Annotated in this window: 54 protein-coding genes (2 of these 54 running past the window's edge); 26 read left to right on the plus strand and 28 right to left on the minus strand. The window is 70.5% G+C overall.

Going from position 1 to position 56950, the window contains the following annotated elements:
- Positions 1–309 carry the 3' portion of an EamA family transporter gene (locus OG975_RS26635; RefSeq protein WP_406331909.1) on the plus strand. The gene continues 711 nt to the left of window position 1, outside the view, so the window shows 309 of its 1020 coding nt (coding positions 712–1020); its start codon lies off the left edge, out of view; the stop codon is at positions 307–309.
- Here the strand turns inward: OG975_RS26635 and OG975_RS26640 are convergent.
- The 6 genes from OG975_RS26640 to OG975_RS26665 form a co-directional block, all read right to left on the minus strand.
- Entirely contained in the window at positions 261–1307 is a 1047-nt protein-coding gene (locus tag OG975_RS26640) for a GNAT family N-acetyltransferase (RefSeq protein ID WP_406331910.1), read from the minus strand. The two genes, OG975_RS26635 and OG975_RS26640, sit on opposite strands and share 49 nt — an antisense overlap.
- The gene (locus OG975_RS26645; protein WP_406331911.1) at positions 1304–3043 is read right to left on the minus strand and encodes an ABC transporter substrate-binding protein; all 1740 of its coding nucleotides are present in this window, start codon (positions 3041–3043) and stop codon (positions 1304–1306) included. Before OG975_RS26645 ends, OG975_RS26640 begins: the two co-directional genes overlap by 4 nt.
- Positions 3040–4194, minus strand: a complete 1155-nt coding sequence (locus tag OG975_RS26650) for a GNAT family N-acetyltransferase (RefSeq protein ID WP_406331912.1) — start codon at positions 4192–4194, stop codon at positions 3040–3042. Before OG975_RS26650 ends, OG975_RS26645 begins: the two co-directional genes overlap by 4 nt.
- Positions 4191–5492, minus strand: coding sequence for an ATP-grasp domain-containing protein (locus OG975_RS26655; RefSeq protein ID WP_406331913.1), 1302 nt, complete (start codon positions 5490–5492; stop codon positions 4191–4193). The genes OG975_RS26650 and OG975_RS26655 overlap by 4 nt, the downstream gene beginning before the upstream one ends.
- 160 nt (positions 5493–5652) lie before the next feature.
- Positions 5653–6042, minus strand: a complete 390-nt coding sequence (locus OG975_RS26660) for a hypothetical protein (RefSeq protein WP_406331914.1) — start codon at positions 6040–6042, stop codon at positions 5653–5655.
- Positions 6043–6175: 133 nt separating this feature from the next.
- Entirely contained in the window at positions 6176–10135 is a 3960-nt protein-coding gene (locus OG975_RS26665; RefSeq protein WP_406336470.1) for an SGNH/GDSL hydrolase family protein, read from the minus strand.
- Between the two features lie 344 nt (positions 10136–10479).
- Between OG975_RS26665 and OG975_RS26670 the strand changes: the two genes are divergently transcribed.
- The 5 genes from OG975_RS26670 (at position 10480) to OG975_RS26690 (ending at position 16472) form a co-directional block, all read left to right on the plus strand.
- Positions 10480–11052: a hypothetical protein gene (locus OG975_RS26670; protein WP_406331915.1), complete on the plus strand. Its 573-nt coding sequence runs from the start codon at positions 10480–10482 to the stop codon at positions 11050–11052.
- 149 nt (positions 11053–11201) lie between these two features.
- Positions 11202–11498, plus strand: a complete 297-nt coding sequence (locus OG975_RS26675; RefSeq protein WP_330306368.1) for a hypothetical protein — start codon at positions 11202–11204, stop codon at positions 11496–11498.
- Between the two features lie 30 nt (positions 11499–11528).
- Positions 11529–11999, plus strand: coding sequence for a DUF3052 domain-containing protein (locus tag OG975_RS26680; RefSeq protein WP_406331916.1), 471 nt, complete (start codon positions 11529–11531; stop codon positions 11997–11999).
- A gap of 102 nt (positions 12000–12101) precedes the next feature.
- Positions 12102–13016, plus strand: a complete 915-nt coding sequence (locus tag OG975_RS26685; RefSeq protein WP_406331918.1) for a glycosyltransferase family 2 protein — start codon at positions 12102–12104, stop codon at positions 13014–13016.
- Between the two features lie 360 nt (positions 13017–13376).
- On the plus strand, positions 13377–16472 hold the full coding sequence (locus tag OG975_RS26690) for a BTAD domain-containing putative transcriptional regulator (RefSeq protein WP_406331920.1): 3096 nt from the start codon (positions 13377–13379) through the stop codon (positions 16470–16472).
- A gap of 55 nt (positions 16473–16527) precedes the next feature.
- Here OG975_RS26690 and OG975_RS26695 read toward each other — a convergent pair whose 3' ends face one another.
- The 5 genes from OG975_RS26695 to OG975_RS26715 all read right to left on the minus strand — a co-directional run bounded on the left by OG975_RS26695 (position 16528) and on the right by OG975_RS26715 (position 22918).
- On the minus strand, positions 16528–18231 hold the full coding sequence (locus tag OG975_RS26695) for a bifunctional 3'-5' exonuclease/DNA polymerase (RefSeq protein ID WP_406331921.1): 1704 nt from the start codon (positions 18229–18231) through the stop codon (positions 16528–16530).
- A gap of 110 nt (positions 18232–18341) precedes the next feature.
- Complete coding sequence (locus OG975_RS26700; RefSeq protein ID WP_406331922.1) at positions 18342–19055, minus strand: Clp protease N-terminal domain-containing protein; 714 nt, start codon at positions 19053–19055, stop codon at positions 18342–18344.
- 92 nt (positions 19056–19147) lie between these two features.
- Positions 19148–19777: a LysE family translocator gene (locus tag OG975_RS26705; RefSeq protein ID WP_406336472.1), complete on the minus strand. Its 630-nt coding sequence runs from the start codon at positions 19775–19777 to the stop codon at positions 19148–19150.
- Between the two features lie 232 nt (positions 19778–20009).
- Positions 20010–22199: an FtsX-like permease family protein gene (locus OG975_RS26710; protein ID WP_406331923.1), complete on the minus strand. Its 2190-nt coding sequence runs from the start codon at positions 22197–22199 to the stop codon at positions 20010–20012.
- On the minus strand, positions 22193–22918 hold the full coding sequence (locus OG975_RS26715; RefSeq protein WP_406331925.1) for an ABC transporter ATP-binding protein: 726 nt from the start codon (positions 22916–22918) through the stop codon (positions 22193–22195). Before OG975_RS26715 ends, OG975_RS26710 begins: the two co-directional genes overlap by 7 nt.
- Positions 22919–23042: 124 nt before the next feature.
- Between OG975_RS26715 and OG975_RS26720 the strand changes: the two genes are divergently transcribed.
- Positions 23043–24224 (plus strand): DUF2786 domain-containing protein, encoded by a 1182-nt coding sequence (locus OG975_RS26720; RefSeq protein WP_406331926.1) that lies wholly within the window; start codon positions 23043–23045, stop codon positions 24222–24224.
- Between the two features lie 18 nt (positions 24225–24242).
- Here OG975_RS26720 and OG975_RS26725 read toward each other — a convergent pair whose 3' ends face one another.
- The 4 genes from OG975_RS26725 to rpmB all read right to left on the minus strand — a co-directional run bounded on the left by OG975_RS26725 (position 24243) and on the right by rpmB (position 26048).
- Positions 24243–24797, minus strand: a complete 555-nt coding sequence (locus tag OG975_RS26725; RefSeq protein ID WP_406331927.1) for a DUF4232 domain-containing protein — start codon at positions 24795–24797, stop codon at positions 24243–24245.
- Between the two features lie 135 nt (positions 24798–24932).
- On the minus strand, positions 24933–25442 hold the full coding sequence (locus OG975_RS26730; RefSeq protein ID WP_406331928.1) for a hypothetical protein: 510 nt from the start codon (positions 25440–25442) through the stop codon (positions 24933–24935).
- Positions 25443–25506: 64 nt separating this feature from the next.
- Complete coding sequence (gene rpsN, locus OG975_RS26735; RefSeq protein WP_406331929.1) at positions 25507–25812, minus strand: 30S ribosomal protein S14; 306 nt, start codon at positions 25810–25812, stop codon at positions 25507–25509.
- Positions 25812–26048: a 50S ribosomal protein L28 gene (gene rpmB, locus OG975_RS26740; RefSeq protein WP_369261036.1), complete on the minus strand. Its 237-nt coding sequence runs from the start codon at positions 26046–26048 to the stop codon at positions 25812–25814. The genes rpsN and rpmB overlap by 1 nt, the downstream gene beginning before the upstream one ends.
- Positions 26049–26111: 63 nt before the next feature.
- Here rpmB and rpmG point away from each other — a divergent pair, with 63 nt between their 5' ends.
- The 6 genes from rpmG to OG975_RS26770 all read left to right on the plus strand — a co-directional run bounded on the left by rpmG (position 26112) and on the right by OG975_RS26770 (position 29490).
- Entirely contained in the window at positions 26112–26276 is a 165-nt protein-coding gene (gene rpmG / locus OG975_RS26745; protein WP_327430580.1) for a 50S ribosomal protein L33, read from the plus strand.
- Between the two features lie 5 nt (positions 26277–26281).
- Complete coding sequence (locus OG975_RS26750; protein WP_330306381.1) at positions 26282–26530, plus strand: type B 50S ribosomal protein L31; 249 nt, start codon at positions 26282–26284, stop codon at positions 26528–26530.
- A 2-nt stretch (positions 26531–26532) separates the two neighbouring features.
- Positions 26533–27678, plus strand: a complete 1146-nt coding sequence (locus OG975_RS26755) for a CobW family GTP-binding protein (RefSeq protein WP_406331930.1) — start codon at positions 26533–26535, stop codon at positions 27676–27678.
- Positions 27679–27686: 8 nt separating this feature from the next.
- Positions 27687–27926: a 30S ribosomal protein S18 gene (rpsR, locus tag OG975_RS26760; RefSeq protein WP_406331931.1), complete on the plus strand. Its 240-nt coding sequence runs from the start codon at positions 27687–27689 to the stop codon at positions 27924–27926.
- A 194-nt stretch (positions 27927–28120) separates the two neighbouring features.
- Positions 28121–28681, plus strand: a complete 561-nt coding sequence (locus OG975_RS26765; protein ID WP_406331932.1) for an SUKH-4 family immunity protein — start codon at positions 28121–28123, stop codon at positions 28679–28681.
- Between the two features lie 524 nt (positions 28682–29205).
- Positions 29206–29490 carry a DUF397 domain-containing protein gene (locus tag OG975_RS26770; RefSeq protein WP_381261573.1) on the plus strand — a complete coding sequence of 95 codons (285 nt, stop codon included), beginning with the start codon at positions 29206–29208 and terminating at the stop codon, positions 29488–29490.
- A gap of 92 nt (positions 29491–29582) precedes the next feature.
- On the opposite strand, the gene OG975_RS26775 is transcribed toward OG975_RS26770, so the two are convergent.
- Complete coding sequence (locus OG975_RS26775) at positions 29583–30101, minus strand: ATP-binding protein (RefSeq protein WP_406331934.1); 519 nt, start codon at positions 30099–30101, stop codon at positions 29583–29585.
- Positions 30102–30438: 337 nt separating this feature from the next.
- Between OG975_RS26775 and OG975_RS26780 the strand changes: the two genes are divergently transcribed.
- The 4 genes from OG975_RS26780 to OG975_RS26795 all read left to right on the plus strand — a co-directional run bounded on the left by OG975_RS26780 (position 30439) and on the right by OG975_RS26795 (position 34191).
- Entirely contained in the window at positions 30439–31263 is an 825-nt protein-coding gene (locus OG975_RS26780) for a helix-turn-helix domain-containing protein (RefSeq protein ID WP_406336474.1), read from the plus strand.
- Positions 31264–31399: 136 nt separating this feature from the next.
- Positions 31400–32860 (plus strand): aldehyde dehydrogenase family protein, encoded by a 1461-nt coding sequence (locus OG975_RS26785; protein WP_406331935.1) that lies wholly within the window; start codon positions 31400–31402, stop codon positions 32858–32860.
- Between the two features lie 115 nt (positions 32861–32975).
- Complete coding sequence (locus tag OG975_RS26790; RefSeq protein ID WP_406331936.1) at positions 32976–33524, plus strand: DinB family protein; 549 nt, start codon at positions 32976–32978, stop codon at positions 33522–33524.
- A gap of 25 nt (positions 33525–33549) precedes the next feature.
- Complete coding sequence (locus tag OG975_RS26795) at positions 33550–34191, plus strand: PadR family transcriptional regulator (protein ID WP_406331937.1); 642 nt, start codon at positions 33550–33552, stop codon at positions 34189–34191.
- A gap of 103 nt (positions 34192–34294) precedes the next feature.
- On the opposite strand, the gene OG975_RS26800 is transcribed toward OG975_RS26795, so the two are convergent.
- Complete coding sequence (locus tag OG975_RS26800) at positions 34295–34912, minus strand: Uma2 family endonuclease (protein WP_406331938.1); 618 nt, start codon at positions 34910–34912, stop codon at positions 34295–34297.
- Positions 34913–35129: 217 nt separating this feature from the next.
- Here OG975_RS26800 and OG975_RS26805 point away from each other — a divergent pair, with 217 nt between their 5' ends.
- Positions 35130–36362, plus strand: a complete 1233-nt coding sequence (locus OG975_RS26805; protein WP_406331940.1) for a winged helix-turn-helix domain-containing protein — start codon at positions 35130–35132, stop codon at positions 36360–36362.
- Between the two features lie 29 nt (positions 36363–36391).
- On the opposite strand, the gene OG975_RS26810 is transcribed toward OG975_RS26805, so the two are convergent.
- Together OG975_RS26810 and OG975_RS26815 are read right to left on the minus strand one after the other, a co-directional pair.
- The gene (locus OG975_RS26810; RefSeq protein WP_406331941.1) at positions 36392–37798 is read right to left on the minus strand and encodes a glutamate decarboxylase; all 1407 of its coding nucleotides are present in this window, start codon (positions 37796–37798) and stop codon (positions 36392–36394) included.
- A 43-nt stretch (positions 37799–37841) separates the two neighbouring features.
- A complete protein-coding gene (locus OG975_RS26815; RefSeq protein WP_406331942.1) occupies positions 37842–39122 on the minus strand; it encodes an ion channel protein in 1281 nt (426 codons plus the stop codon).
- A 149-nt stretch (positions 39123–39271) separates the two neighbouring features.
- Here OG975_RS26815 and OG975_RS26820 point away from each other — a divergent pair, with 149 nt between their 5' ends.
- Entirely contained in the window at positions 39272–40039 is a 768-nt protein-coding gene (locus OG975_RS26820; RefSeq protein WP_406331943.1) for a MerR family transcriptional regulator, read from the plus strand.
- 115 nt (positions 40040–40154) lie between these two features.
- Here OG975_RS26820 and OG975_RS26825 read toward each other — a convergent pair whose 3' ends face one another.
- Entirely contained in the window at positions 40155–40520 is a 366-nt protein-coding gene (locus OG975_RS26825; RefSeq protein WP_330306395.1) for a YbjQ family protein, read from the minus strand.
- 141 nt (positions 40521–40661) lie between these two features.
- On the opposite strand from OG975_RS26825, the gene OG975_RS26830 reads away from it, so the two are divergent.
- Entirely contained in the window at positions 40662–41606 is a 945-nt protein-coding gene (locus tag OG975_RS26830; RefSeq protein WP_406331944.1) for a DedA family protein, read from the plus strand.
- 95 nt (positions 41607–41701) lie between these two features.
- On the opposite strand, the gene OG975_RS26835 is transcribed toward OG975_RS26830, so the two are convergent.
- Both OG975_RS26835 and OG975_RS26840 read right to left on the minus strand, forming a co-directional pair.
- Positions 41702–43336 (minus strand): threonine/serine exporter ThrE family protein, encoded by a 1635-nt coding sequence (locus tag OG975_RS26835; RefSeq protein WP_406331945.1) that lies wholly within the window; start codon positions 43334–43336, stop codon positions 41702–41704.
- Positions 43337–43444: 108 nt separating this feature from the next.
- Entirely contained in the window at positions 43445–43936 is a 492-nt protein-coding gene (locus tag OG975_RS26840; RefSeq protein WP_327430599.1) for an inorganic diphosphatase, read from the minus strand.
- A 79-nt stretch (positions 43937–44015) separates the two neighbouring features.
- On the opposite strand from OG975_RS26840, the gene dacB reads away from it, so the two are divergent.
- The 6 genes from dacB to folE all read left to right on the plus strand — a co-directional run bounded on the left by dacB (position 44016) and on the right by folE (position 51874).
- Positions 44016–45572, plus strand: coding sequence for a D-alanyl-D-alanine carboxypeptidase/D-alanyl-D-alanine-endopeptidase (gene dacB / locus OG975_RS26845; protein ID WP_406331946.1), 1557 nt, complete (start codon positions 44016–44018; stop codon positions 45570–45572).
- Positions 45573–45755: 183 nt separating this feature from the next.
- On the plus strand, positions 45756–46904 hold the full coding sequence (locus OG975_RS26850) for a zinc-dependent metalloprotease (protein WP_406331947.1): 1149 nt from the start codon (positions 45756–45758) through the stop codon (positions 46902–46904).
- Positions 46905–47099: 195 nt separating this feature from the next.
- On the plus strand, positions 47100–48227 hold the full coding sequence (gene tilS / locus OG975_RS26855; protein ID WP_406331948.1) for a tRNA lysidine(34) synthetase TilS: 1128 nt from the start codon (positions 47100–47102) through the stop codon (positions 48225–48227).
- A gap of 99 nt (positions 48228–48326) precedes the next feature.
- A complete protein-coding gene (hpt, locus tag OG975_RS26860) occupies positions 48327–48887 on the plus strand; it encodes a hypoxanthine phosphoribosyltransferase (RefSeq protein WP_327430604.1) in 561 nt (186 codons plus the stop codon).
- Positions 48888–49097: 210 nt separating this feature from the next.
- The gene (gene ftsH, locus OG975_RS26865; RefSeq protein ID WP_406331949.1) at positions 49098–51125 is read left to right on the plus strand and encodes an ATP-dependent zinc metalloprotease FtsH; all 2028 of its coding nucleotides are present in this window, start codon (positions 49098–49100) and stop codon (positions 51123–51125) included.
- Positions 51126–51268: 143 nt separating this feature from the next.
- Entirely contained in the window at positions 51269–51874 is a 606-nt protein-coding gene (gene folE / locus OG975_RS26870) for a GTP cyclohydrolase I FolE (protein ID WP_330306402.1), read from the plus strand.
- Between the two features lie 44 nt (positions 51875–51918).
- Here folE and OG975_RS26875 read toward each other — a convergent pair whose 3' ends face one another.
- From OG975_RS26875 to OG975_RS26900, 6 genes are all read right to left on the minus strand, one after another.
- The gene (locus OG975_RS26875; RefSeq protein ID WP_330306403.1) at positions 51919–52404 is read right to left on the minus strand and encodes a DUF3180 domain-containing protein; all 486 of its coding nucleotides are present in this window, start codon (positions 52402–52404) and stop codon (positions 51919–51921) included.
- A gap of 54 nt (positions 52405–52458) precedes the next feature.
- On the minus strand, positions 52459–53070 hold the full coding sequence (gene folK / locus OG975_RS26880) for a 2-amino-4-hydroxy-6-hydroxymethyldihydropteridine diphosphokinase (RefSeq protein ID WP_330306404.1): 612 nt from the start codon (positions 53068–53070) through the stop codon (positions 52459–52461).
- Entirely contained in the window at positions 53067–53426 is a 360-nt protein-coding gene (folB, locus tag OG975_RS26885) for a dihydroneopterin aldolase (RefSeq protein WP_189188543.1), read from the minus strand. Before folB ends, folK begins: the two co-directional genes overlap by 4 nt.
- 248 nt (positions 53427–53674) lie before the next feature.
- A complete protein-coding gene (locus tag OG975_RS26890) occupies positions 53675–54169 on the minus strand; it encodes a nuclear transport factor 2 family protein (RefSeq protein ID WP_406331950.1) in 495 nt (164 codons plus the stop codon).
- Positions 54166–55059 (minus strand): dihydropteroate synthase, encoded by an 894-nt coding sequence (folP, locus tag OG975_RS26895; protein ID WP_406331951.1) that lies wholly within the window; start codon positions 55057–55059, stop codon positions 54166–54168. Before folP ends, OG975_RS26890 begins: the two co-directional genes overlap by 4 nt.
- 243 nt (positions 55060–55302) lie before the next feature.
- Positions 55303–56950 carry the 3' portion of a phosphatidylglycerol lysyltransferase domain-containing protein gene (locus OG975_RS26900; protein ID WP_406331952.1) on the minus strand. 158 nt of this gene lie beyond the right edge of the window, so 1648 of the gene's 1806 nt are visible here — the last part of the coding sequence; the start codon falls outside the window, past its right edge; the stop codon is at positions 55303–55305.

A 56950-nucleotide genomic window follows, 5' to 3' on the forward strand; every position in this document is an offset into this window, starting at 1 on the left:
GAGGCGGGAACCGTGGCCCCGTTCTCCATGCTGGTCCCGGTGGTGGGGGTCGCGGCGGCGTGGGCGGTGCTGGGCGAGGAGCTGACGGCTTGGTCGCTGGGGGGCGGATCGGCGGTGGTGCTCGGGGTCCTGGCAGGGACAGGGTGGACCCCATTTCGGCGCAACGGATCCCATGAACTCCGGTCCACAACCGCGCCCCTTAAGGGGCGCGGGGAACTGCGCGACCAGCCACGACGAACCCGCACCCTCCGAACCAACGATCAGCCCCCCGAACCGACGAGCCCGGTCCAGGACACCCACCGCTCATAAGGCACGAACCCCATAGATGAGTTGACCGCAATCATCGCGTGGTTGTCCTCCGCGTTAGCGGTCTCCACGAGCCGAACCTCCGGCTCATGCCGCAGCACATACTCCAGATTCGCCAGCTTCAGCAGCATCCCCAACCGACGCCCCCGATGCCCCCGATGCACCACCGTCATCCCCTGAAGCGCGTACGAGGGATTGCCGGTGGTCTTCGAAACACTGGTGTACCCGGCGAGTCTGCCGCTCTCCTCGTGGACGACACCGGTGTGGTACGCCCGCCGCCCCCGCCCCACCCGCATGGTCTCGAACTCCCGCGCGTAACTGGTCCCGACCTCCCGCTCCTCGTCAACCTCCTCGAACGCCTCATCCCCCAGCGACTGTTCGAGAAGAGACACCCGTACCGCGTACTCGTCCGGCGTGACGGTCCCCCACGTGACGAGGGCGTACCCCTCCGGCACCTCGGGAACGCCCGCGGTCAGCGGATCATGCGCGCCCAGGTCGAGCCACTGGTGCACCCCCGCCGGCACCGACGCCCGCGACGCGCCCACCGCCGCCGCGAAGGCCGCCGGTCCCGCGTCCCGTGCCGGACCGCCGGGCAGCGCCTCCACCACGGTCGCGGCCAGCGCCGAACGGCCGTGCCCCGCGGCGATGCCGACCGCCCGCTCGTACAACGCCCGCCCGATACCCCGGCGCCGCAACCCAGGGGCGACCAGCAGCTGGTCCACCCGCGCCACATCGGCACCGTCGGGCAGCGCCAGCCGCAGCGCACCGACGACCCGCCCGTCCCTCCCGTCGGACCCGTCATGGCGTACGACCCAGTCCTCCAGCTTGGTGGCGGGCGGCGGGAAGCGCAGGGAGCCCCGCATGTCCACGGCGCAGGGCGGTGCGGACCCCGGCACGTCTCCGGCGGAGTCGTCGAGGAGCCGTAGCCACTGGACGACCGTGGCCTCGTCGTCGGCGGCCAGCGGGCTGAAGCGGAGGCCGTGGATGCGGTCGTCGTTCATGGGGTGTTCTCCCGGTCGGGTACGGGGGCGGCGACGCCCATCGCCTGGACGTCGTACAGCCCGAAGGCCGGATGGACGTACACGTTGGTGACCCACGGATTGCGGAAGTGCAGGGTCTTGTCGTGGACCAGGGGAAGGATCACGGCGTGTTCCATCACCAGGCGTTCGACGGCGCCCCACTGGCGGGCCCGTTCGGCGGGGTCGGTGGTGTGCAGGCTCTGGTCGATGAGGTCGTTGACGCGCGGGTCGTCGAGCTCGGAGATGTTCCAGTTGCCGCCGTTGCGTTTGATCTGGCGGCCGTCCACGAGCGGTGCGAGGAAGCCGTACTCGGTGGGGAAGTCGGCGCCCCAGTCGGTGACGATGAGCCCGAGGCCGTGCTCGCGGATCGTCTCCGGATGTCCGGCGCCCAGGCTGAAGTAGCTCGCGACGTCCAGCTCCTTCACGGTCAGCCGGATGCCGACCCTGGCCACCGACTCGGCGACCGCGTCGGCGACCAGCCGGAACTTGCCGCGCTGGGTGCCGATCACCGCGTCGAAGCCGTCCGGCAGCCCGGCGGCGGCGAGTTCGGCGCGCGCCGCGTCGAGGTCACCGCGCAGGTCGGGGCCCGTCGGGTAGGGGTCCAGGCCCGGCTGGTGCGCGGGCAGCCGCGGCGGGAACAGCGCCGTGGTGAGGTCGCCGCCGGTGACCGGGCCGCCGCGCGCCTGCTGGAGCAGGATCTTGTCGGCCGCGTAGTGCACGGCACGGCGCGCGTGCACGTCGCCGAACGGCGGGATGTGCGGCTGGAGGGACACGAAGTGCAGGAAGCTCGTGCGCGGGTTGTCCGTACGGGAGCGCAGGACGCCGTCCGCCGTGACCAGGTTCTGGGCCGCGTGCTGGAGCCCCCGGCCTTCGAGGTTGATGTCGAACTCCCCGGCGATCAGCCGTTCGTCGAGCTCGTCGACGTCCACCCCGATGGTCAGCTCCACCCGGTCGGGCAGCGCGGGCCGGACCGGGTCCGTCGCACGGTCCCAGTACGGGTTCCGCTCCAGGTGCAGGAACCTGCCCGGCCGGTGGAGGGCCACGCGGTACGGGCCGCTGGAGCGCGGGTTCTCCCCGTAGTCCGCCCCCGTGTCGGCGCGCCGGGGCACCGGGGCCGTGCAGGGCTGCGCCATCAGATGGTCGAAGTCGGAGAACGGGCGGCGCAGATGGAAGACGATCGTGCGCTCGTCCGGCGTCCGCACCGACCCGAGCGGTTCGTCGGTCCGGTACGGGCCGGGGTACGGCCGTCCGGGATCGTCCAGCAGCGGTACGAGGTAGGTCGGGCCGCCGGGCAGCACGTCCTGCGCGAACACCCGCTGTACGGCGTGGCGTATGTCGTCCGAGGTGATCGGGGTGCCGTCGTCGTAGCGCACGCCGGGGCGCAGCCGGTAGGTCCAGGTGCGGCCGCCGTCGCTCACCCGCCCGGGGCCCTCGGCGAGGTCCGGGGCGGGGACGAGCCCGGCGGGGCCCGGGTCCGTGGGGTAGGCCATGAGGGTGCGGTTGAGCATCCTCTGCAGCAGCCACACCCACACGTAGTAGGTGCGGGCCGGGTCGAGGGAGTCCACGTCGGCCGAGGAGACCAGACGCAGGGTTCCGCCGCGTACGTCCGAGGGGTTCACCGCCGAACCGACGGCGGCGTTCCAGCCCGGGCCGCCCAGGCCCGCGCCCGCGGTGGTGCGTGGTTCCGTTTCCCTGCCCGTTCCCCTGCTCATACTCATCGTGTGGTCGTCTCCTTCCCGGAGCCCGTGCGCGGCAGCCGCAGCAGGAACGAGTGCTCCTCGCTCGCCAGGCAACCGCGGGCGAGTTTCGCCTCGACGCTGCCGATCCCGGCGTGCAGGACGGACACGCCCTCGCGCGCGGCGGCTTCGAGGACGCGGTAGTACAGGACGTCGTAGTAGAGCGGCAGCTTGCCCTGGGCGTCGTAGTCGAATCCGGCACGGTGGCCGAACCACTGCTCCTCGCCGCGGGCCCGGGAGCGCAGCACCATGCCGAAGCCGATGATGGCGCCGTCCTTGCGCGCCACCGAGACCATGGCGTCGTCGCCCATGACCTCGGAGATCCAGCTCAGCAGCCCGGCCGAGTGCTCCGGGCTGGCCGGATTGCCGTACTTCCGCAGCAGGTTGCAGTCGAGCTCGCCCAGGCGCGGGGCCAGCGCCTTGGTCAGCGGTTCGAGGTGGACCTCGACCTTGGCCTCGGCCAGCGCCCGGCGCTCCAGGCGCACCCGGCGGCGCCGGTGCTTGCTCATCTCGGCGAGGAACTGGTCCCAGCCGCCGGGCGGAATGGGCAGCCAGGCGTAGTGCGCCGAGAGGTGCGAGCGGTAGCCGCGGGCGCGCAGCAGCTCCACCAACCCGGCGTCCCGCACGTCCACATGGGGGAAGCAGACGGACGCCGCCCCGCGCTCGGAGGCGAGTTGCTCGGCCCGCACCACCAGCGCCTCGACGTCCGCGGGCAGCGCGTCCGGTCCCGCCAGCGTCCGGGTGCGGCCCAGGTGCCGGCCGCCGCACACCAGGGACGGCAGCAGCGATGCCGGGTCGCCCTGGGCCACCTCGGCGAGGACGGCGGCGGCCTCCGGCGGGCCGCCGTCCTCCAGGGCCCGGGAGAGCATCGCGTCCGGCCGGGCGAGCAGCCACGGCACGGAGTCGTCGGCCCACGCGGCGACGAGGGCCGCGACGGGCTTCTCCTCCCGGTGCTGGACGAGGAAGTCCATCGTGGTGCCGGAGTTGCGCTCCTGCACGGCCAGCCAGCGGGACGTCTGGAAGAAGTCCTCCGCGCCGAGCAGACCGTCCCAGCCGGCGGAGGGCAGCCCGGCGGCATCGGCCACCGCCCGCACGTCCGCCTGGCTGTCCGGATAGTGCGCGGCGCCGCTCACAGCTCCGCCGCCTCGTCCTCCTCGACCACGAAGTCGAGGTAGGCGGCCGCCTTGTCGGCGAGGGCCTGGGCCTCCAGGCGGTCGGGCCCGTTGCAGTAGGTGAACCCGACGCAGGAGGAGTTGTCCATGCGCTGCAACAGGTGGTCGCCCTTCTCCACGTGCAGCAGCACCTGGACACCCGGCACCGCGGAGGCGGCCTGCACACCGTCGACCCGCTTGAGGGTGCCGCGCCGCTGCGGGTAGATCATGCGGACGGCGGCGCCCCCGGAGTGCGTGACGGGCTCGATCGGCGGGACCTCGCCGATCGCAAGCAGCCAGGCGTCCAGAATGGGGCTGCGCCCGGTGACGTCCGTGACGAGCATGGTCATGCAGCTCGACGGCGTACGCGGATTGGCCTCGATGACGCGCCAGCCGGACACAGTGCGCCGGACCTCGGTGTGGCACGGCCCGCGGTCGTACCCGATCGCCTTCAGGGTGTCGCGGACCACGGCGTAGAGCGCGTCGCGCTCGTCGTCGGACAGCGGCACGGGGAAGGTGTGCCCGCACTCGATGTAGGCCGGGTCACCGAACAGGTCCTTCGAGGTGACGCCGAAGACATGCGTGTACCCGTCCACCGTCATCGTCTCGACGCTGACCTCGACACCTTCGACGTATGTCTCCAACAGCACGTCCCCGGACCGTGGTTGCCCGCGCAGGCTGTGCCGTATCCCGGACAGCTCCCGCCATGCCTCGACGAGCCGGGCCATGTCGTCGACGCGGCGGACTCCGTAACTGATGGCCTCCGCGGGCGGTTTGGCGATCATCGGGAAGCCCAGCCGCTTCGCCGCCTCGTCGAGCTGTTCCTCTCCGCTCACCAGCATGTGCGGGATGTTGAACGGAACGTCGCCGAGCGCGACGCGCAGCCGGTCCTTGACGTTGGCGGTCTCCACGGCCGCGGGATCGGGACCCGGCAGACCGAGCCGCCGGGCCGCCTGCGCGGCGAGCACCGTGTGGTAGTCGGAGAACGACGTCAGACCGTCCACGAGGGGAGCGCCGTCGTCGCCGGTCACCACGGACACCACCGCTTCCAGGTCGGTGGTGTCGACGTCGATCACACGGTCGACGGCCGCGGCGAGCGGGTGGGAGTCCCAGTCGTGGCCGTGGGTGTACCAGGACCGGTCACCGGTGAGCAGCCACACCTCCAGACCGTGCTCACGGGCCTGGTGCAGGCCGAGGACGAACGGATGGTTCTGCATGTGCTCGACGATCGCGATGCGCCTGCCGGCGAACTTCGCATAGTCGGCCAGGGGTGTTGTCATGGGACCGCCTCCATGGTCCCGCCGCCGATCAGGTCGGTGGCGGTGCAGTCGACTGGCGTTGAGGGCCAGTTCAGCGCGGAGCGCCCGGCGGAGGCCATGAATCGGGTGGTCACACGCATAGGCGGTCGACGAGGCGCATAGGAACGCCTCGGCGCTCCGGCTACTCGCCGCGCGTCCCGACCCCGGCCAGCAGACCCCCGAGCGCCGCGAACAGGGCCAGGAACCCGGCGGTCGCGCCGGTGCCGACCTCGTCCTCGACCACATGGCCCCCGAGGAGGATCCACGCCATCGCGCCGACCAGCACGAGCAGGTGGTTGCCGCGCTCCTTCAGTAGCCGCATCCCCGCCCACAGCAGCAGCGGCATCGACGCCACCCCGGCGATCCCCGCCAGCAGCGACTCCAGGGACCCGGCGAGGAACGCGTCCTGGTCGGCCTCCCGCACACCTGACGCCCACTCCCGGCAGGACGTCCAGATCCAGTAGCAGACGACGGCGGACACCGCCGACACGGCAGCACCCTTCACCCAGCGGGCGGTCCTGCGGTTCGTCATGACGCCAGCCTTCCATGGCACGTCAACGGGGGCCTGAGTACGAGTACTCAGGCCCCCGTCGCTTCTACGGAGCCGCTTCTACGGAGCCTCTTTCCGTAGAGCTTCTTCTACAGAGACTGCCTACAGAGACCGCCTACAGCGTGTTCTGCAGACTGTCGGCGTACAACCGCGCACCCGCGATCTTCGGGTGGAAGGACTTCATGGACGGCGCCACATTGCCCGGCAGCCAGTTCCAGTCCCGGTTGTCCGCCTGCGAGTGGCCGGACAGGACGATGCCGTTCACGTCCTCCGGGTCACCGCAGATCGCCTTGCCGGCGAACTCGTCCCGCGGGTCGGAGAAGACCGCGTTCGCGCCGTACTGGCTGTTGGCGTCGTCGACCGCGCCCTGCATCTCGGTGGCCAGCGTGTCCGCCATGCCGTTCAGCCACGGAGCTTCCTCGGTCCCGATGCCGGGGATGCAACTGCCGTCGTTCTCCAGGAGCTTCGGGTAGCCCATGAGAACGATCTTCGCGTTCGGCGCCTTCAGATGGATCGCGTTGAGCGTGCCGGCCAGCCGCGGCCGGATCTGCTCGTGGAGCCACGTCGGCGCCCAGTCCTCCAGTGAGCCGGTCGACTCGCCGTTCTTCTGCCCGGTGTCCGGGTCGACGGCATCGATGGAGTTGTCGTTGCACACGGTCAGGGCCGTGATGCACTCCTGGACGATGTCGGCGAACCGGGCGTCGTTGCCGCCGACGTTCAGGGTGACCAGCGTGGTGTTCTGGTCGAGATAGCCCTGGTCGATCTGTGGCAGCTCACTGCTCTGGCCCTGGCGCAGGATGTTGTAGTGGCGGGCGCCGGAGCAGGCGATGAAGTGGTAGTCCATGTCCGAGTCTCGGTCGTCGGCCATCGCCCCGATCGACTTCGAGTAGCCGGGCAGCGTGGCCTGCCGCGACCAGGAGTACTTCGACCGGTGGCACTTGTCCTCGGTGTCCGGCTGAAGCGGGTCGTAGTAGTCGGACTCCGGGTAGTAGTCGTCGCCGCCGTTCTCCGAGGCGCCCTCACCCGAGGAGTAGGAGTCGCCCATGGCCACGACCGTGTTCGTCGCCTTGCCGCTCAGCGGCTGGAAGCCGACCGAGTCCCAGGCGATGTCCTCCGTGCCCTTGCCGTCCTCTGTCACGTTCGACAGGGCCACCGTGGGCGTTCCGGTGAAGTTGAAGACGCCGAGCGGCACCCACTCGTTCTTCATCACCCGCTGCGGCAGCGCGCGGTTCGGGCTGGTGGAGTTCGTGCCGCCCACCTTGTACATGGCCTGGCGGGTGTGCGCGCCGTGGTCGGGCAGGTGCACCCAGACGCGCATCCAGCCGCGGTCCGACTTGTTCAGCGTCCAGGTGCCGGTGGTCTGCAGCCGGGCCGCGTCGGTCGTCCCGCTCTTGTTGGTGTGCGAGAACCAGAAGTGGTTGCCGTAGGCCGCACCGATCTGGTGCAGGTCGATCCGGGACGAGGCGCTCCCGAAGTCCATGTCGAACGAGCCCGCGGACGACACCGTTCCGCACGATCGGGTGCTGGAACCGGCTGGGACGATCCCGTCGGCGACGTCGTCGACGATGTACGTCCCGGAGGGCACGTTGGCCGAGCACTCCGGCGGATACGAGTTGGCGTCCGCCTGCTCGGGATAGGTGTCGTCGAACCGGTGGATCGGGTTGCCGCACTGGGCGCTGGTCGTGCAGTTCTTCCAGGTCGCGGACTTGGTGAACCAGCACTTCAGGTAGAGCGGGTCCGTCGTGCTCGGGTCACCCGGAAGCAGGCAGGGGCCGCCACCGGTGTCGTTCGTGGCGTCCGTGCTGATCTTCGACGCGTCGCAGTCGTTGCTGCTGTCGCAGAACAGCGAGATCGGGGGCTTGGCCGCCGTGCGGTAGGCGTTGCTGTTCCACCACGCGGCGCGGTAACCGGCCTGGAAGTCGCCGGGCGCGAACATCGCCGAGATCGGCCGGGCCGCCCAGCCGATGACCTTCTCCTCGTACGGCCAGTCCTGCGGGTGCGCGGCGTGGCTGTAGTCGTCGGCGCCCGCCGCGTCCTCCAGGAACGGCGTACGGTTCTCCTTCCACAGCGGGTTGGCCGGGTTGTTGGTCCAGCCGAGGCCCCACTTGCCGGAGTTACTACCCGCGTCCGCCTGGAGGTGGTAGCCCGTGTTGTACGACCACAGGGCGGCGAACCAGTTCTCGATGTACTTCGGGCTGCCGTCGTTGATGACGATTCCGTCGGCGCGGGTCTGGTTCCACTTCTCGACCAGGATGTTCACGCCGTCCGCGATGTTGGCCGCGTAGTCGAGCGCGACGGCCTCCTGCTGCGTCGTCGTCAACGTGTCCTGGCCATGGCCCGGAAGCCGCATGCCGTCGGTGACCTGGGTGACGCCGTAGCCGCAGTCCGACTTGGTCCAGTCGATGGCCCACGGGTCGGTCTGCGTGCCGTCGGAGGAGTAGACGGTGCCGTAGAAGTTGCCGACCAGCGGGTTCGCCGTGACGCCCGGTACGGCGTAGCGGGTCGCCTGCCACATGTTCGACTCCTGCGCGGTGACGCCGAGCATCACCGTCGCCGGGACGTGCCAGTCCGTGCCGCTGCCGCCGCTCAGCGAATTGAGCGGGAACAGGGTCTGCGGCGCGTACGCGGCCATCCCCGTGTTCTTCCAGTTCGCCGCCCGGGTCGCGCCCTTGTTGAGCGTGCCGACGACGGCCTGGTCCACGGCCCACTCGATCTGCCGCGGAGTCGGCTGGAACGCCTGCTTCTTCGGGTCGTTGCGCGGGACCGCACACGTGCGGTCCGTGTCGACCGGCGTCGACAGGGTCGAGATCCCGCCGGCCTTGGCGGGCGCGGCCAGGGCCGGGCTCGTCGCGGTCGCCGAGCGCTGGGCGGCGGCGCTGCCGATCCGGTTGCCCGGCATGGCGTCCAGGACGGTTGTCCTGCCGGTGTCCAGGGCCTTCAGGGTGATCCTCGCGGCGCGCGCCGAGAAGGAGTCCTGCTGCGTGATCCTGGAGTCCTTGCCGTCGGCCCACGCCGTGGTCACGGCGGCGGCGCCCCGGCTGGAGATCCGGGCGTCCTTGTCGAGGCCCCCCGGGTTGCGGACCGCACCGGGCAGCGAGCTGCCGGTGCGGGCCTTGCCGGTGACGTACACCGTTCCCGCGGGCGTGCGCGTGAGGTCGAACTTGGTCAGCGAGCCCTGCGCGAGCTGCGCGGCCTTCGCCTTGCCGTTCGCCGCCCGCAGCGCCCCCGCGGTGACACGGGAGACGGCGGCCTGGTCGTCGGTCGAGGACTTCTTCTTTCCGCCGGGCAGCCGGTCGATGAAGGTGACACCGCCGTCGGCGTCCGGCGCCAGCTGGAACGGTACGGCGTGGGTGCGGGCCACCGTCTTCACCGTGGAGCCGTCGATCCGTACGACCTGAGCGCCGCGCGCGGCGACGATCTCGCCGTCGACCGGCACCGCCGAGGTGACCTGACCGGCCACCTTCGTCTTCGCGGTCTTCCCCGTGGCGGCGGCGACCCTGACCAGCCGGGTCTCGTTCGTCTTGGACGTGTTCTCGTCGGTGAACTGGGAGAACACGGTTTCGTCACCGGTGCCGCAGCCCGGCGAGAAGTAGCCGAGCGTGGCCTGGAACGGCAGCTTCCGTACGGCGCCGCTGTCCAGGTTCACGATCGCGGTGAAGGCGCCGCGGCTCATCAGCTCGGGCTTGTTGGTGAAGGTGCGCGGCGCGTACGCCACGGCGGCGTACTTGCCGGACCCGGTCACACAGGCGTTGCCGATCCAGGTGTCCGTCTCGAAACCCGGCTCGGACAGCGAGGCGGCGGTCTTCCACGCGTAGCCGTTCTTCTCGTCGGCCACCATCACATGGAAACCCGTGCCGTCACCGGACGTCGTGAACGCCCGGTCCGAGGACGACTTGTAGCTCTTGCCGAGCAGCGCGGCACGCTTCTTCGCGGGAACGGCGCTGGGCTCGGTCGCCGCCTTGTCTTTGGTGGCGGTCTTCGGGGAGGACCATCCGTTGGCCGCTCCGGGCGGGACTGCGTCTGCGTAGGCCTGCGTCGTACCGGTACCACTGGCCACCGCGATCGCGACGGCCATGGTCACCGGGACACGCGCATATCTCACTATGCTGCGTCTCAACTTCCTGTCTTTCTCCTGGGATTCACGCCCAGATCAGGGCGTGCAACCGCACCCGGGGACCGGCGCCGACAGACAGAGAAGGCAAGCCCTCAGGGGGCGGAGATGTGGGGGCGCCGGCTCGATGTCACTCCTGTGGCCGGCGGGAGCATGGTGACAGCGGGCCCTCTTCTGGCGATCCCCTTCAACTCCCCAGTGGAGTAAGGTCGTTGGTCGCTCCTCGCGGGCTCTTCGCGGGCTCTTTCCGGCGGATATGAGTGTCCGTACTCACGTGGCCGGGCCGCCCCCTCTGCCAACCTGGCGTCATGTCTTTCCATGCGAGCGGTGAGAGCCGTCGGAGCCGTCAGAGCGCCGTCCGCGCCGCCCTCTTAGCCGTGACCGCCGCCGTGTCGCTCGCCGCGTGCGGAACCCAGACGCCCGGCGCGCAGCCGTCCCGCACCCCGGCCGCCGGCTCCTCCTCGCCGCCCGCGAGCCCGCAGGCCGAGCCGGACCGGGGTGACAGCGCGCCGCACAACGCCGAGAACAACATCGGCCGCCGCCCGGGGGACATGAGCCCGGCGGACGAGGCGGCCGCCAAGGAGAAGGCGAAGAAGGTCGGGCCGGCACTGGAGAAGCTGCGCCGGCAGGGGCGCATCAGCCCCGAGGACGTACGGCCCGTGCTTCTCTCCCTCGGGTTCCGCGCCACGGACATGCGGGTCCAGGACCCGTGGTCGAAGTGGAACGTGGACCACGCGGAGAAGGTGCCGGGCACCGCGTACGGCATCTGGGTCGGCAAGACGGCCTGTATCTCCGGCACGGTGAGCGCGGACCGGGTGTGGACCGAGGTCACCGGCCCCTATCCGGAGACGGCCTGCATCGCACCCCCGGTCGCTCACTGATCCAGCGATCCCGCGATCCCGCACACCGCGATGCGCGACTGCGCGATACGGAATTCGTCCCCTGTCACACATCCGCCCTCCCGCGCGTCAGGGGGACGACGGAGCCGCGACGACGTGGCCCGCTGAGAGGGAGACAGGGAGAGGACGACATGACCGTTCTGATGGTGCGTTCCACCGCGAAGCCCGAGTTCGTCGGCGAGCTCGAAGAGGCCCTGAAGAAGATGTTCACCGCCATCGAGCGCGAGCGGCCCGCGGGCGTGCGCTACGCCTCGTACCGGCTGCCCGACGGAGTCACGTACGTCGCGCAGCTGGAACTCGCGGACGGCGTCGAGAACCCGCTGCCCGCGATCGCGGAGTTCCGCGAGTTCCAGGCGGGCCTGAAGGACTGGCTGGCCGGGCCGCCGTCGGCCGAGCAGTTCGAGATCAGGGGCGCGTACGCGGCCTGAGCGGCGCACCCGCAGTGCCATGCTGAACGCATGGGTGTCTCCGGCGCTGAAGGTACGGCGGGTACGACGGGTCCGGCGGGCGGCGGCGGGTACTCCGGTACTCCGCTCGCCAAGAAGATCGGTGTCAAGGCAGGACAGCGGGTGCGGCTGACGCACGCGCCGGAGGACTGGGACATTCCTGGGCTGCCCGAGGGCTGCGAGGTCGCCGCCGGGGGCCCGAAGGGGGCGGCCGTGACCGTCGCCTTCTTCCGGGCCCTCGCGGACCTGGCCGCGGAGGCGTCCGGGCTGGTCCGGGACCTGTCCGACGACGCGATGCTCTGGATCGCCTGGCCCCGGCGCGCGGCCGGGCACCGGAGCGACATCACCGAGAACGATCTGCGGGAGATCTTCCTGCCGCTCGGAGTCGTCGATGTGAAGGTGGCCGCGCTGGGCGACGACTGGTCGGGGCTGAAGTTCGTACGGCGCAGGGAGAACCGGGGGAGGGAGAACCGGCGGGTTTGAGTGCCTACGTCCGTACGTGCATCCGGACGTACACCGGGGCGTACGTGAGGGGGAATTCCGGTGAACGGCTAGCATCGCGGCACAGTTGTCGGCCGGGATGGGGTGGGTGTCGTGTCACAGGCGGAGGAGGGGCCGCGGATCGCCGTTGCCGTGGTGACCATGGGGAACCGGCCGACCGAGGTCGACGCGCTGCTCACCTCCGTGGCCAAGCAGGACGTCGCCCCCGCGCGGATCGTGATCGTGGGCAACGGCTGCCCGCTGCCCGAGTTCGCCGAGCGTCTCGGACTGCCCGGGGAAGTGACCGCCATCGAGGTCGACGAGAACCTCGGGTGCCCCGGCGGCCGCAATGTGGGACTCCAGCGCCTGAGTGAGTTCGGGGACGTCGATGTCGTCGTCGAGCTCGACGACGACGGGCTGCTCGTCGACGCGGATGTGCTGCGCAAGGTACGGGACCTGTACGCGGCCGATCCGCGGCTCGGCATCGTCGGCTTCCGCATCGCCGACGAGAACGGGGAGACCCAGCGCCGCCACGTGCCGCGGGTCGGGGCCAAGGACCCGATGCGCGGCGGCCCGGTCACCGGGTTCCTCGGCGGCGGGCACGCCCTCTCCATGCCCATGCTCGCGGAGATCGGCGACTGGCCCGCCGAGTTCTTCTTCGCGCACGAGGAGACCGACATGGCCTGGCGTGCCATCGACGCCGGGTGGACCGTGCTGTACGAGCCCGGGCTGCTGCTCCAGCACCCGAAGACCTCGCCCGCCCGGCACGCCATCTACTACCGGGTGACCGCCCGCAACCGGGTCTGGCTCACCCGCCGCCGGCTGCCGCTTCCGCTGATCCCCGTGCACCTGGGAATCTGGATGCTGCTCACGCTGGCACGGACCCGGTCCGCCGGCGGGCTGAAAGCCTGGTTCGGCGGGTTCGCGGAGGGGCTGCGGCAGTCCGGCGGGGAGCGGCGGCCGATGCGCTGGCGGACGGTGTGGCGGCTCACCCGGCTCGGCCGGCCGCCCGTCATCTGAGGCCCGCGAAACCCGCATCCGAGGCCCGTGAGACCCGTCACCCAAGCGGTCTCGCTCAGGCCCGCGACGTCTGGAAGACAGACGGAGGCCCCGGTCGCTCACCTCCGACGACCGGGGCCTCTCGCGTCCCCGGATCCGGCCGCGGCGGCGACACTCCCCCGAGTTACGCGTTGTACGCGCGCACCGTCGGGCCAGATCCGATGAAGTGATCACATCAGGCCACGCCAACGGATCGCTAACATGTGGCCAACGGATCCATCGGGGGCCGTGAGTCGGTCGGCGGGATGTCGCCGTAAGAGGGCGCGAAGTCGCCGGGGGCGTGGCCTGAGCGGCCACGCGGGAAGGCAGTGGGGCGGCGTGATGCGGGACGGGCTGCGGTTCGGTCTGCGGTTCGGGCTGCTGGGGCCGCCGGTCCTGTACGGCGCCGACGGCGAGTTCAGGCCGATCGGCAGCGGGAAGATGCGTGCCCTGTTGGCGGCGCTGCTCCTGGAACCGGGCCGGGTCGTCTCGGTCGACGTACTCAAGGACGCGCTGTGGGGCGGGGCACCACCGGCGTCCGCACAGGCCTCCCTGCAGAACCATGTGACGCGGCTGCGGCGCCTCCTCGACGATCCGGAGCGGCTGCGCGCCGTCCCGCCGGGATACGTCCTGCGGGTCGGCGAGGGCGAGTTGGACGTCCGCGTCTTCGAGGACCACGCCACGGCCGCGCGCGCCGCACACGCCCGGCGGGACTGGGAACGGGCGCTGCGCGAGTCCACGGCGGCACTCGCGCTGTGGCGCGGCACCCCGCTCAGCGGCCTGCCGCCCGAGATCGGCGGACACGCCTTCGTCCAGCGTCTGGAGGAGGCCCGGCTGCTGGTCCTGGAATGGCGGTACGAAGCCGAGCTGCGGCTCGCTCCCACGGCCGCCCGACTCGACCGGCTGGCCCCGGAACTGGCCGCCCTCACCGCCGAACACCCGCTCCGCGAGGCCTTCCACCGGCTTCTGATGCTCGTGCTGCACCGCACCGGGCGGCAGGCCGAAGCCCTCGCCGTCCACCGTGACCTGCGGGCCCGCCTGGTGGAGGAGCTCGGCGTCGAACCGGGGCCCGCGGTGCGCGAGGCCCATCTGGAGATCCTCCGGGAGCAGCGCGGTCCCGAGGGGGCACCGGAGGCCACCGACGGCTCAGGGCGGGGAGAGCCGCAGACCACGGCCGTCCCGGCGGATGCGGGCGGCCCGCCGCGCCCCGCCCAACTCCCGCCACCGCCCGCGTATTTCACCGGCCGCGCCGACATCCGCGAGGAACTGCGGCTGGCCCTCGACCCGGAGCGCCGGACCACCGGACCCGGCGCCGCGGGCGCGGCCGAGGGGATGCCCTGTGTCGCCGTGCTCAGCGGCATGGCCGGCGTCGGCAAGAGCGCGCTCGCACTGCATGCGGCACACGGGCTGCGGGACCGTTTCCCCGACGGCCAGCTGTACGTCAACCTGCACGGCGCCACGCCCGGCATGACCCCGCTCACCTCCGGCCAGGCGCTCGCCGCGCTGCTCCGCGACCTCGGCGCCGAGCCGCGCCGGATCCCCGAACACCCGGACGCGAAGGCCGCGTTGCTCCGCTCGATGCTCGCGCCCACCCGCACCCTGATGGTGCTCGACGACGCCGTACACGCCGCGCAGGTGCGGCCGCTGCTGCCTGCGGGCGCGGGCTGCGCGGTGATCGTGACGAGCCGGTCTCCGCTCACCGCGCTGGACGGCGCACACCGCTTCCCGCTCGCGCCGCTGTCGGACGAGGACAGCGCGACGCTGCTCCGCGCGGTCTCCGGCCGCCGGGACGGCCTCGACGGCGGCCACGCCCTCGTCGAACTCACCGGCGGACTCCCGCTTGCCCTCCGCGTCGTCGCGGCCCGCCTCGCCGCCCGCCGCGCGCTCACACCGGACGCGCTCGCCGGGCAACTGGCCGCCACGGAAGGCCGGTTGCACCACCTGGAGTACGACGACCTGAGCGTCCGCCGGTCCCTGGCCGTCGCGCACGACGCGCTGCGCGCCTCGGAGCGCGAGGCCGACCGGGACGCGGCGCTCGCCCTGTGCCGTATCGGCGCCCTCGACCTCCCCGCGTACGGGGCGCCCCTCCTCGCCCGCCTCTCCGGCATCGACCCGCGCCGCGCCGAGGCCGCCCTCGACCGCCTCGTCGACGTCGCCCTCCTGGAGGAGACGGCGTACGGCCGCTACGCACCCCACGACCTGGTGCGGGACTTCGCCCGGGAGATCGCGGGGGCGACGGGGACCGTGGGGGAGCCGGAGGACGCCGCGGCGACCGCCGAAGAGTCCTCCGACCCGGAAACACCCGACCCCGGCGCCCACGACGCGGCCGTCGCCGAGCTCGCCCTGCGCTGGTACGCCGGTGTCGCCGCCCGCTCCCTCGAAGCCATCCTCGAACCCGGGCTCGACCGCGAGGACCGCAGCCGCCCCACCGCCTCCCAACCGCCCCCGCACACGGTGGACGTCGCCGCGACGCCACCGTTCTGCACCTCGAAGGAGGCCTTCGCCTGGGGCGACCTGGAGCTGGAGAACGTGGTGGCGCTGGTGGAGCGTTACGCGGAGACCTCCCCGTACGTCCCCGTACTGGTGCGCCTGCTCAACCCGTACGTCCAACGCAGCGGCCGCGTCGCCGAGGTGGAGTTCCTCCAGCGGGCCGCGCTCGGAGCGGCGCGCAGGCTCGGCGACGAGGCCGCCGAGGCATACGCGCTCGGAGACCTCGCGGGGCTGCACTTCATGACGGGCCGCGCGAGCGACGCCCTCGCCCTGAACGATGAGGCGCTGGCGATCTGGCGCCGCCTCGGCGTCCTGTCCTGGGTGCGACGGGGCCTGAACAACCGCGGCATGCTCCTTGAAGGGCTCGGCCGCTACGCCGAGTCCAGCGAGGCCCTGCTCCAAAGCCTCGAATTCACCCGCGAGCTGGGCGACCCGCACATGGAGGCCATCACCTACAGCCACCTCGGCAACCTGTACGAGCACACCGACCCCCGGGCCGCCATCGACCACCACAAGCGCAGCCTGGCGATCGGCGACGCGATGGGGGACGTCATCCTCCGGCACTCCGCGCACTGCAACATCGGCTACGCCCACCTCACCCTCGGCGAACCGGCCGCCGCCGTACCGCACTTCGAGGAGAGCCTGCGCATCCTCGGCGGTCACGGCGACTGGCACGGCGAGTCGCAGACCCGGCTCGGGCTGGTGCGCGCGCTGCGCGGGGTGGGGCACTGGGAGCGGGCGACGAGCGAGTGCGACCTGCTGCTGTGCCGAGCCGACCGCCGAGCCGACCGGTACACCGGAGGACTGGCCCGCCACCAGCGGGGGCTGCTCCTGCACCTGCGCGGTGACACCGAAGCGGCGTACGAGCAGTGGAAGTCGGCGCTGGAGGCGCTGGAGGAGACGGACAGCCCAGTGGTGGGGGAGCTGCGGAAGCTCCTGGCGGAGTAGGTACGGGGAGCGGTGAAACCAGGCGGGGCAGTGGCCGTATCCGTGTATCCGCTGCTCACTTGGCGTCGGCGTAGCACTCCACCACAGCCGTCGTGAACGGAAACCGGACGGGTGTCTCCCCGAAGGTGAGGCGCCCCGCGAGGTCGGCGGCCTCGCGGATCGCGGTCACCACGGCGTCCGCCTCCTCCGCCGGACAGTGCACGATGACCTCGTCGTGCTGGAAGAAGACCAGCTCGGCGGTGAGGTCCGTGCAGGTGCGCCGGAGCGCGGCGAGCACCAGCAGCATCCAGTCGGCGGCGCTGCCCTGCACGACGAAGTTGCGCGCGAACCGTCCGCGGGCACGGGAGTTGGAGGAGGCGTAGCCGGGAACCCACCCTTGATCGGCGCCGCTCTCGGCGGCATCGCCCTCGGGACGTTCCTGGGGGAGACCAGCCTCCTCCCCGCTGTCCGCCCCCGCCCCCACGGCCGGAGGACAGGTCCGCCCCAACCAGGTCCGCACGAGCCGTCCTTCCTCGCCCGCGCGCGCCGCGTCGTCGACGTACGCCACGGCCTTGGGAAAGCGCCGGCGCAGCAGGGCCAGGTTCTTCAGCCCGTCACCGGACGTCTGCCCGTACACCGCTCCCAGCACCGCGATCTTGGCCTGCTCCCGGTCACCGGCGAACGCCCGGTCGGAGACCGACTGGTACAGGTCGGTCGCACGCCCCGCGACCTCCATCAGCCCGGGATCGCGGGAGATGGCCGCCAGGACCCGGGGCTCCATCTGATCGGCGTCGGCCACGACGAGCCGCCACCCGGGATCGGCGACGACGGCACGCCGGATCACCTTGGGGATCTGGAGGGCGCCCCCGCCGTTGGTCACCCACCGCCCCGTGACCGTCCCACCAGGCAGGTACTCAGGTCTGAACCGCCCGTCGCGCACCCAGTCCTGAAGCCAGGACCAGCCATGAGCGACCCAGATCCGGTACAGCTTCTTGTACTCGACGAGCGGCTTCACGGCAGGATGGTCGATCGACTCGATCTCCCACCGCCGGGTGGACTTGACCTTGATCCCGGCCTGCGCGAAGGCCTTGACGACATCGGCGGGCAGATCGGGTCTGACCCGTCGCCCGAAGGCGGCCGACACCTCATCCGCCAGCTCGGCCAGACGCCGGGGCTCGCCCCCGCCCGCGTACCGCTCCCCGAGCAGCTCGTGCAGCACTTCCCGGTGCACGTCCGAGCTCCACGGCAGCCCCGCCTCGTTCATCTCGGCGGCCACCATCATCCCCGCCGACTCGGCGGCCGTCAGCAGCCGCATCCGCTCCGGATGCGCGGTGGCGTCATGCCGGCGCTGCTGGTCGGCGTACACCTCCAGGAGATCTGCCAACGGCAGGTGGACCGGACGCGGCTCGAAAAGCGAGGACTGCGAACCGGGCTCGGCGGACCGCTGCGGCGGATCAGCCGGTACGGGGCCGCCGCGCAGCCTGGCCAGCGCGGCAGCCGCCGACCGGGGCTCGCCGAGCCGCCCCTCGTGCCCGAGCAGCAGGGTCTCGGCGGCCTCCATGTCGTAACACCGCTCGACTCGCACCCCCGCTGCGAGCAGCCGCGGATACACGTCGGCCGTGGACCGCCAGACCCACCGGCTCACCTCCGGCCGCGACCGCACGGCCTCCGCGAGATCCGCCTCCCTGCGCACCGGCCCCGCGGGCAGCCCGCCGGCACCGAGGACGGCGACCTCCACACCACCGTCCTCGGCCGCCGCGAGAGCCCACCGCTCGGTCATGCTTCCGAGTCTTGCAGGAGGGTCTGACAATGGTTTCGCCCGCAGACCGCCACCCGCAGCCGACACACAACCCGCGGGCGGCCCTGCTCCCTCTACTTCACGATCTCCGCCTACTTCACGATCTCCGCGAGCACCCGCCCGATGTGCGCCTCGGCCGCCGCCTTGTCGACACCGACCCCGCTGAGAACGCCCTCGCCGTTCTCGAACTCCAGAAGGGCCAGCAGGATGTGCTCGGTGCCGACGTAGTTGTGGCCGAGGCGGAGGGCCTCGCGGAAGGTGAGTTCCAAGGCCTTTTTGGCGGCGGGACCGTAGGGGATGAGTTCGGGAACCTCGGCGGCGGCCGGCGGGAGCGCCGCGGTCGCCGCCGCGCGGACGGCGTCCAGGCTCACACCCTGCGCGGTGATCGCCTGCGCGCCGAGCGCCTCGGGCTCGGTGAGGAGGCCGAGGACGAGGTGCGCGGGGAGCCCCTGGGCGCTGCCCGAGGCCTTGGCCGCACTGTGCGCGGCCATGACCACCTTGCGGGCACGTTCGGTGTAACGGCCGAACCCCTGGCTGGGGTCGAGATCGGACTCGGCCTTGGGAACGAACCGCTTCTGGGCGGCCTGCCGGGTGACCCCCATGCTCTTGCCGATGTCCGTCCAGGACGCACCCGAACGACGGGCCTGGTCCACGAAGTGCCCGATCAGATGGTCGGCCACATCGCCCAGGTGATCCGCGGCGATCACCGCGTCCTGAAGCTGGTCCAGCGCGTCGGTGTGGACCTTCTTGATGGCCTCGATGAGGTCGTCGAGACGTACTGATGCCGTGCCGAGTGGATTCGCCATATGTCAACCGTAGGTTGACACGCCAAGGGTGTCAACCCGAAGTTGACACCTCGAAGGCCTCTCCTGCTTCGGCTTCCGCTTGGGCTGGGCTGCTACTTCGGCGAGGAGGCCACCAACCGCACCGCCAGCCCCGCGAACACCGTCCCGCTGAAGAGGTTGAGCCCACGAGACACCCGCCGGCTGCGCCGCAACAGAGCCGACAGCCGCCCGGAGAGCAGCCCGATCGAGCCGTCGACGGCGAATCCCATGACCACCATCGTGACCCCGAGGATCATGAACTGCCCGGCCACATGCCCCAGTTCCGGGTTCACGAACTGGGGCAGGAAGGCGACGTTGAAAAGAATCACCTTCGGGTTGAGGAGATTGGTCACGGCCCCCTGCCAGAAGGCCCGCCGCCGCCCCGGCCCGACATCCCCGGCACCCTCGACCGGCACCGCGCGATCCCGGAACGCCTTCACCGCGAGGTACAGCAGATAGGCGGCACCCATCCACCGCAGCAGGTGATAAAGCGTCGGCAACGTCGTGAACAGCGCTGAAAGCCCCAGCATCGCGGCCACCGCATGCACCAGCATCGCGAACGCCACCCCCAGCGCGGCCAGCACCCCGGTGGCGGGCCCTCCCCGTCCTCCCATCGCCACGATGAACATCATGTCGGGTCCCGGAGTAACACAAAGCGCGAAGCCGGCGATCAGAAACGCCGCGTACAGAGATGTGTCGACCATGCCCGCCATGCTCGACACCGCCCAAAGGATCCGTCGACCGATTTTCACGAAGCGAGACACCGGCCGCAGACCCGCCACGCACCCGCAGCCGGCGTGCACACTCCCGCCCACCCGCAGTCGGCGACGCACGGGGCCCCACCCACCCCCACCGGATACGGCGGCGCAGTCGGCGACGCACCGAAGGGGCCGTGTCGGTACGTCCAGCCCGTCGCTTACGTGGTTATGGGCAAGTTCATGCCTTGGCAGCAGGCAGTAATGCCCACCGGCGACGGGCTGGACGTACCGGCACGGCCCCGACCCCCAACGCCGACAATGCAGCCGCACAGCAGGCAACCACCAAACACGCCCCCACGCACCCCCCAACCAGCCCCCAAGGCACCACAACCCCCACCGGCGCCGACAACCGCCCCAACGCCGCCGCCACCCCCACGAGGTTCACCCCCGCCACCGCACCCCCGAGGACCGCCCCCACCCAGACCCCCACCACAGCCTCACCCACGACCACCCGCACCACCTGTCCCCCCGTAGCCCCCGCCAACCGCAGTGACCGCAGCTCAACCCCCCGCGCCGCCCCGGCCATCAGCAGCGTCGCCGCGAGCGAAATCCCCGCGTAGACAAGGGCGATGCCCAGAACCACCAGCAGCCCCAGCCGAGTCTGCGGCCCGGTACGCGGATGCGTCGCGGACAGCCACGCCGACGTGGACCGCACCGTCCCCCCGGAGGACCGCAGCGCCGCCGCGACGGCCGCCCGGTCCACCCCCCGCCCCACGCGCACATCGAGCCGGTCGACCACGGCCCCGGCCGCGTTCGCCGAGGTCACGTACGCCCCGTTGTCACCCGTACCCCGCGCCAGCACCGCCACGATCCGCAGCCGCGCCGCCCGCCCGTCCCCGAGCCGGACACGCACCCAGGAGCCCACCTCGTGCCGCTCCCACTCCTCGTTCACCACGATCGAACGGTCATCGAGATCCCGTACGTCCCCCGCCACCACCGGCAGCCGCGCCACCGACGCGAACGCCGCCACATCACTCACCGCCCGCGCGTCCGACCGCACCAGCGCGGTCCCCTCCTCCCGTACGAACACGGCAGTGGACGCGGACCCGGAAACCGTCGCCCCGGCCACCCGTACCTCCCGCAGCCCCCTCACACCCTCACCGGTGACGACGAATTGAGCCCGCGTCCGCTCCCGCGCCTCCGTGGCCTTCGCCTCCGTCACGGTCGCCGCCGCCCCCAGCAGCGACCCGGCCAGCGCGACCGTCACCAGGACGGGAGCCGCCACGGCGGCCGTACGCCGCAGCGAAGCGCCCGCGTTCTCACGGATCAGCAACCCCACGGCCCCGGGCAGCCGACCGAGGGGCAGCAGCCGTACGACGGGACGGACCAGCACGGGAGCAAGCGCCGCCACCGCCGTGACGAGCACCATCGGCTGCGTCGCGTACGTCTTCCGCTTCAGCAGCGCGGCAGGGTCCGTCCCCAGCAGCCACCCCAGCAGCCCGAGCCCGCAGATCAGCGGCCCGTACCCGACGACGCGCCGCGACCACGGCATCACCCCCGTATCGACGGACGCCTCCCGCAACGCCTCCACGGGCCCGACCCGCCCGGCCCGCCGCGCCGCCGCCCACGCACCCCCGAGGGCCACCAACACCCCGGTACAGAAGGCGACTTGGTAAGGCCAGTGCACCGACCCCCGCAGCGCGAACCAGGACGGCGCCACCCCGCCGTCCACCAGCGCCCGCACCAGCCGAGGCGCTCCCCGCGCCCCCAGCGCGCACCCCACCGCCGACGCGGCGCACCCCACCGCGACGGCCTCCCCGAGCACCATCCGCCGCACCTGACCGGGCGTCGCCCCGGCCATCCGCAACAGCCCGAACTCCCGCCGCCGCAAGGCCACGACGAACGCGAACGTCGACGCCGTCACGAAGACCGAGACGAACGCCGTCACCCCGGCCGCCGTGCCCAGCAGAGCGTCGACCCCGACCAGCGCCTCGGCATCGCGCGCGGCGGACGGGTCGGCCTGGTGACGGTCGTCGCCGGTCAGCACGCGACCGCGGTCGCCGACCACTCGGCGTACGGCCGAGGCGGGTGCGTCGACACCGACGGCATCCCGAGCCGAGCCGTCCGTTCGGACGGTGCCCAACTCCCGCAGCTCGCGGACCAATTCACTGTCCACAGGGTGTGGATGAGCCAGCGGCTTCGACACGAGCGCGGTCCCCGCCCCCCGCCGCACCTCCACCGTGAGCGTGTCCCGGCCCATCACCACGACGGGCGAGGACGCGAACCGCGTAGGCGGGCGCGCGGGCGGATCGAGCGCGGCGGCGAGGCCGAGCCCCATCGCCGTCATCACCGCGACCCCGAGCGCGACGGCGACGAAGGAGCCGAGAAGGGACGCCCAGCGTGTACGCAACGAGGAAAGGCTCAGCACGTCACACGCTCCAGCCCCGCCATCCGCGCCGCGACCGCCTCCGCCGAGGGTCCCGCCAGCTCCCCGCTCACCCGCCCGTCGACCAGGAACACCACCCGGTCCGCATACGAGGCCGCCACCGGGTCATGCGTGACCATGACCGTCGTCTGCCCCTCCCGGTCCACCAACTCCCGCAGCAGCGACAGCACTTCACGACTGGTCGCGGTGTCCAGCGCCCCCGTCGGCTCGTCACCGAACAGCACCGCGGGACGCGTGATCAGCGCCCGCGCGAGAGCGACCCGCTGCTGCTGCCCACCCGACAGCTGCGACGGCCGGTGCCCGGCACGGTCGCCGAGCCCCACCCGGTCCAGCGCCTCACGCACGGCCCCGCGCGCGGGCCGCCGCCGGGCCAGCCGCAGCGGCAGGGCGACGTTCTGCGCGGCGGTCAGGGACGGCAGCAGATTGAAGGACTGGAACACGAACCCGATCCGCTCCCGTCGCAGCAGCGTCAGCCGGCGTTCGCTCAGCCCGGCCAGCTCGACCCCGTCGACGGCGACCGTCCCGGAAGTCGGCCGGTCCAGCCCGGCCGCGCACTGCAACAGGGTCGACTTCCCCGACCCCGACGGCCCCATCACGGCGGTGAAGCTCCCGGCGGCGAGGTCGAGATCGACCCCGTCCAGCGCGGCGACGGCGCCATAATCACGGCGCAGAGATCGGATACGTACGGCAGTGGTGGTCATGCCCTCCAGCGAACCGTCCCGGACGTCCGCGCACACGACCACCAGAGGGCGTCCCGGGGGTAGGGCAGGCCATACCCACCCCCGTCCCCGTGGCGATGTCGGTGCCCCATGGCACGATCGAGGCATGAGCAGCAGTACGTCCAGCACCGGCACCGTGGAGCGCGCCTTCGAGGCCGCCCTCTACGCGGACTCCGACGCGGCCCTCGACACGGGCGCCTCGCTGCTCGCCGCCGACCCCGCCTCCGACGCCGAACTCACCCGGCGCGGCGAGGAGTTCGTCGCCGGGGCCTGGCGGCGCGGCTGGCAGCCCGCCGACGTCGTACGGTTCGTGCGCCGCGAGCTGGACGACGCACACGTACAGCTGGTGTCAGCACTGATCCTCAGCGAGAGCGAGAGCGAGAGCGAGAGCGAGAGCCGGGGCGGGATTGGGAGCGGGGACCGCCGGCAGCCCCGAGGCCCCCGCTGGGCCGCCCAGCTCGAAGAACTGGAGGCGGAGCCCCGGGCACCCCGTACCGACCGCTTCTCGTACGCCACCGCCGTCCTGGAGCTCTACCGCCTGCTCCTCCGCCTCCCCGCCATCGAGCCCCTGGACATATCCCGGACGGGCCCGGCCACGGCCGCTCCCCAGGACACCCGCATGCTCACCCGTATCCGCGCCCTGCTCGCGAAGGCCGAGGCGACCGGGTTTCCGGAGGAGGCGGAGGCGCTCAGTGCCAAGGCGCAGGAGCTGATGGCGCGGCACAGCATCGACGAAGCGCTGCTGGCGGCGCGTACGCACGCGAAGGACGCGCCCGGCGCCTGCCGCATCGGTGTGGAGCCGCCGTACGAGACGGCCAAGGCGGTGCTCCTGGACGCGGTGGCCGGGGCGAACCGCTGCAAGGCCGTGTGGAACGACGCCCTCTGCTTCTCGACCGTCGTCGGCTTCGAACCCGATCTGGAGGCGGTCGAGCTCCTCTACACCTCACTCCTCGTGCAGGCCACGACGGCGATGACGAAGGCGGAGGCCGCCCAGCGGGCGGGTGGCCGGAAGCGTACGAAGACCTTCCGGCAGTCCTTCCTCGCCGCGTACGCGCACCGGATCGGCGACCGCCTCGCGTCCGCCGCCGAAGGCCAGGTGACGGCCACGGAGGGGGAGTTGCTGCCGGTCCTCGCGGCCCGCGACGTGGCGGTCGCGGACCACATGGACCGTATGTTCCCGGAGACTGTGACCACCCGGCTGCGCGGGGTCACCGACGCGGCCGGATGGCACGAGGGCGCCGCGGCGGCGGACCGGGCACAGGTCAAGGGCCGGCGCCCGATCCCGTAACGGGACCGCCCGTGGGGCTCAGTCGCCCGCGTGCGTGAACGGGGTCACGGAGGCGTCCAGCTCGCCCGCCCCGCCCTTGCCCGCGACGGGGCCGTACGACCACTTGAAGTCCTGTGTGGCGGTGGCCTCGGGCAGGCTGATCTTCAGCGTCTTCAGGTCGAGGGTGTTCGCGTCGCCCGCCGTGCCCCGTACGTAGGTGATGGTGAAGGACGCGGTGTCGTTCTTCGCCAGGGTCAGCTTCTCCGGCGTCGCGGCCTTGTCCGCGACGATGTCCGTGGAGGTGCTCCCGGCGTGGACTTCGAGGCCGGGGAAGCCCTTCAGGGTGCACGGGGAGTCGCGGTTGGTGATCGTGACGGGGACGTTGCCGGTGTCCCCGGCGGCCGGTGCGACGTTGGCGGGGCCGACCTGGATGCCGACCGAGTCGATCTTGCAGTCGGCTGCGGCGACGGCGTTCGTTTCGGTCTTGCCGGTCTCGCTGGTCTTGCTGCTGCTGCTGTTGTCGCCGCTGTCGTCGCAGGAGGTCAGGGCGAGGGCGGCCGCGAGGACGGTGACGGCGATGGGAAGGGCGCGCATGGGGTTCCCCCGGAGGTGGTGACGTGGTGCATGGATCATCACCCATTTCGATCCGCGGCCGTTGCCTGACCCCCTCCGGTCACACGAACGGGCCGCGGAACCCGAAGGATTCCGCGGCCCGTAACGATCAGACGTTCAGGAGCCCAGGCTCGCCGTCGGCAGCCCCGAGGGCAGCGTCCCGCCGTCGGACTTCGTGTAGATCTCCTGCCCGAAGCCCTCCCACTTGACCCGCATGGACGTGGAGTTGACGCTGGAGACCATGCCGGAGGCGCGGTCCTTGTTCCCGTCCGTGCAGGTCAGATGGATCATCTGCATGCCCGCCTCCTCACCGGCGGTACCGCTGCACACAGAGCCCCCCGTGGCGAAGAGCGCGGCCTGCTTGCCGGTGATCACCAGTGCCACGGCCTTGCCGTCCGTCGTCGCCAGCCAGCTGCCCTCCAGCTTGCTCTTGGCGGTAGAGGTGTCGCCCGAGCCACCGCCCGTGGCGGCCGACTCCGTCGCGGACGTGCTCGCACTGGGGCTCGTGGACTTGTCGCCGGACCCGCCGTCGTCGCTGCTGCAACCGGTCAGCGCGAGCGCGGCCGCCAGACCCGCGGCCGCGACCGCGATACGCGCCTGCTTGCGCGGAAAGGTCGCCGAAGTCACTGAAGCCCCCAAGGGTGGGTGATGATGCCGGAGTCGCCAGGCTCGCCTGCACGACCGCAGCAAGCTACCAGGAGGACTTGCGCACCCCCGGGAGGAATCCGGCGTGCGCTTGCTCACGCAGATTCACCCGGGAGAGGCCGAAGGTCCGCAGATAACCGCGCGGACGGCCGTCCACACTGTCCCGGTTGCGTACGCGGGTGGCGCTGGCGTCACGCGGCTGCCTGCGCAGTTCCTCCTGTGCGGCGAGCCGTTCGGCGTCGCTCGACGACGGCCGGCGGACGATCTCCTTCAGCTCGGCCCGCCGGACGGCGTACCGCGCGACGGTCTTCTGGCGCTTCTCGTTCTTCGCGATCTTGCTCTTCTTCGCCATCAGACCTTCACTCCTCGGGCCCGGATCCGCGCCACGGCCGCCTCGACGCCGATCGTGTCGACCGTCTTGATGCCCTTCGCGCTCAGCCGCAGCCGTACGAAGCGGCCCTCGCCCGGCAGCCAGTAGCGCTTGCGCTGGATGTTCGGGTCGAAGCGGCGGGATGTGCGGCGGTGGGAGTGGGAGATCTGGTTGCCGAAGCCCGGCCGGGCGCCGGTCAGCATGCAGTGCGCGGACAAGGGTGACGCACCTCTCTCGTGGATGTATTGGAAATGGGATTCATTTTCAGTAACATACCAGCCATGGCACGCAACGAACTCCGCCCCGTCATCAAGCTCCGGTCCACGGCCGGGACCGGCTTCACGTACGTCACCCGGAAGAACCGCCGGAACGACCCGGACCGGATGACCCTGCGCAAGTACGACCCGGCCGCGGGCCGCCACGTCGACTTCCGAGAGGAGCGCTGACCGCCATGCGTGAGGGAATCCACCCGGCGTACGGCCCGGTCGTCTTCCGGGACCGCGCCGCGAACCACGCCTTCCTGACCCGCTCGACCATGACCAGCGAGAAGACGGTCGAGTGGGAGGACGGAACCACCTATCCGGTGGTCGACGTCGAGATCTCGAACGTCAGCCACCCCTTCTACACGGGCAACGCGCGCGTCCTGGACACGGCCGGGCGTGTGGAGCGCTTCGAGCGCCGTTACGGAAAGCGGAGCTGAACGTGCCCGAGCTCTCCGTCGCGATCGTCGGCGGACTGCACGCCGATGCCCGCAGGGCGGCCGTCCAGCATCTGCTGACGGCCGTCCCGGGCAGCGTCGCGCTCCACCACGACCTCGCGACCGCCGCGGCGGGCACGGTCGTCCGTACGATCCGTGACCGCACCGGCATCCTCTCCACCGGCGAGGCACCCCTGGTCAACGACTGCGCGTGCTGCGCCCTGCGCGAGGACCTGGTGCCCGAACTGGAGCGGCTCGCGGACGCCGGCCTCACGCGGCTGGCCGTGGTCGAGCTGTGGGAGTCCGTGGAGCCCAAGGCCATGGCGGAGGTCGTGGCGGCGAGCGGCCTGCGGCTCACCGGTGTGATCACGGCCGTCGACCCGGCGCTGCTGCTCCCGTACCTCGGCAACGGCGACGACCTCGCCGACGGCGGCCTCGCCGCGGCCGCCACCGACCGGCGCACGGTGGCCGACACCTTCGCCCGACAGTTGGAGTACGCCCCCGTCCTCGCCGTGGCCGACTCGGAGGAGGCCGACGACGAGGACCGGGCGCTGCTGGCACAGTTGCACCCGACCGCCCGCCAAGTGCCCCTCCACTACGGGGGCTTGGCGCGCTCCCCGCTGGCCGAGGCCGCGCTCGCCGGGTTCGACGTCGAGGCGGCGGCCGCGGCCCAGCATCCGGCGTGCGCGCTACTCCCGGCCGACGCCGACGCGCACGGCGTCGCCACCCTCGTATGGCACCGCCGTCGCCCCTTCCACCCCGAGCGGCTGTACGCGGCCCTGGAGGACCTGACCTGCGCGGCCGCGCGCAGCCGGGGGCGGTTCTGGCTCGCCGACCGGCCCGACACGCTGCTGCACTGGGACGCCGCCGGGGGAGCGCTGTGTGTGGAGAACGTGGGCCCGTGGCTCGCCTCGCTGCCGGACGCGGCGTGGGACATGGTCCCGCCGGTGCGCCGGGCCGCCGCCGCGCTCGACTGGCACCCGGAGCACGGCGACTGCTGCCAGCACCTGGTGTTCACCTCCCCCGGCCTCGACCGCGACGGACTCGAACTCCTCCTGGAGTCCTGCCTGTTGACCGACATCGAGTACGCCGCCGGACGCGCCGCCTGGAAACGGCTGCCGCCCGCCTTCGACACCCTCCTGGAAGTCTGAGAAGCCTCATGCCCCGCAAGACCGAACGTAAGCCCGCCAAGTCCCGCCCCAATCCGCTGGACCGCGACGGGATCACGTACATCGACTACAAGGACACCGATCTGCTGCGCAAGTTCATCTCCGACCGCGGCAAGATCCGCAGCCGTCGCGTCACGCGCGTGACGGCGCAGCAGCAGCGGATGCTGGCCCGCGCCATCAAGAACGCGCGGGAGATGGCGCTGCTGCCGTACTCGTCCGCGTCCCGGTAGGCCCCGCGTTTCAGGGGCGCGGGGAACTGCGTGACAAGCCCCCACCGGTCCGCGGACAGAGAACAACCCAGGGGGTAAGGGCCGCCCCGCAACTTCGGTCTAGGGCTGGACGGCTCCAGTACTGAGGTGTGGGGCGGTCGGCGGGCCAGGCCCTATAAGGTCGGCGCTGCTATCCGACCGAAGAGGACCCTCCGATGGTGACGTATGACCAGTTGGCTGGGTGGGCCGGTGCCAGGCATGTCACGCGAGCTGATCCGGAGGTCGTATCCGGCTGGCGGATCCCCGAGGCCATGAAGGTGCCGCTCGTCGAGGTCGGCGTTCCGGTGGCCCCGCGCCTGATCGAGCGGATCGTGTTTCAAAGCGAGGGTGAACCGGCCCTGCACACGTCTCGCGGCTCCCTCTACCGCCTGGCAGATCACAGCGACCGTGATGTGCCGATGGAGCGGTCGTCGTTCGGTGTCGAGCCGGAGACCGGTGCGGTCTACTACGTCATGCCGGACGGGGAGGCATGGTTCGCCAACTCGACTCTCGGCCTGTGGCTCCACACCCTGCATTGCTACGGCAGCCACGTCACGGCCTCAGAGCTCCTCAGAGAGCCGGACGAGCCCGAGGAGTACTTCTCTGACGAGGACGAAGAGCGGGCTCTGGCTGAGCTGGGCCACCTTGTCCAGGAGCTGAAAGAGATCGATCCAGCAGCTTTCCAGGGCTACGCCGGGTTCCTCTGGCCAGAGCTCCTCGACCGGTGGCTCTACTAACCGCAGATCCGTATCGGCCCACGCTCCAGCCCAACTCGAAACCGCCCCCGCACCGTTGACATGCGACTTCTCCCGCACAAGCCGAAGCGGACCCCTCCCGTCCGGTGCCCCGGCGCCACCCCCGCCCGTCCCGCGGACTGGACCACTACGTGGACACTGGAACACCAAGGCCCCAGTACGCGTCTGTTCCTAATACACGAGGGATCCGATTCGGACGATCCCGCACGGATGTTGGCGCGGAAGAGCATGAACGGGGGCCGGAGATCGCATGTCCTGCGATCTCCGGGGCAGGCGCTGAACCGGATGCAGGCCGTATGCAGTCCGCGTACGGACCGGCGAGCAGCAGGCCGTAGTCAAGTGAGCGACAGCCGGTAGTCAAGCGCCGGTAAAAGCTGTAACCGCAGGACCACCCCGCGTGCACGTGCATCTGCCCATGCATCTGCACATGAACAGAGCTATGATCCGGGTCAGTTGACCACTGCATCTATGGCCACTTCAGCCACTGCACGACCGGGGAGCAACCTGTGGACCACGACGTGTACGACGTGGATGACGTGTACAACGGCATGGCTGACGACGTGTACAACGGCATGGCCGCGACCGAGCTGAACGGGGTGGCCTGGCAGAAGAGCCGGCACAGCAACTCGCAGGGCTCCTGCGTGGAGTTCGCGCGGCTGCCCGGCGGTGATGTGGCCGTGCGGAACTCGCGGTTCCCCGAAGGGCCCGCGCTCGTCTACACGCGTGCCGAGATCGAAGCGATGCTCCTGGGCATCAAGGACGGCGAGTTCGACCACCTGATCATGGGCTGATGCCGGGCCCCTGAGGGTGCAACCCAGCGCGACGGCCGTTCAACCCTGTGTAACGCGCGTAGAACCGCGGCGCCAAAAGGCGCCGCGGTTCGTTATTCGGCGGGGATCGCCGCCGGCCCCGGCTGTGGCAGCCGGAACAGCGCCCACACGACCTTGCCGCTGAGGGTGCCCGCGAGCGGGTGCCAGCCCCAGCTGTCGGCGAAGGAGTCGACCAGGAACAGGCCGCGGCCCGACTCCGCCGAGAAGTCGTCCGAGTCGCCCGCGACCGGGCTGTCGTGACTGGGGTCGCGCACCGCGCACACCAGACGTGAGGTCCACCGCATCAAGTGCAGCCGCACGGGCGGCCCTTGGTCGTCCGAGCGGGGCGTGTCCGAGGGCAGTGCGTGCCGCAGCGCGTTGGTGACGAGCTCGGAGACCACCAGACAGACGTCGTCGAAGCGGTCGCCGATGTCCCACTGATCCAGCGTTCTGCGGGTGAACTGCCGTGCTTCGCGCACCGCTTCATAGCGGGCGGGCAGGGCGCAGGAAGCGGCGTTGGACACGGCCGCGGGGTCGAGCGGCGGAAGTCCCTGCCGTAAGGGCTCGAGCATGGTCGATCCATTCGTCCCCATGCGAGGCACTCCCGGGTGTTCGCGGTCGTTGCGATGCAGCGGTGGCGCGAGGACCATGGTTCCGAATGCGTACAGCAGATGCAAGGGCAGATGCACGTGCACGCGCCCGAATTGGACCTTCCTCTACCGCTTCTTGCTCATTTCTTCTGTCACCTTCTTCCCTCCTGTTGCCCCTCTCCTGATCTTTTTCTGTGTGACTCCTTTGGCTACTTTCCGTTTCCGTAATCGAACGAGTACTGCTTGAAGTGTTTTAGTGGCAGACTTCGGCCCTTGAAGACGGTTGGGGAGGCGGACGAACGTGAGCGCTGGTGAGTCGAGCGGCTCGGTGGTGCGGCGCATGCTGCTGGGATCACATCTCCGGCGCCTGCGGGAAGCGCGCGGCATCACCCGGGAAGCGGCCGGTTACTCGATCCGTGCCTCCGAATCGAAGATCAGCCGCATGGAGTTGGGACGGGTGAGCTTCAAGACGCGCGACGTCGAGGACCTGCTGACGTTGTACGGCATCAACGACGAGGCGGAGCGCACCTCCCTGGTCTCCCTCGCCAAAGAGGCCAATGTCGCCGGCTGGTGGCACAGCTACTCCGACGTCCTGCCCAGCTGGTTCCCCACCTACGTCGGCCTCGAAGGCGCGGCCCATCTGATCCGCTCGTACGAAGTGCAGTTCGTGCACGGCCTGTTGCAGACCGAGGCGTATGCACACGCGGTCGTCGAGCGCGGGATGAGGGGTGCGAGCGCCGCCGACATCGACCGGCGCGTCGCGCTGCGCCTGGAGCGCCAGAAGTACCTCGTCTCCGAGAACTCCCCGGAGTTCCACATCGTCCTCGACGAGGCCGCGCTGCGCCGCCCGTACGGCGACCGCGAGGTGATGCGCGGACAGCTCCAGCATCTGATCGACATCTCGGAGCGCCCCAACGTACGACTTCAGGTCATGCCGTTCAGCTTCGGCGGGCACTCCGGCGAGAGCGGTTCCTTCACCATCCTGAGCTTCCCGGAGTCCGACCTGTCGGACGTCGTCTATCTGGAACAGCTCACCAGCGCGCTCTATTTGGACAAGCGCGAGGACGTCACCCAGTACGAGGGCGCGCTCAAGCAGCTGCAACAGGACAGCCCCGGCCCGTCCGAGAGCCGCGATCTGCTCCGGGGGCTGCTCCAGCTCTCCTGAGAATCCGTGATGAGTCTTCCCGGACTCTGCGGCTGTGTTCTCCAACTCCCTTGAAACACAAGTACGATGACGCGTGATCAGACCGTGATCGGATGTCTGCTTCGGCAGCGCAGGGATTGAGGGATTGAGGGATCACATGTCGTCCTACTTCACCGACCTGGCCCAGCAGTACATCGACGGCGAGTGGCGTCCAGGCACCGGATCCTGGGACATCATCGACTTCAACCCGTACGACGGCGAGAAGCTGGCCTCGATCACGATAGCCACGACGGACGAGGTCGATCAGGCGTACCGCGCGGCCGAGCGCGCCCAGAAGGCGTGGGGCGCGACCAACGCGTACGCCCGTCGCGCCGTCTTCGAGAAGGCCCTGCGCCTCATCGAGGAGCGCGAGGCCGAGATATCCGAGGTGATCATCGCCGAGCTCGGCGGCACCCGCCTCAAGGCGGGCTTCGAGCTGCACCTCGCCAAGGAGTTCCTGCGCGAGTCGATCCAGCTGGCGCTGCGTCCCGAAGGCAAGATCATCCCCTCGCCGATCGACGGCAAGGAGAACCGCGTCTACCGCGTCCCGGTGGGCGTCGTCGGCGTCATCAGCCCCTTCAACTTCCCCTTCCTCCTCTCGCTGAAGTCGGTCGCCCCGGCGCTGGCGCTCGGCAACGGTGTGGTCCTCAAGCCGCACCAGAACACCCCGATCGTCGGCGGCTCCCTGGTCGCGAAGATCTTCGAGGACGCGGGCCTGCCCGCCGGTCTCCTCAACGTCGTCATCACCGACATCGCCGAGATCGGCGACGCCTTCATCGAGCACCCGGTCCCGAAGGTCATCTCCTTCACCGGCTCGGACAAGGTCGGCCGCCATGTGGCCACCGTCTGCGCCTCGCACTTCAAGAGCGCGATCCTCGAACTGGGCGGCAACAGCGCGCTGGTGGTCCTGGACGACGCGGACATCGACTACGCGGTCGACGCGGCGGTCTTCAGCCGGTACGTCCACCAGGGCCAGGTCTGCATGGCCGCGAACCGCGTCCTCGTGGACCGCGCGATCGAGGCCGAGTTCACCGAGAAGTTCGTCGCCAAGGTCAAGACCCTGAAGGTCGGCGACCCGGCCGACCCCCAGACGATCATCGGCCCGGTCATCAACTCCTCGCAGGCGGACGCGATTTCGGGCACCGTCGACCAGGCGATCGCGGAGGGCGCCACCGCCCTCGTACACGGCACGACGACCGACAACCTCGTCGAGCCCTCCGTCCTGACGGGCGTCCCCGCCGGCTCGGCCCTCCTCCAGCAGGAGATCTTCGGCCCGGTCGTCTTCCTCGTCCCCTTCGACGGCGAGGAGGAGGCGGTCCGCCTCGTCAACGACACCCCGTACGGGCTCTCCGGCGCCGTCCACACCGGCGACATCGAGCGCGGCGTGAACTTCGCCAAGCAGATCGACACCGGCATGTTCCACGTCAACGACGGCACCGTGCACGACGAACCGCTCGTCCCCTTCGGCGGCGAGAAGCACTCCGGCATCGGCCGCCTGAACGGCGAGACGACCGTCGACGCGTTCACCACCCTGAAGTGGATCTCGGTGCAGCACGGGCGGAGCTTCTTCCCGTTCTAGGACTTCCTCGCGTCGCCGGGCCCTTGCGGACAGAAGCTGACCGCAAGGGCCCGTAGCTTCGTCGGTGTCGGGCAGAAGGTGCCCGGCAGGAGGACCCGACGAAAGGCGGCCGGTCATGGTGACTCACGTTGCGGCGGAGGCTCACGGCGACGAGCGGGGAGCGCTGCTCTCGTTCCTGGAGGCGGAGCGGGGCGGGATCCGGCGGGCCCTGATCGGCCTGACGGCGGAGCAGGCCGCGAGCCGGCCGAGCGCGAGCGAACTGTCGCTGTCGGGACTGCTCAAGCATGCCGCGGAGGTCGAGCAGGGCTGGATCGCCCGCGCCAGGGGCGAGCAGCCGGCCGTCAAGCGGGACGAGTCGAACTGGCACGAGTGTTTCGTCCTCGTCGGCGAAGAGACCGTCGCGTCGCAGTTGGCGCACTGGGAGAAGGTCGCCGCCGAGACCGACGCGTTCATCCGCTCGGTGCCCAGCCTCGACGACACCTTCGCGCTCCCGAGCGACCCCTGGTTCCCGCCGGAGGGGCGCGTCTCGATGCGCTGGGTGCTGCTGCGCCTGATCTCGGAGATGGCCCGCCACTCCGGCCACGCCGACATCATCCGCGAGTCCCTGGACGGCGCGACCGCCTTCGAGCTGGTGGCCAAGGAGCAGGGCACGTCCTGGTCCTGACCCCGGACGCCCTAACCTGGGGCCCATGTCAGCGATCCGTCTCCTCGTGCTCGGCGCCGTCCGCCAGCACGGGCGGGCCCACGGCTACCAGGTGCGCAACGACCTGGAGTACTGGGGCGCGCACGAGTGGTCCAACGCCAAGCCCGGCTCGATCTACCACGCACTCAAGCAGATGGCGAAGCAAGGGCTGCTGCTGGCCCACGAGATCGCGCCGTCCACGGCCGGCGGACCGCCCCGTACCGAGTACGAGATCACGGACCAGGGCACCGAGGAGTACTTCTCGCTGCTGCGCGCCGCGCTGACCTCGTACGACCAGAAGACGGACGTCAAGTCGGCGGCGATCGGCTTCATCGTCGACCTGCCGAGGGCCGAGGCGGTGGCCCTGCTGAAGGAACGGACCCGCCGCATCGAGGAGTGGCGGGCCGCCGTCACCGAGCACTACGTGCCCGAGGACGGCCCCGGGCAGCTCGGCCACATCGGCGAGATCATGAACCTCTGGATCCACACGGCCGACGCCGAGGCCGAGTGGACCCTGGGCCTGATCGCGCGGATCGAGGGCGGGGCGTACACCTTCGCGGGGGAGGGCGAGCCGTTCGTGGGCGTGCTCGGGGACGGCGAGGAGAACCCGTACGCGACGGGGGCGCCGCATCCGGGGGATGCTCGCTGATCAAGTGGGACCAACGCCTCGCGTGTAGCCACGCCTCCGTCGGCGATGGTGCGCGTGCTGACTGCGCGACGTGGGCCAACTGGGCTCACCGTGTGAGCCGGGGTCACTCCTCGATCAGGCTGCGCAGGTCGATGTCGACCGGGAAGGGGACGACGGTCGTGAGCTTGTCGGTATGGACAGGGCGGTCGGGGCGCGGGATCAGGACCCCGCTGTCCTCGTCGAGCCAGAACTGGTGCACCTCCGGAACGTCGTCCTCGCCGCGCTCGACGCGCCAGTAATGGGCGATTCCGGCCTCGGCATACATGCCGGGCTTGCGGAAACGGTCGTCGGTGCGTGAGCCGGGGGAGACGATCTCGACGGCGAGGACGACGCTCGCGACAGGCGTGCAGTCCATGGTGCGGATGTCGACCTCGGTCTTGTCGTACACGACGATGTCCGGCCTCGGCACATTGCGATCATCGAACTGGGTCCAGCGTTCGACGTCTGTGCCGTACGGCGGGCGCTGGACGCTCCTCAGCCGGAAGTACAGCTCGTTCCGGACCCGGTCGTGCCACCACGTCGTCACCCCACGTACCACGATGTTCCCATCCACGAGATCCCAGTCGAACGGGACGTCCAGTTCCTTGACCTGGTCCCATGTCCAGCCCTCCTCGGGCGGGTACATCCAGTTCTCGGAGGTGGCCCGCAACGCCTGCTCGCCGGTGTGTGCCTCTGCGGCCATGACAGCTCCCATGGAGGAGATCGTGAGTGGTGGTGCTCCCAGCTGTTCCCCGTACGACAGTAGTGTCACTCGCCGGAGTGAGGGGGCAACGTTCCTGCGGGCTTGTCAGACGCCGAGTTGTGCCTGCATCTGATTCGCTAGAGTGTTCGATCGCGCTGCCGGTCCGCACTGCCGGTCCGCAGGCCCCCGTTCCGCAGCGAGGAGTGCCGTAATGCCCATGCCTCAGCGACTTCTGACGATCAGCCGGTCGGACGCGCGAAAGCTGGCCCTCTCGCGGCAGCACCTGTCCGCCGCCCGCCCCCCGGCGGACGCGACCGGCCTGCGCACCGTCCTGAGGTCGCTGCGCTATCTCCAGCTGGACCCCGTCAGCGTCGTGGCCCCGAGCCATGAACTGGTCCTCTGGAGCCGCCTCGGCCCCCGGGCCGGCGCCCAACTGCCCACCCTCTGGTGGCAGGAGCGGTGGCTGTTCGAGTACTGGGCGCACGCGGCGGCCCTCGTCCTCACCGAGGACTACCCCGTCCACCGGGTGTCGATGGACGGCTATCCCCCCAAGAACCTGTCGTTCACCAGCACCTGGATGGCGGCCAACGGCCAACTGAGCGAACACATACTGCGGCGCCTCGCCGAAGGCGCCCCCCTGCCCACCGACGCCTTCGAGGACCGCTCGGTGATGGACTGGCCCTCCTCCGGCTGGACCGCGGGCCGCAACGTCGAGCGGATGCTGACCTTCCTCTGGCTCCAGGGCAGGATCATGGTGGCGGGCCGTGCGGCGGGACAGCGGCTCTGGGGCCTGCCCGACGCCTGTCTCCCGGCCGACGCCGACCGGGTGGCGGTGTCGCCCCGGGAGATGGTCACCACGGCCACGGAGCACACGCTGCGCGCCCTCGGCGTCGCCCGCCCGCTGGACCTCAAGCAGTACTTCGTGCGCGGCAAGTACGACGGCCTGCCCGAGGTGCTGCGCACCCTCACCGGCGAGGGCCGCGTGGTCCCGGTGAAGGTCGAGGACGCGCCCACCGGCTCCGAGACCTGGTACGTGCACGCCGACGCCCTCGCCGAACTGGAGGCGATCCGGGCCGGCGACTGGCAGGGCCGCACCGCGCTGCTCTCGCCCTTCGACAACCTCATCAACGACCGCCGCCTCACCGAACGCCTGTGGGGCTTCGCCTTCCGCAACGAGATGTACGTCCCGAAGGCCAAACGCGAGTACGGCTACTACCTCCTTCCCATCCTGCACGGCGACCGCCTCGTCGGCCGGACCTCGCCGCGCTTCGACAAGAGCCGGGGAGTCCTGCTGGTCGAGGGCCTCTACCTGGAGCCCGACACGAAGCCGACGGCCGCGCTGTGCCGGGCGGTCACCGCTCAACTCGCCGACCTGGCCGCCCTCGTGGGCGCGACCGGCATCGAGTACGGCGACAAGGTGCCCGACCGCTGGCGCCCGTTGCTCGGCTGACGTTCTTCGTTGATGGTCTCCGGCGGGCTCTAGTGGTGAAAGCTGCTCGCCGCGCTCTTGTCGCGCGTCAACGGGCCCGATTGCTGCCGCAGTTCGGGCAGCAGACTGCTCAGGTCCTCCATGAAGAGGTCGGAGAGGTCGGTCGAGAAGCCGTTACGGCAGACCACGCGCAGGACGGACAGGTCCTCGCGGTTCTCCGGGAAGGTGTACGCGGGCAGCAGCCAGCCACGCTCACGCATGCGCCGGGACACGTCGAAGACGTCGTACGCGGTCACGTCGGGCGCGGTCGTGAAGGCGAAGACGGGCAGCTCGTCGCCCCGGGTGAGGAGGGTGAAGTCGCCCAGCGCCTCGATGCGTTCGGCGAGCCCGCGGGCCACGTCGCGAGTGGTCTGCTGCACCGCCCGGTAGCCCTCACGGCCGAGGCGCAGGAACGTGTAGTACTGCGCCACGACCTGCGCGCCCGGCCGGGAGAAGTTGAGCGCGAAGGTCGGCATGTTGCCGCCCAAGTAGTTGACCCGGAAGACGAGTTCCTCGGGCAGCTCGACCTCCGACCGCCACAGCGCCCAGCCGACACCCGGGTAGACCAGGCCGAACTTGTGCCCCGAGGTGTTGATCGACGACACCCTCGGCAGCCGGAAGTCCCAGACCAGGTCCTCGTCGAGGAAGGGCGCGATCATCGCCCCGGAGGCGCCGTCGACATGGACGGGGATGTCCAGGCCCGTACGCTCCTGGAGCTCGTCGAGGGCCGCGCACAGCTCGGCGATCGGCTCGTACGACCCGTCGAAGGTGGACCCGAGGATGCCGACGACCCCGATGGTGTTCTCGTCGCACAGCTCGGCCGCCGCCTTCGGATCGAGGTGGAAACGGTCGCCCTCCATGGGGACCAGACGTGGCTCGACCTCCCAGAAGTTGCAGAACTTGTCCCAGCAGACCTGGACGTTGACCCCCATCACGAGGTTCGGCCGGGCTCCGGGGTAGCGGTCGGCGTTCCGCTGGGTCCAGCGGCGCTTGAGGGCCATTCCGGCGAGCATGCACGCCTCGCTCGACCCGGTCGTCGAACAGCCCACCGCGGCCGCCGGATCCGGCGCGTTCCACAGATCGGCGAGCATCGCCACGCAGCGCCGCTCCAGTTCGGCCGTGCGCGGGTACTCGTCCTTGTCGATCATGTTCTTGTCCCGGCACTCCGCCATCAGCACCCCGGCCTGCGGCTCCATCCAGGTGGTGACGAAGGTGGCGAGGTTCAGCCGCGAGTTGCCGTCCAGCATGAGCTCGTCGTGGACGATCTGGTACGCGGTCATGGGCGCCAGCGGGCCCTCGGGAAGCTTGTGCTTGGGCGGGGCATCGATCATTCCGCTGACCGGATTCGTCTCCCCGTAGAACGGGTTGACGGACATCGGGCGCTCGTCGGGCTTCTCGTGGCCTTGGTGCAGTGGCATGTCGCCTCCAGACGGTCTTGCGGTGCGGTGCGGTGCGGTGCGGTCAGCGGATCGGGGTTCCGTCGTCGTGAAGCTGCATCTGCGGTCGTCCGGTCACCAGCAGCCAGGCCGGCAGGGACGCGATGCACAGCAGGGCGATGATCGAGGGGGAGGCCACGAGGGCGGCGGCCGTGAACAGGCTCACCCAGCCCTGCCGGGTGATGGCAAGGAGCATGCCCAGCACTCCCATGGACACGCCGAGCGCCGGAGGGACCGACGACACGAGCGCGTGGGCGCACAGGCCGAATGCGGTGCCCACGAAGACGGCGGGGAAGATACGGCCGCCCCGGAATCCGCAGGACGCCGCGATGAGCAGGGCGGCCAGTTTCACCCCGGACATCAGCGCGAACTGACCCGCGGACCAGCCGTCCGGGGTCTGGGCCAGCTCGTCGATCTCGGCCAGACCCTTGAAGAGCGTCAGATGCCCGCCCAGGCACCCGAGGAGGCCCAGGACGACTCCGCCGACCGGGAGCGCCACCATGGGGTGCCCGAGGCGCGAGAAGGCGCTGTGGACGTAGGGGAAGGCGTAGACCGCGAGCATGCCGAACACCGCGGCCGCGGACGCGATCACGAGCGCGGCCAGCAGGTCGCCCCAGCCGGGCGGGCCGAGCGGGGGCAGATGGAGGTCGAACTGCGGATGGTTCACCAGACTGGTGGTCATCGAGCCCACCGCAGCCGCCGCCAGCGGTGCGAAGAGGTTGTCCCACAACTTCCCCGGCATCTTCTTCCCGGCCAACGCCTCCGAGATGACCAGTGCCGCCGCGACCGGCGTACCGAACAGCGCACCGATGGTCGCCGACTCGGCCAGCGTCACCCACAGGGCGCCGGGCAGTACGGGCAGAAACCTGCGGCCCAGCCAGAACGCGAGCGCCACGTTGACGGCGATGATCGGGTTCTCGGGGCCCAGGCTCGGACCGCCCGCCAGCATCAGCGCCGTCGCCACCAGCAGCCCCGGCAGCACCAGGAGCGGCATGGGGGACGCGTTGAGTCCCAGGGTGGCCGGGTCGGGGCCCGCGTGCCCCGGCGCCTTCCACACCACGAGTCCGACGGCCACACCCGTCGCGGTGAGCATGACGATCATCCAGAGCGAGGAGTAGCCGCCGATGCCCAGAGCGTCCGGCAGGGTTGTCCACAGCACGTCCTGGAGCTGCTCGGCGAGCTTGCTGACGCCCACATAGAGCAGACTCGCGCCCGCGCCCACGAGGACAGCCGGGAGGAGCAGCGCCAGCAGCGTCCGGGCGGGCGTCGCCGGAGCGGGTGCCGGTGGGGCCGCGTCGTGGGTCACGCGCCCACACTAAGCGGACAAAAGGGACACGACATCCCGAGGATTCTCTCCGGCCCACCAGGGGTTCGCTCCGGCCCCGGTGACATCGGGCTTGCACCTCACGTCACGTGAGGGCTCATCGTGAAGCGCGTACCGAGAAGGGAGCGGAAGTGAGTTACTCAGTGGGCCAGGTCGCCGGTTTCGCCGGGGTCACGGTGCGCACGCTGCACCACTACGACGAGATCGGCCTGCTCGCGCCCGGCGAGCGCAGCCACGCGGGCCACCGGCGCTACGGCGACGCGGACCTCGACCGGCTGCAGCAGATCCTGTTCTACCGGGAGCTCGGCTTCCCGCTCGACGAGGTCGCCGCCCTGCTCGACGACCCGGAAGCGGACCCGCGCGCGCACCTGCGCCGGCAGCACGAGCTGCTGACCGCCCGGATCGAGAAGCTGCAGAGGATGGCCGCGGCCGTGGAGCACGCCATGGAGGCACGGAAGATGGGCATCAACCTCACGCCCGAGGAGAAGTTCGAGGTCTTCGGGGACGACGATCCGGAGAAGTACAACGAGGAGGCCGAGCAGCGCTGGGGCGGCACCTGGACGTACGAGCAGTCGCAGAAGCGGGTCGCCCGCTACACGAAGGACGACTGGCTGCGCATCAAGGAGGAGACCACCGCCTGGAGCGAGCGGTACGGCGCACTCGTGGCGCAGGGCGTACCGGCCGTCGACGAGCGGGCGATGGACCTCGCGGAGCAGCACCGCCGGCACATCACCAAGTGGTTCTTCGACTGTCCGTACAAGATCCACCAGGGGCTCGGCGAGATGTACGTCTCCGACGAGCGTTTCAAGGCGTTCTACGAGGCCATCGGGCCCGGCGTCGCCGAGCACCTGAGGGACGCGATCGCGGCGAACGCCGAGAGGCACTCCCAGGGGGCCTGACGGCGGCATGCGTCATGAGACCTGCCGGTAAGGGGCGCCCGCCCTTACGGGTGCCCCTTACGCGGGTGCGCTGTTCCTCGGACCGGGCGGACCGGGTGTGCGGACCGGGTGTGCGCTATTCCTTCACCAGGACGACCGCTGTCCCATACGCGCACACCTCCGTGCCCACGTCCGCCGCCTCCGTCACGTCGAAGCGGAACATCAGCACACCGTTCGCGCCACGCGTGCGCGCCTGCTCGATCAGCCGCTCCATGGCCTGGTTGCGGGTCTCCACGAGCGTCTTGGTGAGCCCCTTGAGCTCACCGCCGATCATCGACTTCAGACCGGCGCCGATCTGGCTGCCCAGATGCCGGGAGCGCACGGTGAGGCCGAAGACCTCGCCGATGACCTGCTGGACGCGGTAACCGGGTGCGTCGTTCGTCGTCACGACCAGTACGTCCGACTGGGGACCCTGGCCGCCTCCGTATTCCTCGATGCCCATGGCTCACAGCTTTGTGCCAGGGGGCGCACAGTGCATCCTGGAGACACCGGTGGAACCTGGCGAGGACACATTGCGTTGATAGCTTTGGTCGGCCGTACCAGGAGTGCCGTACCTTCCTTCACCCCTCAGGAGCCCGGAACCGTGACGACGCTTGCCCTTGGTCCAAGCTGGCTGGATCCGAACACGCTCCTGGACAGCTACGGCATCTGGGGCCTGCTGCTCGTCGTCTTCGCCGAGTCCGGCCTGCTCATCGGTTTCTTCCTGCCGGGCGACTCGCTGCTGTTCACCTGCGGCCTGCTGATCACCGCGGGCACGATGGACTTTCCCCTCTGGGCGGCCGTACTCCTGATCTGCCTCGCCGCGATCCTCGGCGACCAGGCGGGCTATCTCTTCGGCAAGAAGGTCGGCCCCTCGCTCTTCACCCGCCCGAACTCCCGCCTCTTCAAGCAGGAGAACGTGGTCAAGGCCCACGAGTTCTTCGAGAAGTACGGGCCCAAGTCCCTGGTCCTGGCCCGTTTCGTGCCCATCGTGCGCACGTTCACGCCGATCATCGCGGGCGTCAGCGGCATGAAGTACCGCTCGTTCATCACCTTCAACATCATCGGCGGCGTCCTGTGGGGCGCGGGCGTCACGCTGCTCGGCTCCTGGCTCGGCAACATCGACTTCGTCCACAAGAACATCGAGGCGATCCTGATCCTGATCGTCCTCGTCTCCGTGGTCCCCATCGCCATCGAGTTCCTCCGCGCCCGCTCCAAGGCCAAGAAGAACCCGCCCCAGGCGACCCCCGCCCCGGCCCCGGCGCAACAGCAGCCGCAGCCCCCGGTCATGGACGACGCGACGACCCAGCTGCGCCGCGTACCGCCGGCCCACCAGGACCAGAACCAGCAGCAGTACGGCTACGACCAGAACCAGGGCTACCCGCAGCAGCCGTACCCGCAGCAGTACCAGGACCCGTACCAGCAGCAGTACGGCTACGACCAGGGCCAGACCTACCCGCCCGAGCAGTACCCCCAGGGCTACCAGCAGCAGCCGTACGCCTCGGACCAGGGCTACTACGAAGAGGGCTACCCGCAGAACCGAGGCTGAGCAAAGGCGCCCCCGAAACGGGCGCGGGGACGGCGCGACCAGCCACAAACAACCCGCAGTCGCCGTCCGACACAAGGCCCCGAGCTCCTAGGCGCTCAGTACCCCCGAGTCCGCTTCGCAGCCCTGCGCCCCCCGGCGGAGCCGCCCGGCACACGCAAGAACAGCCGCGAAATCTCCGACCCCAGGTTCACCCCAATGGCGATGGCCATGGCAAGCGCGGCAGCCTTGGTGAGCGACACCAGCCCCTTGTCCACCTCGTTCTGCGCGATCGACAACAGCCCGAAATAGGTCGCCGACCCTGGCAACAGGGGCCCGATCGCCGCGGTGGTGTACGGCAGCGCCGAAGCGAACCGATACCGCGACAGCAGCTGCCCGAACAGCCCCACCAGCCCCGCCGCGACGGCGGTCGAGGCGACGGGCGAGATCCCGCCCGCGTAGTGCATCGCCCCGTACACCGACCAGGCCACGCCTCCGTTGAGGGTCACCGCGAGCACGGTGGACCGTTCCTGCTGGAGCAGGATCGCGAAGGTGAGCGACAGCAGCATGGACGCGGCGATCTGGAGCAAGGGCCGCTCGGAGATGTTCAGTGCCGCGTCGGGGTTGAGCTGGGCGCCCAGCTTCACGCCGAAATAGAGCACTAGTAGGACACCGACAACGATGCCGACAAAGAAGTACATGACTTCGAGCAGGCGTGCGGCCGCGGTGATGTAGAAGCCGGTCAGCCCGTCCTGCACGCCCGCGACGAGCGCCCGCCCGGGCAGCAGCGCGAACAGCCCACCGGTGATCACCGCGGACGCGTTCACATCGACGTGCGCCACCGTGAGCGCGACACCGATCGCGGCCGGCGGCATCGCGGCCACCGTGAACTGGTAGAACTCCGGCAGCCCGCGCCCCGCGCACAGCCACGCGAGCCGGTCGCCCAGCATCGCGCCGAGCGCCGCGGCGATGAACACGAGCGCGTCACCGCCGACGAGCACCGAGGCCGCGCCCGCGAGGAGTCCGCCGGCGGCGGTCAGCCCCCAGCCGGGGTACGGGTGCCGGTTGCGCCGGATCTCCGCGAGCCGCCGGTAGGCGTCCTCCGGGGAGTTCGCGGTCTCCGGGTCGCTGAGGTCGGCGACGAGCCGGTAGACGGCCCCGAGGCGCGTGTAGTCGGTGCCGCGGCGGCGTACCGTCCGGGACGCCGTGACGGGGTCCTCCACCAGCGACGGCTGGTGCGAGATGGACAGCTGGGTGAAGGTGACCGTCGGCTCGCAGCGGTCCAGTCCGTAGGAGCGGCAGACGGCGAACATCGCCGCCTCCACGTCCTCGGCGCCCTCACCGCCCGCGAGCAGCAGTTCGCCGATACGCAGCGTCAGGTCGAGCACGCGCGGGACGGCGGGACCCGACTCGTCCTCCTTGTGCACGGGTTCGGGCGCGGGCCGCTCGGTCACCGGCATGCGCAGCATCGTGCGCATGCGGTCCTGCCAGGGCGCGTCCTTGGACAGGCTGACTACGGGTATGCCGGCCGCCGGCGTGAAGGCGGGCGGGGCGTCCTGGGCGCTGTACGTGCGCGGGGTGCTGAACGCCGAACCCTCCGCCTCGACGGCGGGCGGCTGCGGCACGCCCTTGGGGAGCGCGAACTCGGAGGTGGTCTGCGACTCGTCCTCGACCGCGGGTTCCATGCCGTCCGGCGGCACGAAGGCGCTCTTCGCCTCGTCCGACTGCGGCTTGCGGTCCTCCGCCTCCGTCACCCATCGCTCCCGACTACGCACTCCAGTACGCCTCAGTATGCGCACTGGCAAACGAACGGGCCGCGCCACCCCGTAAGGGATGACGCGGCCCGCGAGGCACAGAAGGGGTCAGTGACCGCCCTGGTCCTTGAGACGCTTGTAGGAACGCTCGATCTCGGCCTCGGCCTCGGCGCGGCCCACCCAGTTGGCGCCCTCGACGGACTTGCCGGGCTCCAGGTCCTTGTAGACCTCGAAGAAGTGCTGGATCTCCAGGCGGTCGAACTCCGACACGTGGTGGATGTCGCGCAGGTGCTCCACACGCGGGTCGTGCGCCGGGACGCACAGCAGCTTGTCGTCGCCGCCGGCCTCGTCCGTCATACGGAACATGCCGATCGCGCGGCACTGGATGAGACAGCCGGGGAAGGTCGGCTCGTCCAGAATGACCAGGGCGTCCAGCGGGTCGCCGTCCTCGCCGAGGGTGTTCTCGACGAAGCCGTAGTCGGCCGGGTAACTGGTCGAGGTGAAGAGTCGACGGTCCAGGCGGATCCGACCGGTCTCGTGGTCCACCTCGTACTTGTTCCGCGAACCCTTCGGAATCTCGATCGTGACGTCGAACTCCACCGGTGGCTCCTCCATGATCAGCACATAGTTCTGGTGGTTAAGTGTCCCTCACGCAGGTGTGTGATCGCGAAAGGGGCTGGTGGTCGTGCCAGAGCTGAGGGCTTGGCGGGCCGCGAGACCGCATGTGGTGCGGGTCGCGCGGACGGTGAAACCGCACGTGGCGCGGGTCACCCAAGCCGTGCGGCCGCGTCCCGTGAAGTTCACGACCCCGCAGCTCACAGCCGTCGCCGCCACCGTGGGCCTGGCACTCGCGGCCGGGGCGGTGGCCGCGGCCGGTCCCTGGGACTCCACCGGTCAGCGTACGGCCGAGCGCGACTGGGCCGCATCGCGGGAGGGCGAGGGTGTCGCAGATCACGGCCATACGTCCGCTACGTCCCGGAAGTCGCCCCAGCCCGCGCCCAGCGCCGCCTCCGTACTGGCCGGACTCGGCGGTTCCACGGGCACGGTGCCCGTGCCCGCCGAGAAGGCCCTCGCGGGCGTCCTCGACCCGCTCCTGGACAACGCCGTCCTGGGCGCGACGCGCACCGCCGTCGTCGTCGACGTCGCGACCGGCAAGCGGCTGTACAGCAAGAACGCCGACGACGTCCAGATCCCGGCCTCCACCACGAAGATCGCCACCGCCGTCGCCGCGCTGACGGCGCCGGGCCCCGACCACCGCCTCCAGACGCGTACGGTCCTGGAGCCCGACACCAAGGAAGTCGTCCTCGTCGGCGGCGGCGACCCGACGCTGACCGCCCGCAAGGACGCGGAGGGCTGGGCGAGCCTGCGCACCCTCGCCGACGAGACGGCAACCGCCCTGAAGGCCCGTCATCTGGACCAGGTGACGCTCTCGTACGACACCTCGCTGTACGCCGGTCCCGCGCTGCACCCCATCGGCGTCAACGAGAACATCGCGCAGGTCACCGCCCTGATGGTCGACGAGGCCCGGCTGAACGACTCGACCAGCGGAACGGCCGGGCGTGCCCTGGACCCGGCGGCGGACGCCGCCCGGAAGTTCGCCGACCTGCTGCACGACAAGGGCATCAAGACGACGTCCCCCGGCCTCTCGAAGGCGACGAGCCGTTCCCAGGCTCTCGCCTCGGTCTCCTCGCCGCCGCTGTCCGCCCTGGTCGAGCGGATGCTGACCAACAGCGACAACGACATCGCGGAGGCCCTGGCCCGCCAGGTCGCCCTCGCCTCGGACGAGCAGCCCAGCTTCGCGGGCGACGCGAAGGCGATCAGCGCGCAGCTGAAGAAGCTCGGACTCCCGCTGTCCGGCGCCGACTTCGCGGACGGCAGCGGCCTGAACCGCGCCGACCGGCTCTCGGCCGACCTGCTCACCGCACTGCTGGCCAAGTCCGGCGACCCGGCCCACCCCGAACTCCGTACGGTCCTGACCGGCCTGCCCATCGCGGGCTTCACCGGCACCCTCAGCACCCGCTACACCGACGACCCCACCGCCACCGGCGTCGTCCGCGCCAAGACCGGCACCCTGACCGGCGTGAACACCCTCGCCGGCACCGTCGTGGACACCGACGGCCGCCTCCTCGCCTTCGCCTTCCTCACTTCGGACGAGGCCCACCCGCCGAACGCCCTGGAGGCCCGGGCGGCCCTGGACCACACGGCGACGGCACTGGCGAGGTGCGGCTGCCGATAGGCAACTACGTCCCGCCTTGGGCGGGACGGGTGGGCACAGCCGACAGCGCCGGGCACCGATGCGACCAAGCCCCGGCCCCAGCCGACCCAGAGGGCGTCAGAGACACCGTCAGCCCCACACCAGGGGGCGACCCGGACCCCGTACCCCTAACCGCAGTCGGACACGCTCACGTACGGTTGACGCATGACGAGCATCGGTGGTGCTGCATCTACTGGGATGGTCGACTGGAATCTCGCGGTGGCGACCGCGACCCGACTCGTGCGGCCGGGCCCCGAGGTGAGCCGTGACGAGGCCAGGTCCGTCGTCTCGGAACTGCGCCGGCACGCGAAGGCCTCGGAGGAGCACGTCCGGGGCTTTACTCGTATGGGCGACGACATCGTGCGCGACACCCCCGTACTCGTCGTCGACCGGCCGGGCTGGGTACGGGCCAATGTCGCCGGGTTCCGGGAGATCCTCAAGCCCCTCCTGGACAAGATGCAGGAGCGGCGCGGGAGCACCCCGGGCGGAGCCGTCCTGGGCGCCGTCGGCGGCAAGGTGACCGGCGTGGAGCTGGGCATGCTGCTGTCGTTCCTGTCGTCCAGGGTCCTCGGGCAGTACGAGACCTTCGCCCCCGCCAGCCGCGACCTGCCCGGGGGCGGCGCCTCTGACTCACCGAGTGGCGGAGGCAGGCTCCTGCTGGTCGCGCCGAACATCGTGCACGTGGAGCGCGAACTCGACGTACAGCCCCACGACTTCCGCCTGTGGGTGTGTCTGCACGAGGAGACCCATCGCACCCAGTTCACGGCCGTGCCCTGGCTGCGCGACCACCTGGAGGGCGAAATCCAGTCTTTCTTGGGGGAGACCGAGGTCGACCCCATGACCGTTCTGGAGCGCATCAGGGAGGCCGCCCAGTCGCTCGCGGGCGGGCGCCCGGACACCGAGGAGGACGACGGCGGCCGTTCCCTCGTGGAAATCGTGCAGACGCCCGCACAGCGCGAGATCCTCGGCCGGCTGACCGCCGTGATGTCCCTCCTGGAGGGCCACGCGGACTTCGTCATGGACGGAGTGGGCCCCGCCGTGGTCCCGTCCGTGGGCGAGATCCGCGAGAAATTCCAGCAACGCCGCGCCAAGGGAGCCTCCCGCCTCGACCTGGCGCTGCGCAAGCTCCTCGGTCTGGACGCCAAACTGAAGCAGTACAGGGACGGCGAGAAGTTCGTGCGGGCGGTCGTCGACCAGGTCGGCATGGACGGGTTCAACCGTGTGTGGACCTCTCCGAACACCCTCCCGACCAAGACGGAGATCGCCAAACCGGCGGACTGGGTCGCGCGGGTGCACCGCAAGGCAGAGTCGTGAACCCTACGGGAAGGTCGTGAAACGAATCCGGCCGACGGCAGGCAAACGCCCCTCCAATCACCCGTCCGAGGGACCGTGGGGCATGGGTAGGCGTGCAATGCTCGGGGAACGGCCCGGTTCTGTCACCATCTACACACTCTGAGTGACCGACCATCCCGGGCTCACCCCCCGAAAACTTCATGAAGGGAACCGGACATGGGTCCCCATCCTGCGGTCGCGGCGATACGCCTGGCGGTTCGCCGCGTACTCCACGACATCCTCACCGAGCACACGCCCGTCCCCGACACCCGGCGCGCGCCCGGCATCGGTGCCGCGCGCCCGTCCGCCCCCGACGCGGAACGCGTGCCCGCACCCGGTACGCGTCGCACACCGACACCCACCCCTGCCCAGCCCCCGCACGGGCAGCGGCCGACGCCGCTCGTGCTCGTCGCATGCTCCGGCGGCGCCGACTCCGTGGCGCTCGCCTCCGCCCTCGCCTTCGAAGCCCCCAAACTCGGCATCCGCGCCGGTGGCATCACCGTCGACCACGGTCTGCAGACCGGCTCCGACCTGCGCGCCGACGAAGTCGTGCTGCGCCTCACCGAGCTGGGGCTGACCCCGGCCGAGTCCATCGTCGTCACCGTCGGCCGCGACGGCGGGCCCGAGGCCGCCGCCCGCGACGCCCGGTACGCCGCCCTGGACGCCGCCGCCGAGCGCCTCGGCGCCACCGCGATCCTGCTCGGCCACACCCGCGACGACCAAGCCGAAACCGTCCTGCTGGGCCTCGCCCGCGGCTCCGGCATCCGCTCCCTGTCCGGAATGGCCGCGGTCTCGGGGGCCGACGGCCGTTACCGCCGCCCGTTCCTGCACCTGGACCGGCAGACCGCCCGCAAGGCCTGCATGGCCCAGTCGCTGCCCGTCTGGGACGACCCGCACAACGCCGACCCGGCCTACACCCGCTCCCGGCTGCGCCACGAGGGCCTGCCCGCCCTGGAGAAGGCGCTCGGCAAGGGTGTCGTCGAGGCACTCGCCCGTACGGCCCAGTTGTCCCGTGACGACGCCGACGCCCTGGACGCCTGGGCCAGCCAGGCCGAGGCCTCCGTACGCGACGCGGCCGGCCTCCTGGAATGCGCCAAGCTCTACGCCCTGCCGCCCGCCGTACGCCGCCGCATCCTGCGCCGCGCCGCCATCGAGGCGGGCGCCCCGGCCGGTTCGCTGTTCGCCCGCCACATCGAAGAAGTCGACCGGCTGATCACCGGATGGCGTGGCCAGGGGGCCATCAATCTCCCGGGCAAAGTCGTCGCTCAGCGCCAGGGTGGCAGACTGGTGATTCGGCAAGGCTGAAACCGGACCCTCCACCGGAACCGTTCACACGGATCTCCGGGACCCGTCGCACGGGTCGCGGGCGGTCCGGGTGGCCGGTGGGACGGACGACCGAAAGTGATGCGGGTGGACGCGAAAGACATGGGCACCGACCTCAAGTCGGTGCTCATCACCAAGGAAGAGATCGACGCGAAGCTGGTTGAGCTGGCCGCGAAGATCGACGCGGAGTACGCGGGCAAGGACCTGCTGATCGTCGGTGTCCTCAAGGGCGCCGTGATGGTCATGGCGGACCTGGCGCGTGCGCTGTCCACCCCGGTCACCATGGACTGGATGGCCGTGTCCTCGTACGGCGCGGGCACGCAGTCCTCCGGTGTCGTGCGGATCCTCAAGGACCTCGACACCGACATCAAGGGCAAGCACGTCCTCATCGTCGAGGACATCATCGACTCCGGGCTGACCCTCTCCTGGCTGATCTCCAACCTCGGTTCCCGCGAGCCCGCCTCCCTCAAGGTGTGCACGCTGCTGCGCAAGCCCGAGGCGGCCAAGGTCGCGATCGACGTGGAGTGGGTCGGCTTCGACATCCCGAACGAGTTCGTCATCGGCTACGGCCTCGACTACGCGGAGAAGTACCGCAACCTCCCGTTCGTCGGTACGCTCGCGCCTCACGTCTACGGCGGCTGAACCCCCGCCCTTTCGAGGGCGGCTCAGTCCCGGTAGGACGTTCGGGAACCCCAGCGGGTTTCGCGCCGTTGGAGCATGCGTAGGCCGGATTGCCAGCAGTCCCCTGCGGCTTCGGGTGACAATGCTGGGGTACCGTCCGACGAACAGCCTTTATAAGTCTTTATCAAACTCACTATGGCAGGAGGGACGGGGCGGCTCCGCTCCGTATGGATGGACGTGAAGCGATACTTCCGTGGGCCGGTCATGTGGATCGTGCTGGCCGTCCTTGCCGTGGTCGTGTTGATGCAGGTCGTCGGTTCGTCCGGCGGCTACAAGACGGTGGACACCGGCCAGGTCGTCCAGGCGATCAATGACAACAAGGTCGAGCAGGCCAAGATCACCACCGGCGACGAGCAGACCATCAAGGTCCAGCTCAAGGACGGCGAGAAGGTCGACGGCAGCTCAAAGATCCAGGCGAGCTACATCGGCGACCAGGGCGTGGCCCTGGCCAACACACTGCAGGACAAGTACCAGAACAAGCAGATCCCGGACGGCTACACGGTCTCTCCGACGAAGCAGAACGCCTTCGTCGGGATCCTGCTGTCCCTGCTTCCCTTCGTCCTCATCGTCGTCGTCTTCCTGTTCCTGATGAATCAGATGCAGGGCGGCGGCTCCCGGGTCATGAACTTCGGGAAGTCCAAGGCGAAGCTCATCACCAAGGACACCCCGAAGACGACGTTCTCGGACGTCGCGGGCTCGGACGAGGCGGTCGAGGAGCTCCAGGAGATCAAGGAGTTCCTCCAGGAGCCGGCGAAGTTCCAGGCCGTCGGGGCGAAGATCCCCAAGGGCGTGCTCCTTTACGGGCCTCCTGGTACCGGTAAGACGCTGCTCGCGCGCGCTGTCGCGGGCGAGGCCGGCGTCCCCTTCTACTCGATCTCCGGTTCCGACTTCGTCGAGATGTTCGTCGGTGTCGGTGCCTCCCGAGTCCGTGACCTGTTCGAGCAGGCCAAGGCGAACGCTCCGGCGATCGTCTTCGTCGACGAGATCGACGCGGTCGGCCGCCACCGCGGCGCCGGCCTCGGCGGCGGTCACGACGAGCGCGAGCAGACGCTCAACCAGCTGCTCGTCGAGATGGACGGCTTCGACGTGAAGGGCGGCGTCATCCTGATCGCCGCCACGAACCGGCCCGACATCCTCGACCCGGCCCTCCTGCGCCCCGGCCGCTTCGACCGCCAGATCGCGGTCGACCGTCCGGACATGCAGGGCCGTCTGGAGATCCTCAAGGTTCACCAGAAGGGCAAGCCGGTCGCTCCGGACGTCGACCTGTCGGCGGTCGCGCGGCGTACCCCCGGCTTCACCGGCGCGGACCTGTCGAACGTGCTGAACGAAGCGGCGCTGCTCACTGCGCGCGCCAACGGGAAGCTGATCGACAACTCCATGCTGGACGAGGCGATCGACCGTGTCGTGGCGGGCCCGCAGAAGCGGACCCGGATCATGTCCGACAAGGAGAAGAAGATCACCGCGTACCACGAGGGCGGCCACGCCCTGGTCGCGGCGGCGTCTCCGAACTCGGACCCGGTCCACAAGATCACGATCCTGTCGCGGGGCCGTGCCCTCGGCTACACGATGGTCCTGCCGGAGGAGGACAAGTACTCCACCACGCGCAACGAGATGCTCGACCAGCTGGCATACATGCTGGGCGGGCGCGCGGCCGAGGAGCTCGTCTTCCACGACCCGACCACGGGCGCTGCGAACGACATCGAGAAGGCCACCGCAACGGCCCGCGCGATGGTCACGCAGTACGGCATGACCGAGCGTCTCGGCGCGATCAAGTTCGGCGGCGACAACACCGAGCCCTTCCTGGGCCGGGAGATGTCGCACCCGCGTGACTACTCGGAAGAGGTCGCCGCGCTCGTCGACGAAGAGGTCAAGAAGCTCATCGAGAACGCGCATAACGAGGCCTGGGAAATCCTGGTCGAGAACCGCGACGTCCTCGACGCGCTGGTGCTCCAGCTGCTGGAGAAGGAGACGCTGAGCAAGGAGCAGATCGCCGAGGTCTTCGCTCCCATCGTCAAGCGCCCGGCCCGCCCCGCGTGGACCGGCTCCTCCCGGCGCACGCCGTCCACCCGCCCGCCGGTGCTCTCCCCCAAGGAGCTGTCACTGACGAACGGGGCGAACGGCTCGGCGCCGGCCATCGCCACCGCGACGGAGTCCGTCCCGGTGACGGAGGCGGCCCCGGAGGAGCGCACCGAGAGCTGACCCAGGCTCCCGGCGGCCCCACCAGGCCCGGAATGAATGCCGCACCCCCCAGGTTTTAGCCTGGGGGGTGCGGCATTTTCGTCTGCCCGCATGATTGGGACGCGTCGACCGGCACGCGCAAGATCCACAGGAACGAGGACCAGATGACCGACCCCGTGACGCTGGACGGCGAGGGCCTGATCGGTGAGTTCGACGAGAAGCGCGCCGAGAACGCCGTACGAGAGCTTCTGATCGCGGTCGGCGAGGACCCGGACCGCGAGGGCCTCAGGGAGACGCCGGGGCGCGTGGCGCGGGCGTACAGGGAGATATTCGCGGGGCTGTGGCAGCAGCCGGAGGACGTTCTGACGACGACGTTCGACCTGGGGCACGACGAGATGGTCCTGGTGAAGGACATCGAGGTCTTCTCGACCTGTGAACACCATCTGGTGCCGTTCCGCGGGGTCGCGCACGTCGGCTACATCCCGGCCACCAGCGGCAAGATCACCGGTCTGTCCAAGCTGGCCCGGCTGGTCGACGTCTACGCCCGCCGCCCGCAGGTGCAGGAGCGGCTGACGACTCAGATCGCCGACTCCCTGATGGAGATCCTGGAGCCGCGCGGCGTGATCGTGGTCGTGGAGTGCGAGCACATGTGCATGTCGATGCGCGGCATTCGCAAGCCCGGCGCGAAGACCATCACGTCGGCGGTGCGCGGCCAGCTGCGGGACGCGGCGACGCGCAACGAGGCGATGAGCCTCATCATGGCGCGCTAGCCTCCCGGGGGCCTCCCGTCCGACTCCTGCGAAGCGCTCCGGGGCTATGCCACCGGAGCGGTTCCCGCGTTGTCGTCGTCGTCCTCCGGGAGCTTGCAGACGCGCTCCAGGAAGAAGGCGGCCGCTATGACGCCGATGCCGGCGAGGACGGAGAGGCCGGCGTAGATGGCCTGGTCGCGGCGGGCGGGGATGTCGAGGGATTCCAGCAGGAACGCGCCCGTGCCGCCGTACATACCGGCCACCAGGGCGGCCACCAGGGCGCTCGCCTGGCCGAAGACGACCGCGCGGGCCGCCATCAGGGGGTCGACGCCCTTGGCGCCGGGGCGGCGCTCGCGCTGGGCCTTGAGACGGGCGCGCAGCGAGAGCGCCGTCGCGAGGAGGACGACGGCGATCAGGGCCAGGACGATGGGGGCGGCGAGGGGGACCCGGGGGAGCGTGCCCACCGCGTTCCACAGGCGGGCGCCCGCCCAGGACAGCACTCCGGCCACGACGAACACGGCGGCCAGCGTCCTGATGCGCAGCTCTTTCACTTTGCCCCTCTGCCCCTTATTGGTAAGCCAGTCTGGTCGTCATGACCTTAACGACTACTCGGGCAGCCGGAGTTCCAGATCGGCGCGGGGCGTGACACCGTCTCGGGTGAGCGCCGCGAGGAGCTGGGCCACGGGGCCCCGGCCGGGGAACTGGGCCTCGGGTTCCACGTCGTGCCAGGGGGCGAGGACGAAGGCCCGTTCGTGGGCGCGCGGGTGAGGGAGGGTCAGCACCGGGTCGTCGGAGACGACATCGGCGTACGCCACGATGTCCACGTCGATCGTGCGCGGGCCCCAGCGCTCGTCCCGCACGCGGTGGAAGGCCTCCTCGACCGCGTGCGCCCGCTCCAGGAGCGAGGACGGGGGGAGGGTGGTCTTGAGGACCACGACCGCGTTGAAGTACGTGGGCTGGCTGCCCGGTTCCACGCCCCAGGGCTCCGTCTCATAGACGGGGGAGACCGCTTTGACGCGGACTCCGGGGGTGTCCTCCAGGGCGTCGATGGCGCCCTGGAGGGTCTCCAGGCGGTTGCCCAGGTTCGAGCCGAGGGAGATCACCGCGCGCTTCGGGTTCTGCAGGGTCGTGTCGGCGGCGTCCACCTGCTCCACCACGGAGGCGGGCACCGGCTGTACGGTCGGGTCGCTCTGACCCTTGGTGGAGAAGGCGGTCATACTCGGCTCCGGGTGATCGTGACGGTCACGTCGTCGAAGGGGACCGTGATCGGCGCGTCCGGTTTGTGGACGCAGACCTCGACCTCCTGGACCCCGTCGTGCTTCAGACACGCCTGGGCGATGCGCTCGGCGAGCGTCTCGATGAGGTCGACGGGCTCGCCCTCGACGACGGCCACGACCTCCTCCGCCACGACGCCGTAGTGCACGGTCTTCGCCAGGTCGTCGTCGGCCGCGGCCGGTCGGGTGTCCAGGCCCAGCGTCAGGTCCACGATGAAGGTCTGGCCCTCCTCGCGTTCCTTCTGGAAGACACCGTGGTGCCCGCGGGCCTTGAGGCCGCGCAGCGCGACACGATCCACGCGAATCACTCCTGCAATCGTCGGTATGGGCCGTCATGAACCGAGTGCGGTCGGCTCACCAGCCTCAAACGAATCTACCTGCGGGCACTGACAGTGCTCGCCCACGGGGACGTGTGCCCGGGCGAAGGTCATGAGGCTTCACCGGGCGTTTCCCCTGGGGAACGCGGCGGCTCACGGGTTGGTAGCCGCGCCTACCCCGGGATTCGTGATTCCAACCACTTCTTGGTTCCTGTGAGTCGCCCACCCACTCAACCGGCGGTGTCGTCGTCCTCTTCCTCGCCGGATTCGGCGAGCACGGGGGAGGCGTGGTGCGACCAGAGCTTCCAGCCGTCGGCTGTGCGGCGGAACACATTCGTGGCGACGACCAGCTGGCCGACGAGCGGGCCGAGCTCGTCGCTGTCGTCGGGGGCGGGGCCGCCGCTGAGGATGTTCTCGGTGCAGGTCACCAGGGCGGTGTCTCCGGTGACGGAGACATGCACGTCGGTGAGGAAGAACTGGATGTACTCGGTGTTCGCCATGATCAGCGCGTACGAGCGCAGCACCTCGCCGCGGCCGTTGAGGACGGGCCAGCCGGGGTGGACGCAGGAGATCACCGCGCCCTCGCCCTCGATGTCGTCGTCGGCCGTGTCCAGCGGGGCGAGCCACAGCGAGGACAGCTCTTCGAAGTCGCCCCGTTCCAACGCCTCGTAGAAGGAGGTGTTGGCGAGCTCGACCTGTTCGACGTCGGTGCGGGGGGCGCTCACCGGGCTCCCTCTGCGGCCGGCGCTCCGGTGCTGCGGGCGCTCTCGACGGCCCGGGCGACCCGTACGGCGTCGGCGGTGGCCCGTACCTCGTGGACGCGGACGGCCCACGCGCCCTGGTGGGCGGCGAGCGCGGAGACGGCGGCGGTGGCGGCGTCCCGCTCGCGCGCGGGCGGCGGGGCGCCCTCCGGGCCGGCCAGGACGCGGCCCAGGAATCGCTTGCGGGACGCGGCGACGAGCAGGGGGTAACCGAGTTCGCCCAGGCGGTCGAGGTGGGCGAGGAGCGCCAGGTCGTGCTCGGGGTCCTTGGAGAAGCCGAGGCCCGGGTCGACGACGATGCGGTCGGGGGCGATGCCGCCCGCCAGAACGGCCTCCACGCGTGCGTGCAGCTCGTTGAGGACTTCGGAGACGACGTTCTCGTACGTCCCCTTCACGTTGCCGCCCTGGAGGAAGCCGCGCCAGTGCATGACCACGAAGGGGGCGCCGGCCGCCGCGACGGCGGGGATCATCGCGGGGTCGGCGAGGCCGCCGCTGACGTCGTTGACGAGGGCGGCGCCGGCGGCGAGGGACTGCTCGGCGACGGAGGCGCGCATCGTGTCCACGGAGACGGTGACGCCCTCGGAGGCGAGGCCGCGGACGACCGGGATGACGCGCTTGAGCTCTTCGGCCTCGTCGACGCGGGTGGCGCCGGGGCGGGTGGATTCGCCGCCGACGTCCACGAGGTCGGCGCCCTCGGTGACCAGGCCCAGGCCGTGCTTGACCGCGGCGGTCGTGTCGAACCAGCGGCCGCCGTCGGAGAAGGAATCGGGGGTGACGTTGACGACCCCCATGACCGCGCAGCGGTCCCATGTCGGCAGTCCCGCGACTCGGCCGCGCCCGCGCTCGTTGTTCATACGTCCAGCCTAGGCCTCCGGCGGGGGGCCGAATCGCCTGCGGGTTGTCTCTGGCTGGGGTGCTTTGGCCGCTTCGCGGCCTGTTTGTCCACCCACCCACCTGAATCGGCCGGTCGAGCGGCCCCCTCGAAAGGCACGCCGCCCGCCACGACCGCTGTACGGAGAGGCCGCTCGCCACGACCCCTCCGTAAGACGTGGCCGCTCGCCACGACCCCCGGTAAGCGGCGGCCGCTCGCCCGGCCGCTAAGCCGCCCTTATGCCGTGCTCCGACACCGTGTGCGCGCACGCGCGTGGAGCCGGTCGGCGGTGGCGCAGCAGGCGTGGCAGGGCGAGGTTGACGAAGCCCTCTGCCTGCATGGCGGCGAAGCCGATGCGCGGGAGGTCGCGGGAGGAGCCGTAGACGACGAAGCGGGGCTCCCAGCGCGGGCGGAACTTGGCGTTGAACTTGTACAGGGACTCGATCTGGAACCAGCGGGACAGGAAGACCAGCAGGCCCCGCCAGGCGCGCAGCACGGGTCCCGCGCCGATCTTCTCGCCACGGGCGAGCGCCGAGCGGAACATCGCGAAGTTGAGCGAGATCTGCTTGATGCCGAGGCGGGGGGAGGCCTGGAGTGCCGCCACGATGAGGAGTTCGTTCATGCCGGGGTCGGCCGACCGGTCGCGGCGCATGAGGTCGAGCGACACGCCGTCCGTGCCCCACGGGACGAAGTGCAGAACGGCCTTGAGGTCGCCGTAGGGGCCGGGCTGGTCGTCCGCCTTGTGGGCGGTGGCGATCAGACAGTCCCCGTCGGACGGGTCGCCGATGCGGCCGAGCGCCATGGAGAAGCCGCGCTCGGTGTCCGTGCCGCGCCAGTCCTCCGCGGCGCGCCGTATGCGGTCCAGCTCCCCTTCACTGAGGTCGCGGATGCGCCGTACGCGTGTCTCGTAACCAGCCCTTTCGATGCGTTTCACCATCTGGCGCACATTTCGCATCGCGCGCCCGGCCAGGGAGAAATCCGCGACATCCACCACCGCCTCGTCGCCCAGTTCGAGGGCGTCCAGGCCCGTTTCGCGGGTCCACACCTCACCGCCGGTCTCGGAGCAGCCCATGACGGCGGGCGTCCAGGAGTGCGCCTTGGCCTCGTCCATGAAGCGCTCGATCGCGCCGGGCCAGGCCTCGACGTCGCCGATGGGGTCGCCGCTGGCGAGCATCACCCCGGAGACGACGCGGTAGGTGACGGCCGCCTTGCCGCTGGGCGAGAAGACGACGGCCTTGTCGCGGCGGAGCGCGAAGTGGCCGAGCGAGTCGCGGCCGCCGTGCTTCTCCAGGAGGGCCCGCAGCCGGGTCTCGTCGTCCTCCGTGAGGCGTGCGGCCGGGTGTTCGGGGCGGAAGGCCAGGTAGATCGTGGTGACGGCGGTCAGCCAGCCGAGCGCGCCGAGCGAGAAGGCGACCGTCCAGGACGTGGGTCCCGCATAGTCCACCGGCCCCTCGAAGCCGAACAGGCCGTACAGGACGTGGGTAATACGGTCGGCCAGGCTTGGGTCGCCGACCATGCGGTTCTCGTGGACGCTGACGATGATGAGTCCGAGCGCGAGGGAACCGGCGCCCATGAGCACGAAGTTGGCGAGCGCCCGCCAGCGGCTGCGGGGGTCGGGCAGGGCCGCGAATTCGTCGCGGTGGCGCAGTAGTGGTGCGAGCAGCGCCGCGGAGATGATCACACCGATAACCGAGTGGCGGTACGCGAACTGCGCGACCGCTCCGGCCGGCAGCAGGACGACGGCTGCCCGCCACGCCCGTCGCTTGCGGCGGCGCAGCCCGTGAGCCAGGAGCAGCAGAAGCACGCCGGCACTGAGCGACAGCGCGGCGGCGAACGGGCCTAGCGCGCCGGGCAGTACCTCGGCGATGGCGTGC

Origin of the sequence: Streptomyces sp. NBC_00203, assembly GCF_045206325.1 — a bacterium.
Lineage (GTDB): Bacteria > Actinomycetota > Actinomycetes > Streptomycetales > Streptomycetaceae > Streptomyces > Streptomyces lutosisoli.

Coding starts and splice junctions, on each gene's coding strand:
- OG975_RS26640 (WP_406331910.1), bottom strand. CDS start 1,307: ATGAACGACGACCGCATCCACGGCCTCCGCTTCAGCCCGCTGGCCGCC.
- OG975_RS26645 (WP_406331911.1), bottom strand. CDS start 3,043: ATGAGTATGAGCAGGGGAACGGGCAGGGAAACGGAACCACGCACCACC.
- OG975_RS26655 (WP_406331913.1), bottom strand. CDS start 5,492: ATGACAACACCCCTGGCCGACTATGCGAAGTTCGCCGGCAGGCGCATC.
- OG975_RS26660 (WP_406331914.1), bottom strand. CDS start 6,042: ATGACGAACCGCAGGACCGCCCGCTGGGTGAAGGGTGCTGCCGTGTCG.
- OG975_RS26665 (WP_406336470.1), bottom strand. CDS start 10,135: ATGGCCGTCGCGATCGCGGTGGCCAGTGGTACCGGTACGACGCAGGCC.
- OG975_RS26670 (WP_406331915.1), top strand. CDS start 10,480: ATGTCTTTCCATGCGAGCGGTGAGAGCCGTCGGAGCCGTCAGAGCGCC.
- OG975_RS26675 (WP_330306368.1), top strand. CDS start 11,202: ATGACCGTTCTGATGGTGCGTTCCACCGCGAAGCCCGAGTTCGTCGGC.
- OG975_RS26680 (WP_406331916.1), top strand. CDS start 11,529: ATGGGTGTCTCCGGCGCTGAAGGTACGGCGGGTACGACGGGTCCGGCG.
- OG975_RS26690 (WP_406331920.1), top strand. CDS start 13,377: ATGCGGGACGGGCTGCGGTTCGGTCTGCGGTTCGGGCTGCTGGGGCCG.
- OG975_RS26695 (WP_406331921.1), bottom strand. CDS start 18,231: ATGACCGAGCGGTGGGCTCTCGCGGCGGCCGAGGACGGTGGTGTGGAG.
- OG975_RS26700 (WP_406331922.1), bottom strand. CDS start 19,055: ATGGCGAATCCACTCGGCACGGCATCAGTACGTCTCGACGACCTCATC.
- OG975_RS26705 (WP_406336472.1), bottom strand. CDS start 19,777: ATGGTCGACACATCTCTGTACGCGGCGTTTCTGATCGCCGGCTTCGCG.
- OG975_RS26715 (WP_406331925.1), bottom strand. CDS start 22,918: ATGACCACCACTGCCGTACGTATCCGATCTCTGCGCCGTGATTATGGC.
- OG975_RS26720 (WP_406331926.1), top strand. CDS start 23,043: ATGAGCAGCAGTACGTCCAGCACCGGCACCGTGGAGCGCGCCTTCGAG.
- OG975_RS26725 (WP_406331927.1), bottom strand. CDS start 24,797: ATGCGCGCCCTTCCCATCGCCGTCACCGTCCTCGCGGCCGCCCTCGCC.
- rpsN (WP_406331929.1), bottom strand. CDS start 25,812: ATGGCGAAGAAGAGCAAGATCGCGAAGAACGAGAAGCGCCAGAAGACC.
- rpmG (WP_327430580.1), top strand. CDS start 26,112: ATGGCACGCAACGAACTCCGCCCCGTCATCAAGCTCCGGTCCACGGCC.
- OG975_RS26750 (WP_330306381.1), top strand. CDS start 26,282: ATGCGTGAGGGAATCCACCCGGCGTACGGCCCGGTCGTCTTCCGGGAC.
- rpsR (WP_406331931.1), top strand. CDS start 27,687: ATGCCCCGCAAGACCGAACGTAAGCCCGCCAAGTCCCGCCCCAATCCG.
- OG975_RS26765 (WP_406331932.1), top strand. CDS start 28,121: ATGGTGACGTATGACCAGTTGGCTGGGTGGGCCGGTGCCAGGCATGTC.
- OG975_RS26775 (WP_406331934.1), bottom strand. CDS start 30,101: ATGGGGACGAATGGATCGACCATGCTCGAGCCCTTACGGCAGGGACTT.
- OG975_RS26780 (WP_406336474.1), top strand. CDS start 30,439: ATGCTGCTGGGATCACATCTCCGGCGCCTGCGGGAAGCGCGCGGCATC.
- OG975_RS26785 (WP_406331935.1), top strand. CDS start 31,400: ATGTCGTCCTACTTCACCGACCTGGCCCAGCAGTACATCGACGGCGAG.
- OG975_RS26790 (WP_406331936.1), top strand. CDS start 32,976: ATGGTGACTCACGTTGCGGCGGAGGCTCACGGCGACGAGCGGGGAGCG.
- OG975_RS26795 (WP_406331937.1), top strand. CDS start 33,550: ATGTCAGCGATCCGTCTCCTCGTGCTCGGCGCCGTCCGCCAGCACGGG.
- OG975_RS26800 (WP_406331938.1), bottom strand. CDS start 34,912: ATGGCCGCAGAGGCACACACCGGCGAGCAGGCGTTGCGGGCCACCTCC.
- OG975_RS26805 (WP_406331940.1), top strand. CDS start 35,130: ATGCCTCAGCGACTTCTGACGATCAGCCGGTCGGACGCGCGAAAGCTG.
- OG975_RS26810 (WP_406331941.1), bottom strand. CDS start 37,798: ATGCCACTGCACCAAGGCCACGAGAAGCCCGACGAGCGCCCGATGTCC.
- OG975_RS26825 (WP_330306395.1), bottom strand. CDS start 40,520: ATGGGCATCGAGGAATACGGAGGCGGCCAGGGTCCCCAGTCGGACGTA.
- OG975_RS26850 (WP_406331947.1), top strand. CDS start 45,756: ATGACGAGCATCGGTGGTGCTGCATCTACTGGGATGGTCGACTGGAAT.
- tilS (WP_406331948.1), top strand. CDS start 47,100: ATGGGTCCCCATCCTGCGGTCGCGGCGATACGCCTGGCGGTTCGCCGC.
- hpt (WP_327430604.1), top strand. CDS start 48,327: ATGCGGGTGGACGCGAAAGACATGGGCACCGACCTCAAGTCGGTGCTC.
- ftsH (WP_406331949.1), top strand. CDS start 49,098: ATGGACGTGAAGCGATACTTCCGTGGGCCGGTCATGTGGATCGTGCTG.
- folE (WP_330306402.1), top strand. CDS start 51,269: ATGACCGACCCCGTGACGCTGGACGGCGAGGGCCTGATCGGTGAGTTC.
- folK (WP_330306404.1), bottom strand. CDS start 53,070: ATGACCGCCTTCTCCACCAAGGGTCAGAGCGACCCGACCGTACAGCCG.
- folP (WP_406331951.1), bottom strand. CDS start 55,059: ATGAACAACGAGCGCGGGCGCGGCCGAGTCGCGGGACTGCCGACATGG.